This is a genomic window from Microbacterium sp. DT81.1 (genome assembly GCF_049844955.1).
Classification (GTDB): domain Bacteria; phylum Actinomycetota; class Actinomycetes; order Actinomycetales; family Microbacteriaceae; genus Microbacterium.
In genome coordinates, this window is the sequence record NZ_JBNCMA010000001.1 from 437,162 (window position 1) to 494,832 (window position 57,671).

Sequence of the window (57,671 nt, forward strand, 5' to 3'; positions counted from 1 at the left end):
TACATCATCGGGTCCTTCTTCCTGATGAAGATCTTCGAGAAGGCGGGTGTGCAGGGCAGGTGGCGCGCCTGGGTGCCGGTGTACAACGCCATGATCCTGGCCAAGCTGGGTGACTTCTCTCCATGGGTGATGCTGGGCGCCATCGTCGCCTCCAGCCTGCTGAGCCAGGTGGCGGTCATCGGCTGGCTGCTCTCGCTGGCCGCGCTCGCCGTCGGTGTGGCCGTCGCATGGCGCGTCGGCGAGAAGCTCGGCAAGGAGTGGTACTGGCTTCTGCTCTGGCTGATCCCCGGTGTCGGTCCGCTGATCTGGCTCGGCATCCTCGCCCTCGGCCCCTCGCGCTGGAACCCGGCCCTGCGGCCCGCCCCGTGGGCGCGCACCTCGTTCCTGACGGACACGACCGTCTGGCAGGGCATCCCCGTTCAACCGGGCGCCGGCCTCGCTCCGGCCACAGCCGCAGCGGGGTACCCCGATTCCGGACCGGCCGCGCCCGGGGCGTACCCGCCTCCAGGGTCGTACCCGCCTCCCGGCTCGTACGCTCCTCCCACCGGCGCCCCGCAGCCGCCCGCTGCCTCGTACCCGCCGCCCGGGGCGCCGCAGCCGCCCGCCGGCCCGCCGGCACCCCCGACGGCGCCGCCGGCCGCGCCGCCGGCTCCCGCGCCGCTGTCGCCCGAGCCCCCGGTCTCGCCGGAGCCTCCGGTGTCGCCCGAGCCGCCGAGTTCGCCGGAGCCGCCAGCAACGCCCGGCACCCCGGACGCGCCCCCGCCGCCCCGGTTCTGAACCCTCCACAGCCCCGATCCGAGCCCGAACCGGCTCCGATTCGGGGCTGCGGCCTTTCCGGAGCCGCTCAATGGGGCTCCGCCCCAAACCCCCGGCTTGCTGGCGCGCGCCAGTAGCGTGGAGGCATGGCTCTCACTCCGCGCCGAGTCGGCGCATCCGGACTGCTCGTCTCTCCCGTCGGCCTCGGCTGCAACAACTTCGGGCGCCCAGGCACGAAGACGGAATCCCTCGAGGGCACTCAAGCGGTGCTGGATGCCGCGATCGATGAGGGCGTCACCTTTCTGGATACGGCCGACATGTATGGTGCCCAGCCGGGCCTGAGCGAAGCGCTCATGGGGCAGGCGCTGAAGGGCAAGCGCGACAAGGTCGTGCTCGCCACGAAGTTCGGCCATTCGGGGAGGGACATGGGTGAAGGAGCATTCGGCGCGAAGGGGGGACGGGCGTACATCCGGCACGCCGTGGAGTCCTCCCTCCGGCGTCTGCAGACGGACTGGATCGACCTCTACCAATTGCACGTTCCCGATCCGGAGACGCCGATCGAGGAGACGCTGGATGCTCTCACCGAGCTCGTGCGCGAAGGGAAGGTCCGTTACATCGGCAACTCGAACTTCACGGGCTGGCAGCTCGCCGAGGCTCATTTCACGGCGCGCTCCCGCTCGGTGCCGTTCGTGTCGGCCCAGAATAACTACAGCCTGCTGGCGAGGGGCGCGGAGCGCGAGGTGCTGCCGGCGGCGAACCGCTTCGGGGTCGGGTTCCTCCCGTACTTCCCTCTCTACAACGGCCTGCTGACCGGTAAGTTCACCCGAGCCGGCGGGCCGGAGGGCAGCCGCATCATGGCTCAGCGGCCGCATCTCTGGGCGGAGGCTCCCTGGGATGCCCTCGAGGGCTACCAGGCATTCTGCGACGAACGCGGCATCTCGATGCTGGAGGCCACCTTCGGCTGGCTGCTTGCTCAGCCGGGCCTGGCCAGCGTCATCGCCGGAGCGACCTCCCCCGAGCAGGTCGCGGCGAACGCCCGCGCCGGAGAGGGCTGGAGGCCCTCCGACGAGGACCTCGCGGCGATCGACGCGCTGTTCCCGCTGCCCGCCGACCCGGCGGCCTGAGAAGCCGGCCCTCTGGTCCCGATGACCTCCCTCCGCGGCCGGATGGGCACCTCGACTAGTATGTGAGGACCGCGCGCGGGCATCCAGGGTGCGGCGTGCGACCCATCGACTCGGAGGCAGACGCGTGCCCGATCTTGCATCGCCGACACACACGCACACTGTGCAGCTTCCCGGTGGGGACCGTGTGACCCTCTCCTGGGCCGGCGTCACGCACACGGGTCGCCGTCGCGAGGTGAACCAGGACGCCGTTCTCGCCGCGTACCCCCTCTTCGTCGTCGCCGACGGGATGGGTGGCCACATCGGCGGGGAGATCGCGAGCGCCAGCACCATCGGCCGTCTCGAAGCCCTCGTGGAGCGCGGCTCCGTCACACCAAGGGGTATCGAGAAGGCGCTCGTGAAGGCCGTCAAGGACATCGTCTCGCACCCCGAGACCACCGACGAGGGCACCGGGACGACGCTGACCGGCGTGTTCCTGGACACGACCGAGGGCGAGGCCTGGGTCACGCTGAACATCGGGGACTCGCGCGTCTATCTGCAGCGCGACGGTGTGCTCGACCAGATCACCACCGACCACTCCGTGGTGCAGGAACTCGTGGCGGCGGGCCGTCTGAGCCCGGAAGAGGCCGAGAGCCACCCGTACGGCAATGTCATCACCCGCGCGGTGGGACCCAGCGAGGCGGTGACACCGGACTACGTGCGGCTCGACATCGTCGACCGTGATCGCTTCGTCATCTGCTCGGACGGCCTGACGAAGGAGCTCACCGACTACGGCATCGGCCACTTCCTCAACGAGCACGCCGACCCGGGCGAGGCCGTGGATGCCATGCTGGCCGCCGCCCTCGAGAATGGCGGCCGCGACAACATCACGATCATCGTGCTCGACGTCTCGCGCAGCAGTGCTGGTTCATCCGAACACTCCGCCGGCTCCTCCACAGGCGGTTCCCGCTCGCACTGACGCGCTGATCCTCGGTCGCGGACCGCGGGCGGCAACCAGGACCCGTTCACTGGGTGGGTGACCTCCCTCTCCGAGCCCCTGATCCTGCCCGCTCCGCCCGAGCCGCGACGGCGCGGCCCGCTTCCGCTGCTCGCCTCGATCGTGCCGCTCGTGGGCGGTGTCGCGATGTGGCTCGTGACCGGATCCCCGCTCGGCCTCTGCTTCGCGGCGCTCGGACCCCTGATGGCGGTGGCATCGGTGATCGACGGCGCAGGCTCCGCGCGGCGCGACCGGCGCCGGGCGGCTCGTGAGGGCGCCGCCGCCCGCGCGAGGATCCTCGAGGAGATGTCGACGAGGCACGGCCTGGAGCGCGAGGCACTCGACGCGCGCCGGCCGGATGTCGCGGGCCTGGTGCAGACGCCGGAGCGCGTCTGGAGGCCGATCGGCGGGGGCTCCCCGGAACTGGTCATCGGCCGCGGCACCTCGGCCAGCGCCGTGCGAGTCGTCGGAGGCGACCCGGCGCTTCGCGCGAGAGCCGCGACGCTGGAGGATGCGCCGCTGAGCGTCCCATTGGCTGCCGGTGTCTGCGTCGAGGGACCACCGGCGATCGCCGAGGCTGCGCTGCGCTCCCTGGTCGTGCAGCTCTGCCTCGCCCATGCGCCCGACGCTCTGACGATCGTCTCCACGCCCTCGTCGGACGAGGAGTGGACCCGCCTGCTTCCGCACCGCGCATCGGCCGGGCCGTCTCGGGCGGGCCTGCGCCTGGCGGTGCTGGGGCCGGGCGACACCGCACCGCCGGGAGCCGACGTCGTGCTCGCGCACGTCCAGGCGGGAAACCCGCCCCCGACCCGCTGCGGAGCGCTGGTCAGGGTGACCCGCCCCGGGGCCGCCGAGCTGTCGTGGAACGGCGAGAACTCGGCGATCGCCCTCGAGTACGTGAGCCGCGCCCAGGCGGGCGCCATCGCGGCCGCCCTGAGCAGGCGGGCGGCGGATGCGGCACCGCTCGAGGCCCCGGCCGTGTCGCTGGCCGACACCCTGCATGCAGCTCCGCCCTGCTCGGCGGGACTCGCCGCGGCCATCGGCATGGACGGCACGGCTCCCGTCGTGCTCGATCTCGTGCGGGATGGACCGCACGCCGTTGTGGCCGGTGTCACCGGCAGCGGAAAGAGCGAGCTGCTGATCACGTGGATCACATCGATCTGCGCCGGCCACTCGACCCGAGAGGTCTCCTTCCTCTTGGCTGATTTCAAGGGCGGGACCGCATTCGATGCCCTCGCCCGGCTGCCGCACGTGACCGGCGTGCTCACCGACCTCGATGCGGCCGGTTCGCGCCGGGCGGTCGAGAGCCTCCGCGCCGAGCTGCGATGGCGTGAGGCGGAGCTCGCCCGGCTCGGTGCGAGAGACATCCTCGACGAGCGCGCCGAGATGCCGAGGCTCGTCATCGTCGTGGATGAGTTCGCCGCGATGCTCGCCGAGCATCCGGACCTGCACGCGGTCTTCACGGACGTCGCCGCCCGCGGGCGCGCGCTCGGCATGCACCTCGTGCTCGGCACCCAGCGTGTGTCGGGGGTGGTCCGCGATGCGCTGCTCGCCAACTGCCCGCTTCGCCTCAGCCTGAGGGTGACGGATGCGGCGGACAGCCGCGCGGTCATCGGAACCGACGACGCGGCGCAGCTGGCCGGCGAAGCGGCGTCGCGGGGAGTCGCCTTCGTTCGCAGGGCCGAGGACGCCCATCCGCGGCGGATGCGTGTGGCCCTCTCCGCGCAGAACGACATCGAGGCGATTCTCGAGCGCCGAGGCTCCGAGCCCCGCCCCCGGCGACCATGGCTTCCCGCCCTTCCGACGCGGGTCCCGCTCGCCGCTCTGCAGGGCGCGGGAGGAACCGGTGGAGTGGTCATCGGACTCGCGGATGATCCGGACCGGCAGCGACAGGAGGTGATCGCGATCGACCTTGGACGAGACCGCGGGATGATGGTGGTGGGCGGCCCCGGCTCCGGCAAGACCGGCATCCTCCGCGTGGTCGCCGCTCAGCATCCCGGGGCACTCGTCGTGCCGCGCGATCCGGAAGGCGCGTGGGACATGCTCACCGCCGAGTGTCCGCCGGGCTCGGTCGTGCTGCTCGATGACGCCGACGCACTCCTGGCGCGGCTCTCTCAGGAGCACGCGCGTGCACTGGCGGACCGGCTCGAGCACTTCGCGCGCGATGCCGGTCTCACCGGCTCCTTCCTGGTGCTCAGCGCTCAGCGCCCGACCGGCGCACTCTCCCGGGTCGCCGACCTGCTCCCGGTCCGGGCCGTGCTCGGACTGCCCTCGCGTGCCGACCATCTCGCGGCGGGCGGTGAATCGGAGTCGTACCTCCCGTGGCGCCCCCCTGGCCGCGGCCGTCTCGGGGGACGGGAGGTGCAGTTCGCCGAGGCGCCCGCCGGGAATGGGGAGGCATCGCTGGCCGTATCGCCGGACGAGCGGTTCTGGATGCCTCGCACGACGCTCACCGGTGTGGTGACCCGCGGGGTGGCGCGTGTCACCGCGCAGCTGTCCGAGGCGTGGGATGCGCGAGTGGTCGGCATCGGCTCGCTCGTCCCGGGCGCCCGGGTGGCCGACCTGCTCCGCGAAGCCGGCGACGAACGCATCGTGCTGGTCGGCGACGGGGAGTCCTGGCAGGCGCACTGGGGCCTCCTGCAGACCCTCCGTGTCGATCACCCGCTGCTGGTGGATGCGGCGTGCCCGACGGAGCTGCGCACCATCGCAGGCGAGCGGGAGCTGCCGCCCTTCGCTCGCGCAGGCGCGGGGCGGGCGTGGCTCTGCAGCCCCGATCATCCGCCCCGGCGGGTGGCACTGCCCCTGACCGGTGCCTGAGCGGGCGCCGCTCCGAGGGTGTGCGGCTCGTCGGTACGCCGGAGAGGCCGCGCTCCTCTACAGTTGAGCCTTGTGACGACGCCGACACGCATCGACCTTTCCCGCCCCGAAGGCAAAGGACTCGCCGCCGGAACCTTGGGCCTCTGGGGCTCGACGGTCATCGGACTGGCCTCCACTGCGCCCGTCTACTCGCTCGTCGCGACCCTCGGGTTCGTCGTGCTCGCGGTCGGGGCACAGGCACCCATCGTGTTCATCGTGGCCTTCGTGCCGATGCTCTTCATCGCCTTCGCGTACCGCGAGCTGAACAACGCGGTGCCCGACTGCGGTACCACCTTCACATGGGGGACGAAAGCGTTCGGCCCGTGGGTGGGGTGGATGGGCGGCTGGGGTGTGGCCGTGGCCGGGATGGTCGTGCTCGCCAACCTCGCCCAGATCGCGGCCATCTACTTCTGGTCGCTGTTCGGCGATGGGTCCCTCTCCGAGAACGTTCCCCTAGTCACCGCGACCGGCGTCGCGTTCATCGCCGCGATGACGTGGGTCAGCTGGCGCGGTGTGGAGATCGGCGAGCGCATCCAGAACGTGCTGCTCGGCATCCAGTACCTCGCGCTCGCCATCTTCGTCATCGCCGCGCTCTGGCACTACTTCAACGGCTCCGCCCCCGACGCCACGGCACCGACGTGGGAGTGGTTCAACCCGCTCGGCTTCACCGACTGGAGCGGCTTCACCGAAGCAGTGCTGCTCGCCCTCTTCATCTACTGGGGATGGGACACCTGCCTCGCCCTCAACGAGGAGACCAAGGATCCGAAGCGCATCCCGGGCCGCGCCGCGCTGCTGACGACCGTCATCCTGCTCGTCACGTACGTCGGAGTCACCGTCGCCGCGATGATGTACGCGGGGCTCGGCGAGACCGGCACCGGCCTCGGCAACGAGGCGAACGCCGACGACTTCTTCCTCGCGATCAAGGACGGGCTGCTCGGGCCGTACGGCTGGATCCTGGTCGTCGCGGTGATGATCTCCGCGGTGTCATCGACGCAGACCACCATCCTGCCGACCGCGCGAGGCACCCTCGCGATGGCCGCCTACAAGGCTCTCCCCAAGCGATTCGCCACCGTGCACCCGACCTACAAGACGCCGTCGTTCTCGACCATCGTCATGGGGATCGTCGCGAGCGTCTACTACATCGGCATGACGCTCATCAGCGACGACTTCCTGCAGGACTCGATCCTCTCGCTCGGCCTCGCCATCGCCTTCTACTACGCGATCACCGGCTACGCCTGCGTCTGGTACTTCCGGCGCGACCTGTTCCGATCCGCCCGCGACTTCTTCTACAAGGGGCTGCTCCCGCTGCTCGGCGCGCTGATGCTGACCTACGCGTTCGTCCAGTCGGCGGTCGACATGTACGACGTCGACTACGGCTACACGGTGCTGTTCGGCATCGGCGGGACGTTCGTGCTCGGCATCGGCGCACTCGCCTTCGGGGTGATCCTGATGTTCCTCTGGTTCATCTTCCCGCGGTCGAAGCCCTTCTTCCGCGGCGAGAGCCTCAACCGCGACACCGAGGTGCTGGTGCCCGACGACACCGCGTCGGCCGGTCGCTCGATCGACGGCGGACTCGCCTGACGGAAGTCCGACGGCGGACTCGCCTGAGGTATGCCCCAGGCGAAGCCGTCCGGCTCAGGCCAGCGCCTCCTCCAGCGAGCGCGCAGGCAGGCCGTGCGCTGCGGCAACGCCCGGGTTCGCGATCGCGCCGGCGGTCGTGTTGAGGCCGTGCGCGAGCGCGGCATCCGCCTTCAACGCCTCCCGCCACCCGTGGCGCGCGATCTGCCGGATGTACGGCATCGTCGCGTTCGTCAGGGCCGAGGTGGACGTGTTGGGTACGGCGCCGGGCATATTCGCGACGCAGTAGAACACCGAGCCGTGCACCTGGAAAGTGGGATCGGCGTGCGTCGTCGGGCGCGTGTCCTCGAAGCATCCGCCCTGATCGACCGCGATGTCCACGAGCACGCTTCCCTCGCGCATGCGCGACACCATCGCGTTGGTGACGAGCTTCGGCGCCTTAGCCCCGGGGATCAGCACCGATCCGATGACGAGGTCCGAATCCGTGACGGCACGGTCGAGATCCAGCGGATTCGACGCCGCGGTCTTGATGCGGCCGGCGAAGTGGTCATCGAGGTAGCGCAAGCGCTGGATGTTCGTGTCGAAGACCGTGACGTCGGCTCCGAGCCCCGCGGCGATCACCGTGGCGTTCGCACCGGCGACGCCGCCGCCGATGACCGTCACACGCGCCGGCCTCGTGCCCGGCACGCCCGACATCAGGAGCCCGAGTCCGCCCTGCGACCGCAGCAGGGTGTTGGCCCCGACGATCGGCGCCAGCCGGCCGGCGACCTCGCTCATCGGCGCCAACAGGGGCAGGCCACCGCCCGAGAGCTGGACCGTCTCGTAGGCGATGGCGGTGACGTCGTCCTGCACGAGCCGATCGGTGAGCGGCCGGTCGGCCGCGAGGTGGAGATACGTGAAGAGCACGAGGTCGTCGCGGAAGTACCCGTACTCGCTCTCGATCGGCTCCTTCACCTTGAGCAGCAGATCGGCACGCGCCCACACCTCCGCCGCATCCTCGAGCAGCGTCGCACCCGCCGCCTCGTATTCGGCGTCGCTCATCGACGATCCGAGCCCGGCACCGCGCTGCACCACGACGTCGTTGCCCGCCAGCACGAGGTCGTGCACGCCGGAGGGCGTCAGCGCCACGCGGTATTCATTGTTCTTCACCTCGGTGGGGACGGAGATCCTCATCGAACTGTCCTCTCTTCGGCTCCCTTCTGGGGAGCGTTTCAGGTTCCGACGGTGGGGCGGATGACCCCCACGTCGTGTCCGCCACCGTGGACGGCAAGAGGGAGGTGGGCCGCGGCATCCGCGACCTGTGCGGGCGTCAGCGCGCCGGCCCGACCGAGCAGGTGCACGGCGATGATGCTCGCCGCGCGGGAGCCGCCGTCGAGAACCTTGAGCGCCACCGTGGTGCCGTTGGGGGCCACCATGACCATGATCGACTCGGCTCCGCCCTTCGCGAAGACGCCGAGGTGCTCGATGACGATCGAGTCGGGACGACCGGGCCCCTCGATCGTCCAAGGGTTCTCACGCACGGCGCGCACGAGGGTGCCGGCGACACGATGCAGGGCGAAAGGGGAGCGCTCGGACGCGGTGCCGATGCGATGGATGCCGCGGGCGAGGCCCGTCAGGGTCATGGCGTGCACCGGGGCGCCGCATCCGTCGATCGCCGTCGCGGCAACCCGCTCGCCGGTCAGTCTTTCGACGACCTCGCGGACGTGCACCTGCAGCGGATGGGCCGGATCGAGGTAGCCGTCCGTGTCCCAGCCCGTCGATGCGCAGGCCAGCAGCATGGCGGCGTGCTTGCCGGAGCAGTTCATGCGGATGCGGGAAGGCTCCGACCGGTCGCGTACGAGCTCGTCGCGCGTCGCCTGGTCGCCCGGCCACGCGGGTGGGCAGGCGAGGGCCTCCTCGCCGAGGCCCGCCTGATCGAGGATGTCGCGCACCACGGCGACGTGGCGATCGGTGCCCGAGTGGCTCGCCGTGGCCAGCGCCAGGCGCTCGCCTTCGAGGGCGGCGCCGGCGGTGACGCAGGCGATCGCCTGGAGGGGCTTGAGGCTGGATCGCGGCAGTACGAGCGCACCCGGATCGCCGTACGAGGCCACCACCTCGCCGTCGGGCCCGAGGACCACGGCGGATCCGGCGTGACGGGACTCCACGAAGCCGCTGCGTTCGACGACGGCGAGCTCGACCGCATCGGCTACGGCGAAGGTCTGGGGCACTCAGCCAGCCTACCGCCGGCCGCTCCCACGGCCGGGGCTCAGCCACCCCGCTGTGGAAGACTGGGAGGCATGTTGGGCGAGCACCGCTACCGGGTCACCGCGACGTGGACGGGCAACCGGGGATCCGGCACCTCGGGCTACCGCGATTACGCGCGCGATGTGGATCTCGAGATCGAGGGCAAGCCCTCCGTGCTCGCGTCGTCGGACAAGCCGTTCCGGGGCGACCCGGGCCGCTGGAACCCGGAGGACCTGCTGGTGTCGGCGCTCGCCGAGTGCCACCTGCTGTCGTACCTGCACGCGTGCGTCACGGCGGGCGTCGTCGTGGTGGCGTATCGAGACGACGCGAGCGGCCTGATGGTGGAGGACGGCAAGGGTGGGGGAGCGTTCGCCGAGGTGACGCTGCGCCCGCACGTGACCGTGGCCGACGCGTCGATGGTGGATGCCGCGACCGCGGCGCATGCGCAGGCGAACGCCTGGTGCTTCATCGCGAACTCGGTCAACTTCCCGGTGCGCCATGAGCCGACGATCGAGGTCGCCCCACCTTCGTGATGCGGAACCCCGGTCGCTGAGCGTGTCGAAGCGCTAGAGGCGCTCGTGCGGCAGCACGCGGCGGATCTTCTCTACCGTGCCCTGTGCGGGGGTCTCGTTGAACTCGTTCGCCAGCTTCTGGCCCGACAGCGCATGGATCGCGGTCATGATGTCATCGGTGGCCAGGCGACGCGCCCTGCCGGAGGTCGCGGCCCCGTGATGGCGGAGTTCGAGGGGCTCGCCGAAGCGGACCGTGATGCGCTTGTTGATCGACGGCATCTTGGCGCCCACGGGCATGACGTCGTCGGTGCCGATGAGCCCGACAGGAACGACGGGCGCGCCGGTCTGGAGGGCGAGGAAGGCCACTCCGGTGCGGCCCTTGTAGAGCCGGCCGTCGAGGGAGCGGGTGCCCTCAGGGTACAGAGCGACGGCGCTGCCGGATTCGAGCAGCGTGCGCTGCTGGCCGAGGGCGTCGAGCGCGGCCTTGCCCGCGCCGCGGTGAACGGCGATCGCGCCGATCGATGTGAAGAAGGTCCGCGAGAACCAGCCGGAGACTCCGGCGCCTTCGAAGTAGTCCGCCTTCGCGAGGAAGTGCACCGGTCGTGGGGCGGCGACCGGGATGGCGATGGAGTCGATGAACGACAGGTGGTTGCTGGCGAAGATGACGGGGCCGGTCAGGGGCACATGCGCGCGGCCCTCGATGTGCGGCCGGTAGATGAGGCGCGCGAGCGGACGGATGATGCCACGGCCGATCGCGTAGGTGGAGCCCATACGCGCCTCGGGCGGATCGACGGGGGCCGATTCGGGGTCGGCGGTCTCGTCGGAAGTCATCCGATGAGGGTACTCCCGATCGCATGCCGGGATGGGCATGGGGGTTCACAGCGGAGTCTTAGGCAAAGTGCGGGAGGATGAGGAGCTCCCCTTCTCTCTACACCGAGGATTTCCGTGCGCATCCGACCCCTTGCCGCCCTGTCCACCGTCGCGCTCGCGACCGTCCTGCTCGCAGGGTGCAGCGGCGGGACGCCAGAGGCGGCACCGTCGCCCTCGAGCTCTGCCGGTGCCGACCTGTGCTCCGTCGCCGCTCCGGGAGGAGACGTCGTGGATGCCGTCACCGTGAGCGGCGAAGTGGGGCAGTCCGCCGCCGCGGAATTCGCGGCGCCCCTCGAGGTGAGCAGCGCAGAGCGCGCCGTCGCCATCGAGGGCGATGGTGCGGCGATCAGTGACGGCGACTACGTCCAGTACGCCGTTGCGGTCTTCGACGCCGCGACCGGCGAGACGCTGCAGGAGGCCGGATTCGGCGATGCGCCGCTTCCCGCCGAGCCGATCACCCTCGGATCCGGCGCCGATCAGTTCTTCGGCTGCGCGACCGAGGGTTCGCGCATCGTGATGACCGTTCCGCCCGCCCAGGAAGGCGGAGCGCAGGTCTACGTGATCGACGTCCTCGGGATCACCCCAGCGGCCGAGTGGTGCGCCCCCGAGGAGCCGGGGGAGAGCTTCCCCTCGGTGGAGTGGTCTGCGGATGCCGCACCCACGGTCACGATTCCTCCGACCGAGCCGCCGGCCGAGGTGCAGCTCGAGGTTCTCAACGAGGGTGACGGCGACGTCGTCCAGCCCGGTGACAGCGTCACCGTGAACTACACAGGCGTCAAGTGGAGCGATGGCACCACGTTCGATTCCAGCTGGGAGCGCGGCGAGCCCGCCACCTTCACCACGACCGGAGTGGTCGCGGGGTTCAAGAGCGCCCTCGAGGGACAGAAGGTGGGATCCACCGTCGTCGTCAGCATGCCTCCCGTCTGCGGTTACGGCGAGACCGGGACGAGCCAGCATGAGCTCGCCGGTGAGACCCTCGTCTTCGTCGTCGACATCGTCGAGGCCGCGCGTCCGGAGTAGTCCGACAGCTCTTCCGGAAGCGACCCGCGCCCCTCGGGGGCCGGGTCGCTTCTGCGTGCTCGCTAGGCTGACGGGATGCGCCGCGTTCTCGTTCTGGGGTCAACCGGGTCAATCGGCACGCAGGCGCTGGAGGTGATCCGCGCGAATCCCCGGCGATTCGAGGTGGTGGGCCTCGCGGCCGGCTCGGACCGCGTCGGCATGGAGGCCCAGGCCGCGTCATTCGCCGTCGAGCACACCGCGCTGGGTGCCGACGAGGCGGAGCAGCTCGTACGGGATGTCGAGGCCGATGTCGTGCTGAACGGCATCACCGGCTCGGTCGGCCTCGGACCGACGCTCGCCGCCCTGGAGTGCGGGCGCACCCTGGCCCTCGCGAACAAGGAGTCGCTCATCGTGGGCGGCGAGCTCGTCACCGCGATCGCCGCACCGGGCCAGATCGTCCCGGTCGACTCCGAGCACTCGGCGATCGCGCAGGCTCTGCGATCGGGGTCCGACTCGGAGGTGCGGCGCATCGTGCTGACCGCCTCGGGCGGGCCCTTCCGCGGCCGCTCGCGCGCCGAGCTCGAGGGCGTCACACCGGCCGAGGCGCTCGCTCACCCCACATGGGACATGGGGCGCGTCGTCACGACGAATTCGGCGACCCTGGTGAACAAGGGACTCGAGGTGATCGAGGCCCACCTGCTCTTCGACATGGACTACGACGACATCGACGTCGTCGTTCACCCCCAGTCGATCGTGCACTCGATGGTGGAGTTCGTCGACGGCTCGACGATCGCCCAGGCATCGCCCCCCGATATGAGGCTTCCCATCTCGCTCGGGCTGGACTGGCCGAACCGCGTCGGCGGAGTGGGGCGGCCGCTGGACTGGACGACCGCGACATCCTGGACCTTCGAACCGCTGGACGACGCCGCGTTCCCGGCCGTGCGGCTCGCCAAGCGCGTCGGCCGCGCCGGCGGCACGTTCCCCGCGGTCTTCAACGCCGCCAACGAACAGGCCGTCGATGCGTTCCACGAGGGTCGGCTCAGTTTCCCGGGCATCGTGGAACTCGTGGAGCGGGTGGTGGAGTGGCACGAGCCGGAGAGTCCCCTCACGCGCGAGTCACTCGCAGCGGCCGAGACGTGGGCGCGGGATGCCGCCGACCGGGCGATCGCCGCGGCATCCTGAGCCACCCGGCTTCCTCTCCCTCCGTTCCGCGTGCGACCGCGCCGAACGCACGGCTTGCCGCCCGGCGCACGGCCAAGCTGCGTCACTAAGCCGTGCGCCGGACGCGAAGCCGTGCGCTCGGGAAGCTGCGTCGCGAAGCCGTGCGCTCGGGCGGCGACTCAGTCGGGGTACGGGACCGGCCAGTGCGGCTCCGGTACCGGCCAGCCGGCGTCGCGCAGCGCGCGGCGCGCGAGCTCGCGCGCGGAGTACGGGGTGCGCACCCCGCGGATGTCCCGGTAGTCCTGGTGACCCGGACCGGCCCAGAGGATCGCATCGCCCTCGCCGACGAGCTTCACGGCCTCGACGATCGCGGTCTCGGGCGGTGAGTACTCGTAGATCTCGGCATCCGGCCGCGCCCGGCGTGCGCCTTCCAGCAGGGTCGCCCTGATGGATGCCGGATCCTCGAAGCGGGGATGGTGGTCGGTGATGATCAGGATGTCGCTGCCCTCGACGGCCGTCCGGCCCATGTCGTGGCGCTTCGTCGCATCCCGGTCGCCGTCCGCGCCGAAGAGCATCACGACCTTGCCCGGGGTCACGCGACGAACGGCGGCCAGCGTCTTCTCGAACGCGTCGGGGGAATGGCCGAAGTCGACGAAGACGGCGGGTCCGCTGTCGCCGGAGACACGCTCGGTGCGCCCCGGCAGATAGGCGCGGATGCCGCGATCGCGCGCGAGCGCCGCCACGATGTCGTCCCACTCGTAGCCACCCTCGAGCATCATCACGATCGACATACCGGCGTTGGCCGCCATGTGCGGACCGATCACGGGCACGATGGACGTCAGTGCGCGACCGTTCCGCCCCGTCAGAGTGAACTCCGTGCCGGTCTGGCGCTCCTCTCCGATCGTCACGACCCAGTCCGCAGCCTCGGCCTCGGCCGGGTCGGCGGCGATCGCGGGCGTGCCGACGGTCGTGACCGGCACCTCGGCCCGCGCGACGACCTCGCCCCCGGCGGCGGAATCGAGCGAGATGACGGCCCTGCGCGCCCGGTCGGGGCGGAACAGGGGCAGCTTCGCCTCGAAGTACTCCCGCATGTCGGCGTAGTCGTCGAGGTGGTCGTGGCTCAGGTTGGTGAAGGCCGCGACATCGAACACGATGCCGTCGACCCGTCGCCGCGAGAGCGCCTGTGCGCTCACCTCGACGGCCACCGCTTCCACCCCCCGCTCGCGCATGAGCGCGAGCAGGGCGTGCATCTCGGATGCCTCCGGAGTGGTCAGCCGGGACACGATGACGTGCCCGGCGATGTGCCGCTCAGCGGTCGAGGACAGGCCGGTCGTGACGCCGAGCTGCGAGAGCAGCCCCTCGAGCACGTGCGACACGCTGGTCTTGCCGTTCGTGCCCGTCGTGCCGAAGAGGATCGGCAGGTCATCGTCCTGACCCGTGCCGTACACCCACGCGGAGAGGGTGCCGAGCACCCCTCGGGGATCGTCGACGACGGCGATGGGGAGACCGCTGGATGCCGCGATCTCGGCCCCCTCGGCATCCGTGACGATGGCGACGGCGCCCTTCTCGGCTGCCGCCTCGGCCAACTCCGCGCCGTGTCGGTGAACCCCGCGGATCGCGACGAAGGCCTCGCCAGCCCGCAGGTCGGCCGTCGCGAGGGTGATGCCCGTCAGGGTCACGCCCGCGGCGTCGCCGCGGAGTTCAGCGCCGAAGCGCTCCGCCAGTTCGGTGAGCGATCTGCGAGGAGGCCGCTCCGGACGGAGAACGGGAGGAATGCGCGCGGCGGCGGCGTCGTCGGTCGGCATGGCGCATCCATGTTCTCATACGCCGCCCCCGCTCCCGCAGGCGGCCGATCTCGTCGAAGAACCTGGGCGTTCTCAAAGCAACGGCGAGTACCGTTGCGGTGTGAACGTCGTCCCGTACCTCATCGGCATCGCCGTCATCGTCGTGGGACTGGCCGTCTCGATCGCCCTGCACGAGATCGGCCATCTCGTGCCGGCGAAGAGGTTCGGCGTCCGCGTCGGCCAGTACATGATCGGGTTCGGGCCCACGCTGTGGTCGCGCACGTACGGGGAGACGCAGTACGGGGTGAAGGCGATTCCGCTCGGCGGCTACATCTCCATGGCAGGCATGTATCCGCCGTCGCCCAAGGAGGCGGCGAGAGCGGCGGCCCGGCACCGCGACGGCCGCGCAGGCGGCGGCTTCTTCGCCACGATGGTGCAGGATGCCCGGTCAGCCAACGACGAGACGCTGCACGGCGAAGACGACGATCGCGTCTTCTACAAGCTGCCGGTCTACAAGCGCATCATCATCATGCTCGGCGGACCGGTGATGAACCTGCTCTTTGCGATCTTCCTCTTCACCGTGCTCTTCAGCGCCATCGGCATCCAGCAGGGCACGACCACCGTCGCGACGGTCTCCGAATGCGTGGTGCCCGCCGGTTCGACGCAGACCGATTGCACCGCGTCCGACCCCGTGGCTCCCGCGGCTGCCGCCGGCATGCTGCCCGGCGATGTCATCCTCTCGATCGACGGCACGGAGGTGTCGACCTTCGATGAGGCCTCCACGATCATTCGGGAGTCCCCCGGACAGCAGCTGGCGATCGTCGTCGAGCGCGACGGCGAGCAGCTCACCCTGCAGGCCACGCCCCTCCTCGCGGAGCGTCCGACCTACGACGCGGCCGGGCGGGAGGTCGTCGACGAGAACGGCGACCTGGTCACCGTCGAGGTCGGATTCCTCGGCGTCCGACCGGTGTATGGTCTCGTTCGTCAGCCGATTACGGCGGGACCGCAGGCGGCGTTCGAGAACGTCGGCGCCGTCGCGGGCATCGTGGTGCAGCTGCCCGTCAAGCTCTACGCGATCGCCGAGTCGCTCCTCACGGGCGGCGAGCGGGACCCGGAAGGCCCTCTCAGCGTCGTCGGCGTCGGTCTCATCGCCGGCGAAGTCGCCGCGCAGGACGCGCCGATCCTGAGCCGGTTGGCCGCCATGCTGGGCCTGGTGGCGTCGCTGAACATCGCGCTGTTCGTCTTCAACCTGATCCCGCTGCTGCCGCTGGACGGCGGCCACATCGCCGTCGCCCTGTGGGAGGGCGTCAAGCGGGTGTGGGCGAAGGTCTTCCGGCGTCCGCCGCCGAAGCCGGTCGATGCGACCAAGCTCGTTCCCGTCACGTTCGTGGTCGTGGTGCTCCTGATCGCCATGGGCGCGCTCCTGCTGCTCGCGGACATCTTCAACCCGGTGCAGCTCTTCAACTAGCGGCCCGCGCCACTACGTCCCGCGAAAGGACGCAAACGGCGCTTCCCGGGCCCCAGGAAGCGCCATTCGCGTCCTTTCGCGAGGGGTTTTCTCGGCGGATGTCGATTCCGGTCTTGCCCGTTCGCTGTAGGGGTGCAAGGTTCACATCGACCGAAGGAGACGAACCATGAAGTACGTCATCATGTTCACAAGCCGGCCCGACCTCGACGCCGCCGTCCCGCCTGAACGGGCGCAGGAGGTCTACGGCCGCATCTACGAGTGGTTCGGGGAGCACGCCACCGTCATCACGGACTCCGGTGCCGAACTGCAGCCGGCCACCACCGCGACGACGGTCAAGCACGGCGAGTCCGGCCCCGTCGTCGTCGATGGCCCGTTCGCCGAGAGCAAGGAGGTGATCGGGGGCTTCAGCGTCATCGATGTGCCCGACCTCGACGCCGCGATCGCCCTCGCGAAGACGTGGCCGTCCCTCGACCTTCCTGGTGTCGCCATCGAGATCCGTCCGATGGTCGAGGACTACAGCCAGTTCGAGGCGTGAGCGATGGATGCCGCGGCGGGGAGTGACGGCTTCGCGCAGCGAGGCCCGGCCGCGGCATCCGATCTCGCCCTCGCCCGTGTCGTGCGCGCCGAGAACGCCCGGCTCGTCGGGTCACTGGCGGCGCGGATCGGCGATCTCGACGTCGCCGAGGAGGCGGTGGCGGATGCCGTCGCCGAAGCGCTGCGTGAGTGGCGGCAGCGCGGCATCCCGCCGAACCCGGCCGCCTGGCTGTCGACGGCGGCGCGGCACAACGCGCTCGACCGCCTGCGACGCGAGCGCGTGTACCGCGACAAGCTGTCGCTGCTCGCGCGAGAGCCGGCGCCGGTCGACGTGGACGAACGGCTGCCGCTGCTGTTCGGCTGCTGTCACCCGGCGATCGCGTCGGCCGCGCAGCTGGCACTCACGCTCCGGGCCGTATGCGGCGTGACCACCGCGCAGATCGCGCGGGTCACGATCACGCCGGAGGCCACGATCGCACAGCGGATCGTGCGGGCAAAGCGCAAGATCGCCGCGGCGGGCGTGCCCCTGCGGGTGCCCGAGGGAAGCGAACTGGCGGAGCGCCTCGGTATCGTGCTGACCGTCGTCTCGGCCATGTACACGCAGGCGCATCTGATGCCGGGCAGCGGCGCCGCCACGGATCGCGATGTGGCCGACGACGCCATCTGGCTGGCACGCGTGGTGAGCGACGCGCTGCCGCGAGAGCCCGAGGCGCGGGGACTGCTCGCGCTGCTGCTCTTCCACCGAGCCCGCGACGACGCCCGCGACAACGACGGGGAGCTCGTGCTGCTCGACGCTCAGGACCGCGCCGCCTGGGACCCCGCGCTTCTGCAGGAAGGGCGCGCCCAGCTCGAGCGCTGCGCCGAGGCCAAGCGACCGGGACGCTTCCAGCTGCAGGCAGCGATCGCCGCGTGCCATGCGGACGCCGCGACGCCCGCGGACACCGACTGGCTGCAGATCCTGACGCTTTACGACGTGCTGCTGCGGTGGGACGACTCGCCGGTCGTTCGCCTGAATCGGGCGGTCGCGCTCGGTAGGGTCGATGGTCCCTCCGCCGCACTCGCCGAAGTCGACGCCCTGCGTGACGCGCTCGCGGGATTCCACCTCTGGCACGCGGTGCGGGCGGAGATGCTGCGGGGGGTCGGCCGCGATCGGGAGGCGACGGACGCGGACCTGCAAGCGCTGGAGCTGACCGCGAACGAGGCCGAGCGTCGCCTGCTCTCGACCCGGGCGGGGCTGTAGCCCGCCCGCGAGATCAGGCCGGCACGGGCGCGAGGGCCTGGGTGATGAGCCTTTCGAGGGTCTCCATGCCGTCGTGCGACAGGATCGACTCGAGGTGACCCTGCACCGATGAGAACGACGGGCCGCGGAGGGCGTAGACGTCTCCGGTGACCGGGTCCGCGGCGATCTCCGCCGGGCCCCTGCGGGTGGTACCCGGCGCGACGCGGGCGGTGAAGGTGTTGTAGAAGCCGATCGACGCCTCTGCCCCGAACACCTCCACGCTCTTCTGGAGTCCCTGGTGCGGTCGGTCGAGGGGGGCCAGCTCGATCCCGAGGCGGTCGGCCAGGATCTGGTGGCTCAGGCACACGGCCAGCAGTGGCCGCCCGGCATCCAATCGGCGAGCCACGACGTCGCGCATCCGTTTCATGCGCGGATTGCCCGGTTCGCGGGGGTCTCCGGGGCCGGGGCCCGAGACGACGAGCTCGGCGTCGTCGACCTGCTCATCGGTCACCTCGTTCCACGGCACGATGCGGGCGTCGAGCCCGAGGTGCCGCAGCTGGTGAGCGAGCATCGTGGTGAAGCGATCTTCGGCATCGACCACCAGGGCGCTGTGCCCGGCGAACGGGCCGCCGTCGGCGGCATCCTGCGGATTCAGCCAGAACGGCGCCAGCCGGGAGTTCCGCGAGGCCAGCAGCCCCGCGATCTGCGGGTCGTCGCCGAGCGCGCGCGGCGCGGCCGGCGCATCCGGATCCTCTGCGCCGGGGCCGCCCTGCGGCACGGCCGGGATGTCCCGCGGGACCGCCCCGATGGCACCGAGCACGCCGGCCGCCTTGCCGTGGGTCTCGCTCACCTCGCCGTAGGGGTCCGAGTGCCGCACGAGTGTCGCCCCGACCGGCACCCGCAGCATCCCGTCGACCAGGTAGGCCGTGCGGATGAGGATCGGCGCGTCGAGGTCGTGAGATGCGGCGCCGTCGTGGAATGCGGCACCCTGGCCGGCCGCGCCGGCGGCCGGCGTGAACAGCGCCGCGACCCCGGAGTAGTAGCCGCGGGGTGACCGCTCGTGGCGCTGGATGACCGTGCAGGCGTTCTGCATCGGCGAACCGGTCACCGTCGGGGCGAACATCGTCTCGCGCAGGATGTCGCGCGGATCCAGACGGCTCCGGCCGCGGAGCATGTACTCCGTGTGGGTCAGGCGCGACATCTCCTTGAGATGCGGGCCGGTGATACGGCCGCCGTCGGTGCAGACGGCGCTCATCATCTTGAGCTCCTCATCGACCACCATGAACAGCTCCTCCGTCTCCTTCGTGCTGGAGAGGAACTCCGTCAGGGTCTCGGCCGTCGCGCCGCCGGCCGGGTGGCGGAACGTGCCGGAGATCGGGTTCATGGTGACCAAGCCGCCGCGCGCGCTGACGTGCGCCTCGGGGCTCGCCCCCACCGCGACGTGCCCCGGCGTGACGATCGCGAAGGTCCAGTATGCGCCGCGCTCGTGCGCGAGCAGGGCGCGGAACCAGGTCAGCGCTGCGACGCGCGGATCGGCATCCACCCCCGCCGTGAAATCGCGCCGGATGACGAAATTCGCTCCCTCGCCCCGCCCGATCTCATCGGCGATCACCGTCTCGACGATGCCGGCGTAGACGTCGTCGGCGATGTCGAAGCCCGGTCGCTCGAGGGGGATGGGTTCACTGGGGAGCAGGGTGAGGGCGCGCTCCACGGGCACTCGCGTGCGATCGCGAACGATCAGGCACCGCAGCGGAGCCCCGTCGTCGTGGGCGGCGAAGCCGCGCTCCCGCACCTGCCGGTAGGGGACGAGCGCGAGCACCTCCTGGGCGGTGCCCGCGGGATCCAGCAGAGGGATGTCGGCGAGCAGTTCGACGTCGACGACGTCACCGGTCAGGATCTCGACGTCGGGGGAGCCCTCACGGGCGATGAGCGCGAACGGGGCGTCGCCTTCGCGCAGGAGGGAGAGGATGTCGGGGACAGTCCCGGTCATCGTCGGCCTTTCGTGGTCCGGGCGGTCGCTCACGCAGAAAGACCGCCGTGCGGCGGTCTGTGATCTGGGAACGCGAACACACCGCCTAGGAGGCGGGCCACCAGGGGGTGTGCGCGAACATGGGGCGAACCTACCACAGGGCACCCCCGCTCGCTCAGCCGCCCTCCAGCCCCGGAGGGTGGGCACCGCGTAGGCTGAGGAGCGTGCCAGCTGTGAATATCGGGATGCCGAAAGTGCCCGAGGTCCTCGCCTCCCGTCGCAGGTCCCGCCAGATCAAGGTCGGCAAGGTGCTCGTGGGCGGCAACGCACCGGTGAGCGTGCAGTCGATGACGACGACGCCGACCACGAACATCAACGCCACCCTGCAGCAGATCGCCGAGCTGACGGCATCCGGGTGCGAGATCGTGCGCGTCGCCGTGCCGTCGCAGGACGACGCCGACGTGCTGCACATCATCGCCAAGAAGAGCCAGATCCCGGTCATCGCCGACATCCATTTCCAGCCCAAGTACGTCTTTCAGGCGATCGACGCGGGATGCGCCGCGGTGCGCGTGAACCCGGGCAACATCCGCAAGTTCGACGACCAGGTCGGTGCCATCGCGAAGGCCGCGAAGGACGCCGACGTCAGCCTGCGCATCGGCGTCAACGCGGGCTCGCTCGATCCGCGCCTGCTCGAGAAGTACGGCAAGGCGACACCCGAGGCGCTCGCCGAGAGCGCACGCTGGGAGGCGTCGCTGTTCGAGGAGCACGACTTCCACGACTTCAAGATCTCGGTCAAGCACAACGACCCGGTCATCATGGTCAAGGCCTACCGCCTGCTCGCCGCGATGGGCGATTGGCCGCTGCACCTCGGCGTGACCGAGGCGGGCCCCGCGTTCCAGGGCACGATCAAGAGCGCCACGGCGTTCGGCATCCTGCTGGGCGAGGGCATCGGCGACACGATCCGCGTCTCGCTCTCGGCGCCTCCAGCCGAAGAGGTCAAGGTCGGGCACCAGATCCTGCAGTCGCTCAACCTGCGGGAACGCAAGCTCGAGATCGTCTCCTGCCCCTCGTGCGGGCGTGCCCAGGTCGATGTCTACACCCTGGCCGATGATGTCACCGAGGGGCTCAAGGACATGACCGTTCCGCTGCGTGTGGCCGTCATGGGCTGCGTGGTGAACGGACCGGGCGAAGCACGGGAGGCGGACCTCGGGGTCGCCTCCGGCAACGGCAAGGGCCAGATCTTCGTCAAGGGCCAGGTCATCAAGACGGTGCCCGAGGCCGACATCGTCGCGACCCTCATCGAGGAGGCGAACCGGCTCGCCGACGAGATGGGGCCGGATGCCGCGATCGGCACGGCGCAGGTCGTCACGAGCTAGCGCTCAGTAGAGCGAGCCGCCGCTGTCCCGGACGTCGTTTCCGGTGTCGAGGGTCCTGCGGACCGCGATCGTGAGGGCGCGCGCGATGTCGGTGAGCGGAAGCGTCGGGATGTCGCCCGAGAGGCGTTCGTCCGCGGGCTGGCAGGAGTTCCGAGGGCGGAGTAGAGTCCGGGACTGAGCTGCCCTCCCCGCCGACGGCGACCACTCCGGTGCCCGCGGGGTTCGCGCGAACATGGAGGTTCGCGATGCGCGCCAACCGAAACCGCCGGACCGTCTCGCTCGCGCTGGTCGGTTCCACCGCTCTCGTGCTGGCCGCCTTGACCGGCGCGCCGCCCGCGATCGCCGGCCACGGCACCTTCACGGTCTCGGCGGGCATCTACCGGATCCCCTACGCGAACGGCACGACTCTGATCGTGACGAACGACCACCACAACCACGGCAACCCGACCCCGAACCAGGGAAATGACCGCATCGACATGCGCGCCGACGCGACGCCGACGACCGTTGTGGCCGCCGCCTCGGGAGTGGTCATGGCGATCGTCGACATCCACGGCGACTCGGACCCCGACGGAGACGGCGTGGGCAACGGGGACGGTCTTGACGTCAACGGCCTCTCCGGTCAGCTCCTGGCCGATGGGGTGACGGTCCACGCGGACGCGCTCGAGCACAGCTGCCAGGACGCGTCCGAGGACCTCGACTCGGACGGCGTCCTCGATCCCGGCGAGGATCTGGATGCCGATGGGGTGCTGGACACGACGGTACCCAACAGCGCAGTCATCACCGTCTGCCAGAACTACAACAACTACATCTGGATCGAGCATCCGAACGGGGAATGGAGCAAGTACACGCACCTGCAGACGGGTTCGATCACGGGCGGACCCGGCAACCTCTCGGTCGGCGACACGGTGCAGGTCGGAGACCCCCTCGGAATCGAGGCGGACATCGGGAGGGCGACCGGCCGCCACCTGCACCACGAGGTGGCGGTCCGCACCGATCCCACCGATGACACTCCGTTCTCGAGCGGCTCCTTCATCCCCGGCGCCATCCCGGGCGGGGGGAACGAGTCGCCGACCGGTCCCGCCCTCACCGGGTACTACGCCGGTGGATTCATCCAGGGCTCGAACCTCGTCCCGTTCGTCTGCGACATCCCGGGCAACCTCTACGCCGACAGCACCAGCAGTCCCGGCAACGACGCATTCACCGCGAATCCGTGCACGAACACCGCCCCCACCGCGTCCGCCGGTGGGCCGTACGCCGTCGATGAGGGCTCCGCGATCCAGCTCGATGGCACCGGAAGCAGCGACCCCGAGAACGCCATCCTCACCTACTCGTGGTCGCCCGCCGACCGGCTCGACGACCCGAGCCTGGCGACGCCGACCTACACGGCGCTCGATGACACCGTCGATGACATCGACCTGACGGTCAGCGACATCGGCGGAGACGTGACGGCGGGCACCGCACTGACGGACACCGCCACGGCCACGGTCACGGTGCTGAACGTGCCGCCGACGGTGACCGCGACCGGCGATGCGATCGACGAGGCCGGAACGGCGACGGTGAGCGCCACGTTCACCGATCCGGGCACGCTCGACACTCACACCGCGAGGATCGACTGGGGTGACGGAACCGCTCCGGCGCCCGTTTCCATCGCCGCGCTCGCCGCGGGCGTCGATCACGTCTACGGGGACAACGGGGACTACGAGGTCACCGTCACGGTGACCGACGACGACGCGGGGGCGGGGAGCGACGTGGCCGTCGTGAGCGTCGCGAACCTCGATCCCGTAGTCGACCTGGACCTGTCGGGTCAGATCTCGTTCCCCGGCGGGGATTACTTCGTCGTGGGCGCAGGGGAGGTGCTGCCACTCGCCGCCGAGGGCACCGACGCCGGCTCGGACGACCTGACGTTCGCCTGGAGCACGGGCGATGTGAACACCTACCACAACGATCCCGCCGAGACGCCCGATCCACCGCTGAGCCCTCTCGGGACGTTCCCGTTCGAGGCCGATGACGCGATCGACGCCGTAGCGGACTCGCCCGGCGCGCAGGTGCTGACGCTGACGCTGTCGGATGACGACGGTGGAACCGACGCGACGGATGCCGGGGCTCTCGTCACCGGGATCGCCGATGATGCCCGCAGCAGCGGATGGTGGAAGCACCAGTACTCCGGGTCGGGTAGCCCGCACATCGACGAGGCGACGGCGGTCGCGTACCTCGACATCGTGGGGGCGGTCTCCAGCGTCTTCTCCGAGCACGTCGCCGCATCGACCCCACCCGAGGCCCACGACGTGCTCTCCTCAGGCGGCGACCCGCGCGCGCGAGCAACCGCGGAGCTGCTGATCGCGTGGCTTCAGTTCGCCAGCGGCGCGGTGGAGTACGACGCGACGGTGTCTCTGCAGGGAGGCGCGGCGGTGGAGTACCTCGAGCTGATGTTCACCGCGGAGGAGACGATTCTGGACCCGTCCGCAACGAAGACCGAGTTGCGCGATCTCGAGAAGGACCTGCAGAGGGTGGTCCACGCCGACTGAGTGCGTCGTGCATCCGGGCGTCGGGGATCCGGCATGCGGATCTCGCCGCCCAGCATCCGCCCCTGCGTCACTCTCTCCGCATTACGGCCAGAGGGAGTGATACGCGTTGATCGCCGGCTGCCCTCCGAGGTGGGCATACAGCACGTTCGACGTCGACGGGATGTCGCCCGACCGCACGAGATCGATGAGCCCCGCGAGCGACTTCCCTTCGTAGACGGGATCGGTGATCATCGCCTCGAGCTGTGCGCCGAGCGCCATCGCCTCCATCGTCGACTCGACGGGGAGGCCGTAGAGTTCCCCTGCCCATCCGTCGAGCACCTGGATCTCGTCATCCCTCAGTTCGCGACCCAGTTCGATCAGCTCGGCCGTGTTGCGGGCGATGCGGGTCACCTGGTCGGTCGTCTTGGCGAGCGTGGCCGACGCGTCGATCCCGAGCACCCTCCGCCTCACCCCGGTGAGCTCTTCGAGGGCGGCGAAGCCGGCGATCATGCCGGCATGCGTGGAGCCGGTCACGGTGCAGACGATGATCGTGTCGAAGGTGATGCCGACGGCCTTCTCCTGTTCGGCGAGCTCGAACGCCCAGTTCGCGAACCCCAGCCCGCCGAGCGGGTGCTCCGAGGCGCCTGCAGGGATGGCGTAGGGCTTGCCACCGGATGCCTCGACCTCCTGCAACGCGGCCTTCCATGAGTCCCGGACGCCGATGTCGAATCCGGCGTCGTCGAGGCGGGAGTCCGCGCCCATCATGCGGGAGAGGAGTAGGTTCCCGACGCGGTCGTTGGTCGGGTCGTCCCAGGGGACCCACTTCTCCTGGACGAGCCGTGCCTTGAGGCCGAGGTGCGCCGCAACGGCGGCGACCTGCCGGGTGTGGTTCGACTGGTAGCCCCCGATGGAGACCAGCGTGTCGGCGCCGGAGGCCAGCACGTCCGGCACGATGTACTCCAGCTTGCGCGTCTTGTTGCCGCCGTACGCGAGTCCGCTCGAGACGTCTTCCCGCTTGGCCCACACCTGTGCCCCGCCCAGGTGCTGCGTGAGTCGCTTCAGGTGCTGGAGCGGGCTCGGTCCGAAGGTGAGCGGATAGCGGGGGAATTCGGCGAGCTTCATGTCGGGTCGTCCTCGGGTTTGGATGATCAGGGAAGAGGTGCGGGTATACGGGCTGAGAGCGAGGCGTCTAGGCGGTCGTGCACTGCGCGTCTGGCGCTGCGGTTCTGTGGATGGCGGCATCGCGAGCCTCCGTTCCGCCTCGCCGCGCGTTCGAGGGGAAGCGGCGAATGCGCCTGCAATATATTGCATACGGCAAGGCGACCGTTGTCAATTCGGAGGCGCCGGATCCGGCGCACGGACGCCGCAATGTCGGGGGCGCGCTCCCGCTTCCGAGCCGAGCCTGAGCAACGGTCTAGTGTCGGAAGTATGTTCTAACCTGGAGCCATGCAGAACGACCCCCCCGATGGCCTCCATCCCCATCCAGATCCCGATTGCGAAGGCGAGTGGGATGTCCGCGCCGAGTGGGCGCCGCCGATCCCGGATGCCGTGGATCTCGTCGTCGAGACCCAGACGATGCTCTCCGTGTTCGCCGCACAGCAGTTCGTCCGGGTGGACGCGATGCGCCTCGGCGCTCCGGAGGATGCGCTCCTCCACGGCTTCGAGCTGACGACGGTCATCGAGCGCTCGATCCGGCTGGGCTGGCGTCGGCGCTCGCGATCACCGAAGCTGCCGCAAGCGACCTGATCGAGCACGCTGAGGCGCTCGTCCACCGCTACCCCGCCGCTCTCGAGTCGCTCGCGGCAGCGCGTATGACCGCGCGTCACGCGGCCATCCTGGTCGAGGCGCTCGACGCGGTGGAGCCCGAGCTGCGAGCCCGGCTTCTGCCCCGCGCAGTCGAGTTGGCGGAGTCACTGCCCGTGGGAGCGTTCCGGCGAAACCTGCGCGCCGTCATCGATTCGGTTCGATCCATCACACTCGCAGAACGCCACGAGCGAGCGGTGACGACGCGAAGGGTGGTCATCGAGCCCGCCGATGACGGGATGGCGTGGTTGGGTGCCTACATTCCGGCGGTCGAGGCGCATGCTGTGCACGGCCGGCTGACCGCGACCGCGAAGGTGCTCGCTCAGAGCGAAGGCGAGCTGCGGTCGCTCGACCAGCTCCGCGCTGATGTCCTCGGCGACATCCTTCTCGACGGTGTCACCGACCTCCTGCCGCCCGAGGTGCGGGGGATTCGACCGACGGTGGTCGTCACCGTCCCCGCGCTCGCTGTCCTCGACCGAAATAGCGGTGGGAGCAGCGAGCCCGCGACCGTCGAGGGCGTGGGGCCGATCACGATGGAGCGGGCACGCGAGCTCTGCGGCGGCGCCACGGGGTGGATGCGGGTGCTGACCCACCCCGAGACGGGAATCGTGTTATCCGTCGGTCGGACGCACTACCGGCCGCCGCCCGAACTCCGTCGGCTCGTGCGATGGCGGGCGGAGCGGTGTATGGCGCCGGGATGCGGGATGCCGGCCTCTCGATGCCAGATCGACCACAACATCGCCTGGGAGCACGGCGGGATGACGGCACTCGAGAATCTGGCGCCGTTCTGCCAGGGCCACCACACCGTGAAACACCACGGACGATGGCGGGTGGAGCAGATCGAGGGCAGCGGCGGCGCGATTCTGTGGACGTCGCCGACCGGCCGGTCCTACCGCGTGGAACCGGAACGGAGCGTGCCGGTATTCATTCCTTCCGACGAGGCAGCCGCACCGTTCTGAGGAAGACCCCGTGCGGGGGCTCCGCCCCACGCCCCTGGCTCGCTGACGCGCGCCTCTGTGTGGGGCTCCGCCCCACGCCCCTGGCTCGCTGACGCGCGCCTCTGTGTGGGGCTCCGCCCCACGCCCCTGACTCGCTGACGCGCGCCTCTGTGTGGGGCTCCGCCCCACGCCCCTGGCTCGCTGACGCGCGCCCCTAGACTTGACCCTCGTGGTCACCCGTCTCTCGCACTACTTCCTCCGCACGCTCCGCGAAGACCCCGCCGATGCGGAGGTCACCTCCCACCGGCTGCTCGTGCGCGCCGGCTACATCCGCCGCCAGGCGCCGGGGATCTTCGCGTGGCTGCCGCTCGGACTCAAGGTCAAGGCCAAGATCGAGGCGATCATCCGCGACGAGATGGCGAACGCCGGTGCGTACGAGGTGCACTTCCCCGCGCTCGTGCCGCGGGACCCGTATGAGCAGTCCGGCCGATGGGAGACGTACGGCAACGGCATCTTCCGTCTGAAGGACCGCAAGGACGCCGACTACCTGCTCGCGCCCACGCACGAAGAGCTGTTCACGCTGCTCGTGAAAGACCTCTACTCCTCGTACAAGGATCTTCCGCTGGCGATCTACCAGATCCAGGACAAGTACCGGGACGAGGCCCGCCCGCGTGCCGGCCTCCTGCGCGGTCGCGAGTTCACGATGAAGGATGCGTACTCGTTCGACTACACCGACGAGGGGCTGGATGCCTCCTACCAGCGACAGCGGGACGCGTACGAGCGCATCTTCCAACGGCTCGGACTCGAGTACGTCATCGTCGCGGCCGACAACGGGCTGATGGGTGGTGCCCGCAGCGAGGAGTTCCTGCACCCCACGGCGATCGGCGAGGACACCTTCGTCCGCTCGGCAGGCGGCTACGCGGCGAACGTGGAGGCCTTCACGACCGTCGCGCCCGAGGCGATCCCCTTCGACGATCTCGCCGAACCCGTCATCTTCGATTCCCCGAACACCCCCACGATCGCGACACTCGTCGCCCATGCAAATGCGCACCTCGACGCCCCGGCGCCCGGTATCGCGGGTCCGGCGACGGAAGGCGCAGCGGAGTGGACGGCCGCGCACACGCTCAAGAACGTGGTGCTCGCCCTCACCCACCTCGACGGCACGCGCGAGGTCGTCATCGTCGGCATCCCGGGGGATCGGGATATCGACGAGAAGCGGGTGGAGGTCGCGTTCGCTCCGGCGGCCGTAGAGCAGGCGACGGAGGCGGACTTCGAGAAGAACCCGCTCCTCGTCAAGGGGTACATCGGGCCCTGGTCGCCGACCGGCGCCGTGTTCGGCGAAGAGTCGGCCACCGGCATCCGGTATCTGCTGGACCCGCGCGTCGTCGACGGCACCGCCTGGATCACCGGCGCCAACGCCGATGAGAAGCACGTGCATACTCTGGTCGCCGGTCGCGACTTCTTCGGCGACGGATTCATCGAGGTCGCCGATGTGCGAGAAGGCGATCCGGCTCCGGACGGCTCGGGCCCCGTCGAGCTCGCCCGCGGCATGGAGATCGGGCACGTGTTCCAGCTCGGCCGGTTCTTCGCCGACGTGCTGGGACTCAAGGTGCTCGATGAGAACGGCAAGCTGGTCACGGTGACGATGGGGTCGTACGGCATCGGCGTCACGCGCATCCTCGCCAACATCGCCGAGCTCAACAACGACGAGAAGGGGCTCATCTGGCCCGCTTCCGTCGCGCCGTTCGACGTTCACGTGGTGGCCGCGGGCAAGGATCCTGTCGTCTTCGAGGTCGCGGAGCAGCTCTCCGCCGATCTGGAAGCCGCCGGTCTGGACGTCCTCTTCGACGACCGTCCGAAGGTCTCGCCGGGCGTGAAGTTCGGCGACGCCGAGCTCGTCGGTGTTCCCCAGCTCATCGTCGTCGGGCGCGCCGCGGCGGAAGGGCACGTGGAGCTGTGGGATCGGCGATCCGGAGCGCGCGACACTGTTCCCGTCGCCGACGCCGTGCAGCGACTTCGCTCGCGGTAGCGACGCGGGGCCGGCAGCGACGCGGGGCCGGCAGCGACAACGCATCGGCGCGGGGCATCCCGATCCCGATTCGTCACCCGACGTTCACCCTGCGGTTCTCCTCCGCGTCAAAGTGTGCGGGAATGCTGGAAGTCGCACACCCGACATGGAGGACGCACACCGTGACGATCATCGAGAACTTCCGCCGCTCGCTGCCTATGGTCGAGCACGCGAGAGGCAAGCGTCTGGCGGTCACCTGCGAACTGAAGTGCGCCAACGCGTGCATGAAGCCGGACTGCAACACCTCGTCGAATCCGACGTTCCGGGAGATCGCCGGCGCGGCCCTCTCGCGACGCGCGGTGCTCGGTCTCGGAGCGGCGGGCGCAGTGGCGCTCACCTTCTCGCAGGCGGGTTCCGCCGGTCGCGCCGTCGCGGCCGACTACGAGGGTCTCGGCGGGTTGGGTCTGCCGAAGCCGGGCTGGTCGAAGCTCCCCTTCGAGCCCATCAAGCCCGTGCCGGCCAACATCGACCAGTTCGTCGTTCCTGGTGGCTACAACTGGATGCCGCTGATCCGCTGGGGCGACCCGCTCTTCGCCGACGCCCCCGCGTTCGACATCGCCGCGCAGACCCCCGAGGCGCAGGCGCGCCAGTTCGGGTACAACAGCGACTACCTCGAGATCATCCTGGACAAGAGCCTGAAGACGGGCGTGCTCGTGAACAATCACGAGTACGTCAACGCGAACATCATGTTCCCGAGCGTTCCGGCGGGCCAGGTGCTCCCGCCGGAGGAGGTGCGCCGGCGGGGTGACATCGCCAAGATGGCCCAGGGCCTCTCGGTCGTCGAGATCTCGCGTTCGGGCTCCGGCACGCCGTGGTCCTACGTCCAGGGCGGCCGTCGCAACCGCCGCATCACCGTGGAGACCGTCTTCGAGCTCACGGGCCCGGCTGCCGGGAGCGCCCTGGTGAAGACCGCGGACGATCCGGAGGGCCGCTGGGTGCGCGGCACACTGGGCAACTGCGCCGGCGGCACGACACCGTGGGGCACGATCCTCTCCGGGGAGGAGAACTTCGACGGCTATTTCGCGTGGAACGCGGAGGCTCCGGGTCACGCGCGGTACAGCTCCACGTCGACCACGTCGACCTCGACCGGCTGGGAGACCTACGACCCCCGCTTCAACGCCCATGACGCCGGCTACGTCAACGAGCCGAACCGCTTCGGGTACATCGTGGAGATCGACCCGTACGACCCCGACTCCGTGCCGAAGAAGCACACCGCGATGGGCCGGATGAAGCACGAGGGCGCCAACGTATACGTCTCGAAGGACCGCAGGGTGGTCGCCTACATGGGCGATGATCAGCGCAACGACTACCTGTACAAGTTCGTGTCGAAGAACAAGATCTCCGCCTCGCGGGCGAAGAACATGACGCTGCTCTCGGAGGGCGACCTGTATGTCGCGAAGTTCTCCGGCGACTCGCCCGCGAACGAGATCCTCGGCACCGGACAGCTGCCGAGCGACGGACAGTTCGACGGCACCGGCCAGTGGGTCCCGCTCACGAAGAACGGCAAGAGCGTCGTCCCCGGGTTCACGACCGAAGAGGTCCTCGTCTTCACCCGCCTCGCCGCAGACGCCGTCGGAGCCACAAAGATGGACCGCCCCGAGGACGTCCAGCCGAACCCGTGGACGGGCAAGGTCTATGTCGCGCTCACGAACAACTCGGAGAGAGGCACGAAGAGCCCGCTCGATGAGGCGAACCCCGTGACGGGCAACCGCTACGGCCACGTCATCGAGCTGACCGAGACCGCTGGCCACGCGGGCACGAGCTTCGCCTGGAACATCCTGCTGCTCTGCGGAGACCCGGCGCAGGTGGCGAACACCTACTTCGCGGGCTTCCCGGCCGACATGGTGTCGCCCATCTCCTGCCCGGACAACCTCGCCTTCGACGCCGCCGGAAACCTGTGGATCGCGACCGACGGCGCGCCGAGCACGATCGGCTACAACGACGGCCTCTTCAAGGTGCCGCTCACCGGCGACGACCGCGGGCACGTGCAGCAGTTCCTCGCCGTGCCGCGTCAGGCCGAGACGTGCGGCCCGGTCATCCACGACTGGGAGGGCATGGTCTTCGTCGCCGTGCAGCATCCGGGAGAGGGCGGCACCTACGAGCTGCAGACCTCGGTGTTCCCCGACGGCTACAAGTCGGCGCCCGTTCCCGGCGACGTCCCGACCGCCCCGCGACCGTCGGTGGTGCAGGTGTATCGCGCCTGAGCGCTCAGCAGCTGATCTTCTCGTGGCGCATCGTGTCGTCCGGGGTGTCCTTGGTCACAAGCGCCTTCAGCATGCCGGCGGCCATCACGATCTTGCCGTGCTTGGGCTCCCAGAACTCGCACTCGACGGGGGTGACCTTCAGCAGCGCGACGCCGGGGGTGTCCAGCCCGTCCTCGAACCAGATGTCCAGTGAGGGGGTGTACAGCTCCTTCATCTTCGCCTCGTCGTGCACCACGACGGCCTTGCCCGCCACCGAGACGAAGCGCATGCCCTTGGCGTCGAGGTAGGAGAGCCCCACGTCGTGGTCCTTCTCCACCTCGTCGACCTTCTTCGTGTCATCGCCGGTGAAGAACCAGATGGCGCCGTTCTCGTCCATCTGGCGGGTGCTCATCGGGCGCGAGACGAGGTTGCCCGCGACATCCACCGTCGTCAGCATCGTGAAGTCGATGTCCTCGACGAGCTCCTTCACGCGCTTGATCGCGTCGACCTGGGTCATTTCCTGATCTGCCATGGTTTCAGACTCACACCGCACGCTCGCGCGGGCCAGGGGATTGACAGCGCCGGATGCCGCGCGTGCTTCTCAGAGGCGCGCGAAGACAGCCCGGAACAGGCAGAAGATCCCATACGCGATGAGACCGATGCCCACGGCGGCCACGAGCCAGGGGCCGTACGCCAGCGCGAGCAGGGCCCGCAACGCCCCGTCCAGGGCCCCCGCCACGTCGGCGTCGGTGGTCACCGCGGCGACGACGAGCAGCACGCCCACGATCATCAGCGCGAGCCCCTTGGCTACGAATCCGACGAGGCCGAGCCCCGCAACGGCGCGGCCGATGCCGTGCTCCGGGATGTCGACCTTGCTCCTGAAGCTGCGCCTGACGCCCATCACCACGAAGACGACGCCCCCGATCCCGACTCCGATGCCGACGAGCCCGAGCACGATCGAGCCGCCCGGTACCTGGAGCACGCCGCGACTGGCGCTCTCGGTGGCATCCTCGGCGTCGACATGAGCGCCGAGGGCGACGGATGCCGAGAGAAGGCCCAGGGCGATGAAGACGAGCGCCTGACCCCATTCGCCGACCCGCGCCCCCCACTTCTTGGCGTCGCCGGGGGCGTCGTCCGTCGGCTTGCGCACGAGGATGCCCTCCAGCAGGTGCCAGACACCGAGGGCGCACAGGGTGATCGCGATCAGCCACAGGACGATGTATCCGAGCGGCGCCGCGGCGATCGCCATCAGGGCCCCGGACTGATCCGTTTCGCCGTCTCCGCCGAAGGCGACCCACAGGGTGATCACTCCGATGAGGATGTGCACCACACCGCTCGCCGCGTAACCGGCCCGAGCGGTCCACCGGAACGCACGGTGCGACTGCGCCTCTTGGGCCGCCCGCCGGGGTGCGATCGAATCCACCCGGTCAGCCTAGATCCCTAGGATTGCTCGGATGACCACGTCGCCCCCTCGCCGCCGGCAGCCGCCGCGGTGGGGGCGGCTGCTGAGGATCATCGAGTCCGCGCCGCCCCGGCTGGCGGTGCTGATCGGGCTCGGGCTGGCGCTTCTCGGCCTCTTCATCCTCACGCGCCCCCTCACATCGCTATGGCTGCTCGGGGTGTATGTCGGCGTGAGCGCGATCGTGTCGGGGATCGCCGATCTCGGCGACGTGCGGCGCACCCCGGTCTGGTGGAATCGCCTCGTCTCCTCCGTCTGGATCCTCGGCGGCCTGGCGATCCTGGTCTGGCTGGGTCGGAGTCTCGAGCTCCTGCCCGCCGCGCTCGCGGTGCTGCTGGTGGTGGGCGGCCTGGGGTCGCTCGCCGGGGTCGCTCGCGGTCGGGTCAGCGAGCGGGTGCTCGCCGTCGCGGTGGGCCTCAGTCAGGTGGCATTCGGCGTGCTCGCGCTGCTGTGGCCGGACGTCACTCTGCTCGTCGTCGCCGTGATCTTCGGTGCACGCACCCTCCTGTTCGGGGTGTCGCTCGCCTGGCGCGCCGGTCGGCGCGTCTGGGGCCGGCCGCGGCACGAGGAACCGGTCGCGGCCGGCCGGGCGCGGCGGGTCTGGCTGGATGTCGGCCGTTACTCCGCCGCGGCGGTCCTCGTCGTCGTGACCGGCAGCGCCTGGCTGCTCAACGGCTGGCTGGCGGAGGGCGCGCCCGTGGTCGACGCGTTCTACGACGCGCCGCAGGACCTGCCTCTGCGACCGGGAGAGCTGATCCGGGTCGACGACTACGCAGGCCGCGCACCCGCCGGGGGAGAGGTGTCCCGCATCCTCTACACGACGACCGACGCCTTCGGACGCAGCGCCGTCGCGAGCGCGCTCGTCGTCGTGCCGATCGATCCGCCACCCGGGTCGAGGCCGGTCATCTCGTGGAACCACGGGACCACCGGTGTCGCACGGGGGTGCGCGCCGAGCCTGATGGACGGGTCGGCCACCAAGTGGGCGATCCCGGCCGTCGAGCAGGCCCTTGACCGGGGCTGGGTGATCGTCGGCTCCGACTACAGCGGTCAGGGCGCCGACGGGCTCTTCCCCTATCTGGTCGGTCCGGGCGAGGCGCGATCGAGCCTCGACGCGGTGCGGGCGGCCGACCAGATCAGCGGTCTGTCGCTGTCATCGGATGTCGTGGTCTGGGGCCACTCGCAGGGCGGGCACGCCGCGCTCTGGACGGAACAGGTGGCGGCGAGCTACGCACCCGAGTTCGGCATCCGCGGGACCGCCGCCCTGGCGCCCGTCGCCGACCCGCTCGCCGTCGCCAAGGAGCTGACGAGATCGGATGCCTCGGCGGAGCTGTCGATCCTCATATCCTGGGTGCTCGTTCCGTACGCCGACCTGTATCCCGACGTCGCGATCCAGGATTACGTCGCGACCTCCGGCCGGGCGATCGTTCGGGAGATGACGCAGCGCTGCCTCTCCGAGCCGGGACTCTTCCTCTCGGCGATCACGTCGCTCGGCGTATCGGGCGACCGGCCGCTGTACCCGGCCGACCTCACAGCGGGCGCCCTCGGCAGGCGCCTCGCGCAGAACGTTCCGGACGGACCCTGGGCCGCGCCCCTCATATTGGCCTGGGGATCCGCCGACGAGGTGATCCCGCCCGAGCTCACCAGTGACTTCGTCGCGAGTCTGTGCGAGGGGGGCGCATCGGTACGGTCGATCGAGTACCACGCAACCGATCACCGCGGCGTCCTGATGCCGACATCGCGGTTCCTGCCCACCCTGGTGCGGTGGACCGCCGAACGCTTCGCGGGCGACGACTCCAACGTCTCGCACTGCCCCGGGTGACGCGACGGGCCGGGGCCCCATCGGGTATCGTGGGTCGATACGCCTCCGACAACCTCGGGGGCGACAGAGCTGAATAGAGGAGGCCGCGATGGACATCGACCTGGGGCTGCTGCGCACGATCGAGCGCGAGAAGGAGATCCCCTTCGACGAACTCGTCCGCATCATCGAGCAGGCCATCCTCACGGCTTACGGCAAGCACACGACCGGCACCGGTGAGGCGCCGGAAGGCGCGCGCGCCGTCCTCGACCGCAAGACCGGTCACGTCGCGGTGTTCCTCCCGCTCACCGACGACGAGGGCGCCATCATCGGCGAGGAGGAGACGACTCCCGACGACTTCGGGCGCATCGCCGCCTTCGCCGCGAAGCAGGTCATCAGCCAGCGGCTGCGCGACATCGCCGATGACGCGGTGCTCGGCGAGTTCCGCGGCAAGGAGGGCGACATCGTGGCGGGCGTCGTGCAGCAGGGACCGAACCCGCGCATGATCCACGTCGACCTCGGCTCCATCGAGGCGATCCTTCCCCCGGAGGAGCAGGTTCCGAGCGAGGACTACGCCCACGGGTCGCGCCTGCGCGTCTACGTCACGAGCGTCTCGAAGGGCACGAAGGGCCCCCAGATCACCGTCTCGCGCACGCACCCCGGACTGGTCCGCAAGCTCTTCGCGCTCGAGGTGCCGGAGATCGCGTCCGGGCTCGTCGAGATCGTCTCGCTCGCCCGCGAAGCCGGTCACCGCACCAAGATCGCGGTCAAGGCCAACGACCCCTCGATCAACGCCAAGGGCGCATGCATCGGCGAGCTCGGCCGCCGGGTGCGCGCGGTGACGGAGGAGCTCAGCGGCGAGAAGATCGACATCGTGGACTACGACCCGGAGCTTCCGCGGTTCGTGGCCAACGCGCTGTCGCCGGCCAAGGTGACCAGCGCATTCGTGCTCGACGCATCCATCAAGGCCGTCCGGGCCCTCGTGCCCGACTACCAGCTGTCCCTCGCCATCGGCAAGGAGGGGCAGAACGCCCGCCTCGCCGCCAAGCTCACCGGTGCCAAGATCGACATCCAGCCCGACAGCATCCTCGAGGACAACTGACTCGGCGCCCGCTCCCCGGCTCATCCAGCGCACAGGCGGGAGGTGTACCATGGAACCCGTACGAACGTGCGTCGGCTGTCGCGCCCGTGCCTCCCGGTCCGACCTCCTGAGGGTGGTCGCAGTGGATTCCTCCCTCGTCCTCGATGAGCGGAAGTCTCTGCCCGGACGGGGCGCGTGGGTTCATCCGTCGAACGAGTGCGTGGATGCCGCGGTGCGGCGCCGGGCCTTCGTACGAGCATTGCGTGTGTCGGGCCAGCTCGACACGCAGACCTTCACCCAGACCTTCACGAAAAGGCTGAACGGCTATGGAAACAAAGTGAACGGCTCGAAATGAGACCCGTCCTCGATTGAGGTCTGCCCTGCCTGGGTAGACCAACCCAGACAGGAGAATTGTGGCTGCCAAACCACGCGTACACGAGATCGCATCCGAACTCGGTGTAGACAGCAAGCTCGCACTTGCAAAGCTCAAGGAGCTCGGCGAATTCGTCAAGAGCCCCTCATCCACCATCGAGCCCCCCGTGGCTCGCAAGCTTCGCGCCGCGCTCGAGGCTGACGGCGCCGGCAAGGCCGCCGCCGCCGCGTCGACCCCGGCGTCCGGATCCGTCACCGCCTCCGCGTCCGCGCCGGCGAAGAGCGCTCCGGCTCGGCCCAACGGTGCCCGACCTGGCGCCCCCCGTCCGGCCGCACCCGCTCCGGCTCCGGCCGCGGCGGCGCCGGCCGCACCTGCGGCCGCCGCACCCTCGGCTCCGGCTCCGGCGCCCGCTGCGCCCGCGGCTCCCGCTCCGGCGGCTCCCGCTCCGGCGGCATCCGCTCCGGCGGCATCCGCTCCGGCGGAGTCCGCGACCGACAGCGCCCCGCGCCCCGGCGGCGCTGCGCCGCGCCCCGGCAACAACCCGTTCTCGAGCGCGCAGGGCATGGGCCAGCGCCCGGCCGGACCGCGCCCGGGCAACAACCCCTTCGCGAGCCAGCAGGGCATGGGCCAGCGGCCCACGCCCACCCCCGGCAACATCCCGCGCCCGCAGGCGCCCCGCCCCGGCGCCCCGCGTCCCGGTGCACCAGGTGCGCGCCCCGGCGGCCCCGGTCGCCCGGGTGGCGCAGGTCGCCCCGGCGCCCCGTTCCAGCAGCGCCCCGGCGGCCCCGGCCGTCCGGCGGGCGGCGGCTTCCAGCGCCCCGGCGGTGGCGGCGCGCCCGGTGGCGCCCCGGCCGGCGGTTTCGCCGGTCGCCCCGGTGGCGGCGGCGGCCGTGGCCGTGGACCCGGCGGCGGCACGGCAGGTGCCTTCGGCAAGGGCGGCGGCAAGTCCAAGCAGCGCAAGTCGCGCAGGGCGAAGCGCCAGGAATTCGAGATGAGGGATGCCCCGGTCGTCGGCGGCGTCAACGTCACGAAGGGCAACGGCGAGATCATCCGCATGCGCCGTGGCGCGTCGATCTCGGACTTCGCGGACAAGATCGAGACGCTGACCGGCTACACGGTGCAGCCCGGAACGCTCGTCACCATCCTGTTCAACCTGGGTGAGATGGCGACCGCGACCGAATCGCTCGACGAGGCCACCTTCGAGGTGCTCGGCGCCGAGCTCGGCTACAAGATCCAGATGGTCTCGCCCGAGGACGAGGACAAGGAGCTCCTCGAGGGCTTCGGCCTCGACCTCGACGCGGAACTGGAGAACGAGGACGAGAGCGACCTCGAGATCCGTCCGCCGGTCGTGACCGTCATGGGTCACGTCGACCACGGTAAGACGCGACTGCTCGACGCCATCCGCCAGACCAACGTGGTCGCGGGCGAAGCGGGCGGCATCACGCAGCACATCGGTGCGTACCAGGTCTGGACCGAGCACGACGGCATCGAGAGGGCCATCACCTTCATCGACACCCCCGGTCACGAGGCGTTCACCGCCATGCGTGCCCGTGGTGCGCAGGTCACCGACCTCGCGATCCTCGTGGTCGCGGCCGACGACGGCATCATGCCGCAGACGGTCGAGGCGCTCAACCACGCCCAGGCTGCCGGTGTGCCGATCGTGGTCGCGGTGAACAAGATCGACAAGCCCGACGCCAACCCGGCCAAGGTGCGTCAGCAGCTCACCGAGTACGGCCTGGTCGCAGAGGAGTACGGCGGCGACGTCATCTTCGTGGATGTCTCGGCCCGCGCGGGCACGAACATCCAGGAGCTGCTCGACGCAGTGCTGCTGACCGCCGACGCGGGTCTTGACCTCACGGCCAACCCCAACAAGGCGGCGCGCGGTGTCGCGATCGAGGCCAAGCTCGACAAGGGCCGCGGCTCGGTCGCCACGGTGCTCATCCAGTCCGGAACGCTCCGGGTCGGCGACGCGATCGTCGCAGGCACGGCGTACGGACGCGTGCGCGCCATGGCCGACGAGAACGGCGACCCCGTGCTCGAGGCCGCGCCTTCGCGGCCCGTGCAGGTGCAGGGCCTCAACTCCGTGCCCCGCGCCGGTGACACGTTCATCGTCACGGACGAGGACCGCCTGGCCCGCCAGATCGCCGAGAAGCGTGAAGCGGCCGAGCGCAACGCCCAGCTGGCCAAGGCCCGCAAGCGCATCTCGCTCGAAGACTTCACCCGCGCTCTCCAGGAGGGCAAGGTCGAGTCGCTCAACCTCATCATCAAGGGTGACGTGTCGGGTGCCGTCGAGGCGCTCGAGGAGTCGCTCCTCAAGATCGAGGTCGACGAGTCCGTGCAGCTGCGGATCATCCACCGCGGTGTGGGTGCGATCACCGAGTCGGATGTGAACCTGGCGACGATCGACAACGCGATCATCATCGGCTTCAACGTCCGGCCGGACACCAAGGCGCGCGAGCGGGCGTCCCGCGAGGGCGTCGACACCCGCTTCTACTCGGTCATCTACAACGCGATCGACGACGTCGAGCAGTCCCTCAAGGGCATGCTCAAGCCGGAGTTCGAAGAGGTGCAGTCGGGTGTGGCCGAGATCCGCGAGGTGTTCCGCTCCTCCAAGTTCGGCAACATCGCCGGTGTCATCGTGCGCAGCGGAACGATCACCCGCAACGCGAAGGCCCGTGTCATCCGCGACGGCGTCGTCATCGCCGATGGCCTGGCCATCGAGTCGCTGCGTCGCTTCAAGGACGACGTCACCGAGGTTCGGACGGACTTCGAGGCCGGTATCGGTCTGGGCAGGTTCAACGACATCCAGATCGGCGACGAGATCGAGACGACCGAAATGGTGGAGAAGCCGCGCGGCTGATCCTCCTTCGCGGGCCGGCGCATGACGTCGCCGCTTCGGCAAGAGCGGGGCCCTGCCCCGATTGCCTCAGCGGCGACATCATGCGCCTCCTGGCACACGAGAATGCTCAGCCCCGTTGGCTGGGGACGAGGAAAGGAAGAGGCTATGGCCGACAACAGCCGGGCCGCTCGACTGAGCGACCGCATCCGAGTCATCCTGGCGGAGCGCCTGGAGCGCGGGCTCCGCGATCCTCGTCTGGGGTTCGTCACCATCACCGACGTGAAGGTGACGGGCGACCTGCAGCACGCGTCGGTGTTCTACACGGTGCTCGGCACTGCGGAGGAGCGCCAGTCATCCGCGGAGGCGCTCAAGGCCGCGACGGGGATGCTCCGCTCCGAAGTGGGCAAGCACCTCAACGTGCGCCTGACCCCGTCGCTGGAGTTCATCGCCGACGCGATCCCCGAGAACGCCGACCACATCGCCGACCTCCTGCGCGAGGCGCGTGAGCGGGACCAGGCGGTGGCCGGACTCGCGGCATCCGCCCAGTACGCCGGCGATGCCGACCCGTACGTCAAGCCGCGCGGGTTCGACGAGGCGCCGGTCGACGGCGAGGCCGCGGCGGAGCAGTCCGAGTCCGAGGCGGACGACCTGCAGCGCGAGCGCGCGGAGTAGCACCGACTTCGGAGAATGACGCGAAACTCGGACGATCCCGGCCGGATCGTCCGAGTTTCGTGCGTTCCTCCGAAGTTCGTGCGCCTCAGGCGTCCGGCAGTCGCGCGGCCGCGCCGACCAGCTCCACGAGGCCGTCGTCCGCAAGTGATGTGATGGCGCGATCCCGCTGGTGCCGATCCGGCCAATCGGGGAGCAGGTCTTCGATCTTGATGCCGACGGCCGAGGCATCCCGCAGCACCTTCAGCACCGCGCCGCGGGCTTGCCGGTCGCTGCCCTCGTAACGCGCCTGCCGACGGCGGTCATCCCCGGTGTCCGGGTACCCGGCCGCACGCCAGGCGCACCCATTCGCCAGCGGGCATGCGTCGCACCGCGGCGCCCGCGCGGTGCAGACGACGGCGCCCAGCTCCATGGCGGCGGCGTTCACGATCGCCGCATCCAGGTCGCTCTCGGGAAGCTCGGCCTCCATCGCGGCCAGGTCTCGCCTCGACGGCGGGCCGGGCTGCGACCGGCCGTCCACCGCACGGGCCAGCACCCGACGCGTGTTCGTATCCACCACCGGATGCCGGTCGCCGTAGGCGAACACCGCCACGGCGCGCGCCGTGTAGTCGCCGATCCCGCTGAGCGAGAGCAGCGCATCCACATCTCGCGGTACGACGCCGCCGTGCCGCTCCGCGATCTCGACCGCCGCCCGGTGCAGCCATAGTGCACGCCGAGGGTAGCCCAGGTTCGCCCACTGCCGCACCGCCTCGGCGGGCGGCGCGGCGGCCAGCGCGACCGGCGTCGGCCAACGGTCGAGCCACGCCTCGAGGTGCGGGATCACCCGGTTGACGGGCGTCTGCTGCAGCATGAACTCGCTCACGAGGATGCCCCACGCCCCGAACTCGGGATGCCGCCACGGCAGCACCCGGGCGTTCTGGCGGTACCACGCCACAAGAGGAGCGGCGAGATCGGGCATGCCGATCAGCCTAAACTCCCGCTCGCGGCTGAGAGGCTGCCGTGCCATCCCACGGCCTCGTGCCCGAGGTGCCTAAGGTGGAGACGGTCCTTAACCCCCCGGAGGTCTCCCGTGCTCAACTCTTCGCGCCTCTTCGCAGGCATCGCGGCATCCGCTCTCGCGCTCGCCCTCACCGCGTGCGCGACCGCTGGCGGGGGTACGGTCGCGGAGCCCACACCCATCGGCGCGTCGACACAGGAGCCCACCGCCGCCCCGTCGCCGACGACGAGTGAGACCCCCGTCGATGCTGAGGATCCCTCGACGTGGGTCGTCACCGCTGCCGGAATCGGCCCGGTCGAGCTCGGGATGACGCTCCCGGATGCGATCGGCGTGATGCCCGAGGGCACCACCAACGACACCGACAGGTGCGCGTGGGCGGCGTGGTGGTCGGCACCCGACGGCGGCTACCAGGTCGTCACCGCCCGCCCCGGTGATGCCTCGGAGGACGGACCGGTCGACCTGGTGGCCTCGATGACGCTGCCGGAGTCGACCGGGGTCACCGGACCCCTCACGCCCGAGGGCATCGGGGTCGGGTCGACGCTCGAAGAGGTGCAGGCCGCGTACCCCGGCGCAGACTTCATGGACACGTCCGACGGCTCCGCCGTCGGAGGCCGGCGGTTCATCCAGCTCGAGGGAACGATCTTCCTGACCTTCTACGAGGGCGCGGAGACGGTGTCCGAGATCACGGTGACGACGCACGCCACGCCGCCGTACGAGCTCTGCGCCTGACCGTAGGCTGGGGGAGTGCGACTCCCCATCACGCCGGCCACGACCCTGTTGCGCGAACTGCGCGACGAGGTGCGCCTGCACTACCGGGGCGGCCGCGTGCTCGTCGCCGTCGACGGCGTGGACGGAGCGGGGAAGACGACGTTCGCGGACGCCCTCGCGGAGGTGTTCGCCGAGGACGGGTCCGCGGTGTTCCGCGCGTCGATCGACGGATTCCACCGTCCGCGTGCCGAGCGCTACGTGCGGGGGCGGGACTCTCCGGAGGGCTTCTACCGCGATTCGTTCGACTACTCCCTGTTCCGGCGCGTGCTGGTCGAGCCGTTCCGGGACGGACTGCAGACGCGAGGCGCCACCGGGTTCCAGCTCAGCGCGTTCGACGTCGCCCGTGACGCCCAGGTGGGATCGCGGTGGGTCACCGCCCCCGAGGACGCCGTGCTCGTCGTCGACGGCATCTTCCTGCACCGCCCGGAGCTGCGCGGGCTCTGGGACTGGTCCGTGTGGCTCGAGGTGCCGCTCGAGGTGACGTACGCGCGCATGGCCGAACGGGACGGCTCCGACCCGGACCCGCAGGCCCCCTCCAATGCCCGTTACGTCGACGGGCAGCGGCTGTATGTCCTCGAGGCGGATCCGAGGCTCGCGGCATCCGCGGTCATCGACAACACCGACCCGTCGCATCCGGCCCGCGTCTATCGGGACTTCCGCTGATGGCGTCATCGGGCATCGCGCTCGTGGACAAGCCCGGCGGGATGACCAGCCACGACGTCGTCGCACGGGCCAGGAAGGGGCTCGGGACCCGCAAGATCGGGCACGCCGGCACGCTCGACCCGATGGCGACGGGGCTGCTCGTGCTCGGGGTGGAGGGTGCCACCCGCCTGCTCACCTTCCTCGTGGGGCTCGACAAGACCTACGAGGCCACCATCCGGCTGGGCGTGTCGACCGACAGCGACGACGCCGACGGCGTCGAGACAGCGAGAGCGGATGCCGCGACGCTGGCCGCCGTCACCCCTGAGGCCATCGCCTCCGGCGTCGCCGCGCTGACCGGGCCGATCTCCCAGATCCCGAGCACGGTCTCGGCCATCAAGGTCGGCGGCCGGCGCGCGTACGACCTCGCACGGGAGGGCGTAGACGTCGAGCTCAAGGCCAGGAGCGTGACCGTCTCGCGGTTCGAGGTGCTCGGCTCGAGGAGAGGGGAGGAGGGCATCGAGCTCGACGTGGTCATCGACTGCTCGAGCGGGACGTACATCAGGGCTCTCGCCCGCGATCTGGGGGCGGCCCTCGGCATCGGCGGCCACCTCATCGCCCTGCGGCGAACGCACGTCGGCCCTTTCGACGTCGCCCGTGCGGCCTCCATCGACGACCTCGCCGACCGGCCTCTGCTGGCGCCGGCCCATGTCGCGTCGGCCGTGCTCGGTCGCGTGGACGTCACCGCTGAGGAGGCGCGCGACCTTCGCCACGGGAAGCGCCTGAGCGGTGCGGGCGCCCGCATGACGGGCGACGCGGCGGCCGCGGTCGACCCGGCCGGCGAGCTGGTGGGGATCCTCGAACGCCGGGGTGCCGACCTGAAGAGCGGCATGAACATGCCGACGACGCAGGGGGAGGCCCGGTGATCCTGTGGTTCACCTACATCCAGGTAGCGGTGGCCACGCTCGCCGGTGTGCTGTGCATCGTGCTCGGGGTGGCGGGGCGCCGGCCGAGCGACCTCACCGTCGGCGCACTCGCCCTGCTGGAGCTGCTGCTGCTCGTCCAGGTCGTGGTCGCGATCGTGGCGCCGCTCACCGGCAACGTCCCGACGGGCAGCCTGCTCGAGTTCTGGGTCTACCTCGTCTCGGCGGCGCTGCTGCCTCCGGCCGGTGTCGCGTGGGCGCTCGTGGAGCGCAGCCGGTGGAGCACGGTGATCATGGGAGTCGTCGCGCTCGCCGTCGCCGTCATGGTCTGGCGCATGCAGGTCATCTGGACGATCCAGGTCGCCTAGGCCCAGGCGCCGCCCGCAGAGGATCGGCGGCGCCGCCCGCAGGGGATCGGCGTCGCCGCCCGCCGAGGATCGGCCCTACCGCCCGCGCCTAGGATTGAGTGCGTTATGAGCACAGCCTCCTCGCCCACCGAAGCCGCCGCACCGGCCCGCCGGCGCATGAGCGGGATCGGACGCGTCCTCGTCGTGGTCTACGCCGTCATGGCGCTCGGAGCGACCGGCCGCTCCTTCGTGCAGATCGCCGAGCGCTTCGACGAGGCACCGCTCGCCTATACGCTGTCGGCGGTCTCGGCCGCGGTCTACATCGTCGCCACCCTCGCCCTCATCTTCGCGGGAAGCCGCGCCTGGTACCGCGTCGCCTGGATCGCGATCGTCTTCGAGCTGGCCGGTGTGCTCGTCGTCGGCACCCTCTCGGTCGTGCTGCCCGAACTCTTCGCGCACCCCACCGTCTGGTCGGGATTCGGGTCCGGGTACCTGTTCGTGCCGCTCGTGCTCCCCTTCCTCGGCATCTGGTGGCTCGCCACCCACAAGCCGGTGGCACCGTGATCGTCTTCCGGGAGCCGGCGGAGGTCCCCGAGGGATTCGGCCCATCCGTCGTGGCGATCGGCAAGTTCGACGGCGTGCACGCCGGTCACCGTGCGCTGATCGAGAAGGCGAAGGTGGATGCCGCGGCGACGGGCGCGCGAGTGGTCGCGGTGACCTTCGACCGCAACCCGCTGAGCGTGCTGCGCCCCGAGATCTGCCCGCCCCAGCTGATCGGCGTGCACCAGAAGCTGCAGCTGCTCGCAGAGGCCGGCGTGGACGCCACCCTGATGCTGCACTTCGACGAGGAACTCGCCGCCCTGCCGGCGCGGGAGTTCGTCGAGCACGTGCTGGTCGGGGCCCTCGGGGTCAAGACGGTGCTCGTCGGTCAGGACTTCCGGTTCGGCCGAGGGGGAGCGGGCAACGTCGACCTGCTCGGCGAACTCGGCGGCGAGTGGGGCTTCACGGTGGATGTCGTGCAGGACGTGCGGGCCATCGATGAGGGGCGGCGGGTCTCTTCGACCTGGATCCGCGAGCTGCTGGATGAGGGCGATGTCGCCACAGCCCAGCGGCTGCTCGGGCGACCGGCCTCCGTGTGGGGCGAGGTCGTGCACGGACTGAAGCGGGGCCGCGAGCTCGGCTACCCGACGGCGAACCTGAGCGCCGAGCTGGAGGGCTTCGTGCCGGCCGACGGCGTCTACGCCGGGTGGCTCATCGACCAGGGCTCCGCCGACGGGCTCCGCTCCGGCATCCGCTACCCCGCCGCCATCTCGGTCGGACTCAATCCCACCTTCGACGACGTCCACGCTCGGCAGGTCGAGGCGTACGTGCTCGATGAGACCGACCTGGACCTGTACGGTCGGCGTGTGGAGATCCAGTTCGTGCAGCGCGTGCGCGGAATGGTCGCGTTTCGGGGCATCGATGCGCTCATCGACCAGATCGGCGACGATGTGAGGCGCGTGCGCGAGGCGCTGAGATGACATCGGATGCCGAGGGCACAGGTCCCGTCGGGCAGCGAGTTTCGCTCGTGCGCAGGGTCATCGTCGGCGTCATCGTCGTCTCGTTCGCGCTCGCCGCGGTCGGCGGCATCGCCGTGCTGCTCGGCGGCGACTTCGGGCCGACGGCGGGGCGTGTGCTGGGAACGACGGCGGTCGTCGGCGCCTACAGCGTCGCCGTGCTGTGCTGCGCGGCGCTCGCGGGGCGTCGGCTGCAGGTCTTCGGCACGATCGGAGCGGCCGTGTCGGTCGCCACGGCTGCGCTGACGATCGTCTTGATCTGGTGGGACTTCGGCCAGCCGCCTCCCGATGGGCTGTGGCGGGTGCTGTGGTCTGGTGTCACGATCACCGCCGCGCTCGCCCTCGGCTCGCTCCTGCTGCTGCTGTCGAACCGCCGCCGGCCGGCGGTGCGGGCCGGGCTCTGGATCACGCTCGGGCTGTTCGGTGTCGTCGTGGCGATGGTCCTCTACCTGATCTGGTTCCCCGCCGACATAGACGACGACGTCTTTCCGCGGGCGCTCGGAATCCTCGGGATCCTGGCCGCACTGGGGGCAGTGGTGGTGCCGGTGCTGTCGCTGCTCTTCCGCGAACCAGGGTCGGCGGAGCGACCAGCTGCGCCCGCCGCCGAGTCGAACGGGATCTCGTCGGACGCCGCAGCCCGACTCCGCGCCGAGGCGTCCCGTCGCGGCGTCACGGTCGACGCCCTCGTCACGGCCCTGCTCGGCGACGGGCGCGACGGATCCGCCGACCGCGCGCCGTAGACCGGCGTCCGCGGGCGGGTTAGGCTGGACGGTCGACTGAGCCCGCCAGGATTCGCGACATCCGAGCCGCAGACACGGAGGGACGTATGAGCCGCACAGATCTGATGACCCTGCCCGAGCGCGCCGTCGAGCTGCTCGGAGGCGAGCCGGACGACGTCACGCTGCGGCGCTACCTGCAGGGGCTCCCCGGGGTCGACGCCGTGGGTCTCGAGCAGCGGGCGGCCGGCCTCGGCACGCGATCCATCAAGACGACCTCCAAGGCCTGGGCCCTTGACCGCATCATCCAGCTCATCGACCTGACGACCCTCGAGGGTGCCGACACCCCCGGGAAGGTGCGATCCCTGGTCGCGAAGGCACTCAACCCGGATGCCTCGGACCAGTCGTGCCCCCGTGTCGCGGCGGTGTGCGTCTACGGCGACATGGTGCCCCACGCCGTCGAGGCCCTCGGCGCCGCCCATGGTGACCCCGACAAGGGGCTGGTCAGCGTGGCGGCGGTCGCGACCGCCTTCCCCAGCGGCCGCGCGTCGCTCGAGGTGAAGCTCGCCGACACGGCGGAGGCCGTGGCGAACGGGGCCGACGAGATCGACATGGTGATCGACCGCGGTGCCTTCCTCGCCGGACGGTACGGCGTCGTCTTCGACCAGATCGCGCGCGTCAAACAGGCCTGCCGCCGCGCTGACGGTTCGTACGCATCCCTCAAGGTCATCCTCGAGACCGGCGAACTGAACACCTACGACAACGTCAAGCGCGCGTCGTGGCTGTCGATCCTGGCGGGTGGCGACTTCATCAAGACCTCCACCGGAAAGGTGCAGCCGGCCGCGACCCTGCCGGTCACGCTCCTGATGCTCGAGGTCGTGCGCGACTGGCACCGTGCGACGGGGGAGAAGGTCGGTGTGAAGCCCGCCGGCGGCATCCGCGCGTCGAAGGACGCCATCAAGTACCTCGTCACCGTCGCGGAGACGGTCGGCGAGGAGTGGCTGCAGCCGCACCTCTTCCGCTTCGGTGCGTCGAGCCTGCTGAACGACGTGCTGCTGCAGCGCCAGAAGCTGACCACCGGTGCCTACTCCGGTCCCGACTACGTGACGATCGACTGAGGCGAAGATTCAATGAGCTTTCTCGAGTACGCCCCCGCGCCCGAGTCGCGCGCAATCCTGAACCTCCGGGAGGAGTACGGGCTGTTCATCGGCGGTGAGTTCGTCGAGGGCCGGGGAGCGTCGTTCGCGACGATCTCTCCGGCGGACGAGACCCACATCGCCACCATCTCAGCGGCGTCGGAAGCGGATGTCGATGCCGCCGTCGCGGCCGCACGCCGCGCGCACGACAAGGTCTGGTCGAAGATGTCGGGCCGGGACCGCGGCAAGTACTTGTTCCGGATCGCCCGCCTCGTGCAGGAGCGCGCCCGCGAGCTCGCGGTGGCAGAGAGCCTCGACAACGGCAAGCCCATCAAGGAGAGCCGCGACGTCGACGTTCCCCTCGTGGCCTCGTGGTTCTTCTACTACGCCGGCTGGGCCGACAAGCTCGACTACGCGGGGCTGGGCGCCAACCCCCGCGCCCTCGGCGTGGCGGGCCAGGTCATCCCCTGGAACTTCCCGCTGCTCATGCTCGCGTGGAAGCTGGCCCCCGCTCTCGCGGCCGGCAACACGGTGGTCCTGAAGCCCGCAGAGACGACGCCACTCTCGGCGCTGATCTTCGCTGAGATCCTGCAGCAGGCCGACCTCCCCGCCGGTGTCGTCAACATCGTCACGGGCGCCGGCGCGACCGGCGCGGCCGTCGTGCGGCATCCGGATGTCGACAAGGTGGCGTTCACCGGATCGACCGGCGTCGGACGGGAGATCGCCAAGGCCGTCGCGGGGACGAACAAGAAGGTCACCCTCGAGCTCGGCGGCAAGGCCGCCAACATCGTGTTCGACGACGCGCCGATCGACCAGGCCATCGAGGGCATCGTCAACGGCATCTTCTTCAACCAGGGTCACGTGTGCTGCGCCGGCAGCCGCCTGCTGGTGCAGGAGTCGGTGCACGACGAGGTCGTCGATCGACTCAAGGAGCGGCTGTCGACCCTGCGCCTCGGCGACCCGCTCGACAAGAACACCGACATCGGGGCGATCAACTCGCGTGCCCAGCTCGACCGCATCCGCGAACTGAGCCAGGTCGGCGAGGACGAGGGTGCCGAGCGCTGGAGCGCCGACTGCGTGATCCCCGCCAACGGCTTCTGGTTCGCGCCGACGATCTTCACCAACGTGCAGGCCAGCCACCGGATCGCGCGCGAGGAGGTGTTCGGGCCGGTCCTCTCGGTTCTCACCTTCCGCACGCCGGGGGAGGCCATCGAGAAGGCGAACAACACTCCCTACGGACTCTCGGCGGGCATCTGGTCCGACAAGGGCAGCCGCATCCTCGCCGTGGCCGATCGCCTGCGGGCCGGTGTGGTCTGGGCGAACACGTTCAACCGCTTCGACCCCGCCTCCCCGTTCGGCGGCTATAAGGAATCCGGCTACGGCCGCGAAGGCGGCCGGCACGGCCTTCTCGCCTACCTGAAAGGGGCGCGAGCATGAGCGCGCGACTGACCGTTCCCAAGACGTACAAGCTCTACATCGGCGGCAAGTTCCCCCGCAGCGAATCGGGCCGCACCTACGAGGTGGTCTCGGCCAAGGGCGAGTTCCTGGCCAACGCCGCGATGGGCTCGCGGAAGGACGCTCGGGATGCCGTCGTCGCGGCGCGTGGTGCACTCAAGGGCTGGGCGAGCGCGACGGCGTACAACCGCGGCCAGGTGCTGTACCGCATCGCGGAACTGCTCGAGGGCCGCAGGGCCCAGTTCATCGAGGAGATCAGCGGGCAGCAGGGCGTCTCCGAGGCGGCCGCCGGCGCTCAGGTCGACGAGGCGATCGACCGGTGGGTCTGGTACGCCGGCTGGTGCGACAAGTTCGCGCAGGTCTCGGGCAATGCCAACCCCGTCTCCGGTCCGTACTTCAACATCTCCGTGCCGGAGCCGACCGGCGTCGTGGCCGTGATCGCGCCTCAGGACTCCGCGCTGCTGGGTCTCGTATCGTCCATCGCCCCCGCGCTGGTCGCCGGCAACACCGTGGTGGTCCTCGCGAGCGAGCGGTTCCCGCTCTCCGCGATCAGCTTGGCCGAGGTGCTCGCCACCTCCGACGTGCCGGGCGGAGTGGTCAACGTCCTGACGGGATCGCCCGCGGAGATCGCGCCGTGGCTCGCCTCGCATGCCGACGTCGGTGCGCTCGATCTCGTCGGCGCGGGGGCCCTGGACTGGGTGGAGCTGCAGATCGCGGCGGCGGAGACGCTGAAGCGGGTGCTCCCTCCCGAAGGGGGAGCGGATGCGGCGGCGCCGAGCCTGCAGCGCATCACCGCGTTCACCGAGATCAAGACCGTCTGGCACACCAAGAGCCTCGTCTAGCGCCGGTCGCGCCCGCGGTAACGAATGGGTAACGCAAGCATGTAGTGTGAGCACACGCGTCGACGCCGACGCGTGGATCACCGGAGGACATGCCCGATGCCCGACGACCCGTCATCCGACCCTGCCCGGGATCGGATGCAGGCGCTCATGACCGTGTGCGTGCTCGCTGTGGCCAGCCTGGCGATCGCGATGCTCGGCGCCACACCCGCCCGCGTGAGCACGAGCGAGCTGATGGGGCACGCCCGCAGTCCCGGAGAGGCGGCCTTCGTCGCCAGCCACCGCGGAGACTCGGCATCCGCTCCGGAGAACACCCTGCCGGCCGTGGAGAGCGCGATCGCGGGAGGGTTCCCGTATGTCGAGGTCGACGTCGCGCTCACCGAGGACCGGCACCCCGTTCTCATGCACGACCGCACCGTCAACCGCACCACGGATGGGCGGGGCCGCATCGCCGAGCTCACCCTGGCCGAGGTGCGAGCACTCGATGCCGGCTCCTGGTTCGACCCGGCATTCGCCGGAACCCGCGTACCGACGCTGGAAGAGTTCCTCGACGTGCTCGCCGCGTCGGAATCGAAGGCCCTGATCGAGCTGAAGGGGGTGTGGAATGCCGATGCCGCCGCGCGGTTCGCGAGCGCGGTGGTGGCGCGCGGAATGGAGCGGAACGTCGCGGTGGCGAGCTTCGACACGCGCACGCTCGCCCACATCTCGACCGCGTCATCCGTCATCTACCGGCTGGCGATCTTCCGGGCGCTTCCCGATGACGTCGTGGCCGCCGCGCGCACGATGGGCGTCCGCGGCATCGTGGCGAAGGACATGGCGGTCATCGCCCGACCGGAGATCGTCGACGAGCTGCACGCGCACGGAATGCGCGTCGTCGTCTACACCCTCAACGATGGTGCCCAGTGGCTGGAGGCCACCGCCCTCGGGGTCGACGGCATCGTCACGGACGACCCCGGCTCGCTGAACGCGTGGCAGGCGGACGCCTCGCGCTGACGGGGACACGCCCGACGTATCGATCCCGTCACTGTTCGCTCCGTCGCCGCGGCTGCGGGCCGTCGGGTCGCTAGCCTCTGAAAAAGCGTCTCCCCAGATCTCGGAGGATCCATGCTCCCCGTTGCCACCGGCCCCCGCACCGCCCCCGCACGGCGCGCGGCATGGCTGACCGCATCCGTCGCGCTGATCGCCGTGCTGGCGGCCTGCGCGCCGCAGACTCCTCCGGCGACGACCCCGTCGGAGAGCCCCTCGAGCACGCCGCGTCCCACGGCGACCGGAAGCGCGGCGCCGTCGGAGTCGCCGACCCCGGTGGCGACCGAGGACCCGGGCTCGAGCATCGATCTGCCGGCCGCGTGCGAGGACATCTACTCCGAGGAGCTGCTCGCCACCATCGCGGACATGCCCCTGAACGACCCCGGGGTGACCCTCCTCTCCACGGAGATGACCGCCGGGCTCGAGATCCTCGAGACGGCCCCGACCATCCGGTGCTCGTGGGGACTGCCCTCCGATTTCGGGCTCGCGACGAACGTCACGATCGTCGATGCAGCGCAGACGCAGTCGCTCGAGCAGTCGATGCGAGACACCGGCATGGAGTGCGCGGACTACGAACAGGGCACCCTCTGCCGCATCGAGACCGAGCACCTGGGGGAGGACGACGTCGTGGCCAAGACCGGCGAGACGCACTACCTCCGCGGCAACGGATGGGTCTCCACGCACTGGATCAACTTCGCGCCCGAAGGCTACACCGAGGACATCGTCGCGACCCTGTGGGGCTGAGTCGCCCAAAAGGCGTAGAATGACATCGGTGCACTCGCCCGTGACGTCGCCCCGCTGAAGCGGGAGCCGGCGGCAGGGATGCGAGAACCACCACCACCCGCGTCCGTCCCGGCATCCGAGCCGCCCGCGGGGACCCGCTGACTTACCCCAGTCTCGGCTGGAACCCGCCGGTTCACCCGGCATTCACGCTCAGGAGGAGCATGCCGACTACGGCGACATCCGCACCCCAGCGTCGCAGGAAGACGTCGTCATCCGCGCGACGCGACGACGACGCACCCATCATCCCGATCCTCGCCCGCAAGGTGCGAGAGGTCGAGGCGAAGGCGCAGCGAGGCAAGCTGGGACCCACCAACCGGGTGAAGTTCCAGGTGATCGCGTTCCTGGTGCGCGAGGAGCGCGCGCGCGTGAAGGCCGACGCCGGGTTCACCGACGCCGTGCGCTCGGAGCTGCTGAAGCGCCTGGACGGCGTCGCGACGATCCTCGCCAAGACAGCCGCGCGCGACACCTCGCTGATCCAGCTGCTCGAGGTCGACCAGGCGACGAGCCCGGTGGCCAGGCGGATGCGCAGGGACTGGCTGCTCGAGTCGGGTGCCGAGCTGGCCCCCGACGAGCTGATCATCACGGACGAGGCGCCCAAGAGCACGAGTGTCGTACCGGCGGCGCTGGCCGAGCGGCAGGTGACCCCTCTGGCGATCGAGGCGCGCCAGCTCGCCAACCCCTTCCTCGCCCCTGATCTCTCCAAGCCCGCTCGCAAGGAGGCGCCTCGCCGCCGCCTGGACGGGTGGGAGCTGATGGGACCCCTGTACAAGGCGTTCGAGATCGGCGCGGGCGGCTCGGCCGCATCGATGGAGCTGCCCGAGGTTCCCGAGTACGACCGGCTCTCGCCGAAGGGCCTCGAGGTCATGCCGCACCAGTCGCGCTTCCTCGAGGCGGTGCGTCTCGGCCACCGCAGCTTCCTGCTGGCCGACGAGCCGGGACTCGGCAAGACCGCCGAGTCGGTCATCGCCGCATCCGTCGCCGGCGCGTACCCGCTGCTGGCCGTCGTGCCGAACGTCGTCAAGATGAACTGGGCGCGCGAGGTCGAGCGGTGGACGCCGCAGCGCCGTGCAACCGTGATCCAGGGCGACGGCGACGACATCGACGCCTTCGCCGACGTGTTCATCGTCAACTACGAGATCCTCGACCGGCATCTGTCGTGGCTCGGCTCGCTCGGGCTCAAGGGCATGGTGGTCGACGAGGCGCACTTCATCAAGAACCTCACGAGCCAGCGGTCGCAGAATGTGCTCGCGCTCGCGACGCGTATCCGCGAGACCACGCCGGACCCGCTGATGCTGGCGCTCACGGGTACCCCCCTCATCAACGATGTCGAGGACTTCGACGCGATCTGGCGCTTCCTCGGCTGGACGACGGGCGACAAGCCCGGTCCTGAGCTCATGGAGAAGCTGGACCAGACGGGGCTGACCCCGGCGGACAAGTCGTTCTATCCCGAGGCGCGCGAGGCCGTGATCTCGATGGGGATCGTCCGTCGCAAGAAGAAGGACGTCGCGGCCGACCTGCCCGACAAGCTCATCGCCGACCTTCCGGTGCAGCTCGACGACGAGTTCGGGCGCAGCATCCGTCAGGCCGAACGCGAGCTCGGCTCGCGGATGGCGGCGAAGTACCGACGAATCATCGAAGCGCGCGGCGAACGCGGTCGTGTATACGACGACGTGGACGAGGACATCATCCGCCTCGTGGCTCACAACGAGCTGGAGGAGTCGAAGGCCGCGGGCGCCGGTGGCGACAACGTCTTCACGATGGTGCGCAAGATCGGCCAGGCCAAGGCGCTGCTCGCCGCTGATTACGCGGTGCAGCTGCAGCGCTCGGTCGGCAAGGTCGTGTTCTTCGCGAAGCACATCGACGTGATGGATGCCGCGGAGAACCACTTCGCGTCGGCCGGGCTGCGCACGATCTCGGTACGAGGCGATCAGACCACGCAGTCCCGCCAGGCCGCCATCGACGCCTTCAACAACGATCCGGGCGTCGGCATCGCCGTCTGCTCGCTCACCGCGGCCGGTGTCGGCCTGAACATGCAGGCGGCGTCCAACGTGGTGCTGGCCGAGCTCAGCTGGACCGCAGCCGAGCAGACGCAGGCGATCGACCGGGTGCACCGCATCGGGCAGGACGAACCCGTCACGGCATGGAGGATCATCGCCGCGCACACGATCGACACGAAGATCGCCGAGCTCATCGATCAGAAGCAGGGGCTCGCGCTGCGGGCGCTCGACGGGCAGGCAGTGGATGCGGCATCGAGCGAATCCGTGCAGCTCAGCGCCCTGATGCACCTGCTGAGGCAGGCGCTCGGCGCCGCCTGAGGCGCCTGTCCCGGCCGTGTGGCAGGGTGATCGCCACCGGCGCTAGTGTCGTCTGTGGCAGTGTCGCCGGTTTGCGATTCCCGACAGCGAGGACCACAGCATGAAGATCGGCATCCTGACGAGCGGCGGCGACTGCCCCGGGCTCAACGCGGTCATCCGCGGCGTGGTGCTCAAGGGCACCACCACGTACGACCTCGAGTTCGTCGGCATCCGCGACGGCTGGCGCGGTGTCGTCGACGGCGACTTCTTCCCGCTGACACGCCACGAGGTCAAGGGGCTCTCGAAGGTGGGCGGCACGATCCTCGGAACGAGCCGCACGAACCCGTACGACGGTCCCCGCGGCGGTGCCGACAACATCGCCAAGACGATGTACGGCCACCGGCTCGACGGCATCATCGCGATCGGCGGCGAGGGAACCCTCGCGGCGGCCGACCGGCTGTCGAAGGACGGCATCAACGTGCTCGGCGTTCCGAAGACGATCGACAACGACCTGCGGGCCACCGACTACTCGTTCGGATTCGACACGGCCGTGAACATCGCCTCCGAGGCGATGGATCGCCTGCGCACCACCGGGGACTCCCACCAGCGGTGCATGGTGGCCGAGGTCATGGGACGCCACGTCGGCTGGATCGCCCTGCACGCCGGCATCGCCGCCGGTGCCCACGCCATCCTCATCCCCGAGGTCCCGATGACGATCGAGGAGATCTGCCATCTTGTGACGAAGGCCCACGACCGCGGCCGGGCGCCCCTCGTCGTGGTCTCGGAGGGTTTCACTCTCAAGGACATGGACGAGGCTTACAGCGACAAGGGCCTCGACTCCTTCAACCGGCCGCGTCTCGGCGGGATCAGCGAGATCCTGGCCCCCGAGATCGAGCGGATCACGGGCATCGAGACGCGGGCGACCGTGCTCGGCCACATCCAGCGAGGTGGATCGCCCTCCGGCTTCGATCGGGTGCTGGCCACGCGCCTGGGCCTGCACGCGGCTGATGCGGTCGTCGACGGCGACTGGGGCCGCATGGTGGCCTTGAAGGGCACCGACATCGTCCGCGTGCCCTTCGCCGAGGCGCTCGGCGAGCTGAACAAGGTGCCGCTCTACCGCTACGAAGAGGCGGCGGCGCTCTTCGGCTGAGGGTTCCGCGGTCGCCCCGGTGCAGGAGTGATCGCCGACGCAGGACGATCGACGGCGGTTCTTCCTGCTCAGGCGACATCACCTGTCGAGCCCCTGCGCGATGGCGGTGAGCACGGTGTCGATGACGTGCGAGTGATCGAAGAGCACCTGCTGATAGTCGAACCGGATGACCGTGTAGCCGAGAAGGGTCAGCCTGGCGTCGGCGCGGAGATCCCGGCGGCGGTCCTGCGCGGTGCTGTGGTGCGCGAACCCGTCGAGTTGGATGGCCAGGGCGCGACCGATGAGTCCGTCGACCGGGTGGCCGTCGATCCACACCTGCTGTCGAACCGGCACGCCCACCGACCGCATCAGGTCGAGGAAGTGCGATTCCACTCCGGAGTCGGACAGGACCGATGCCACGGAGGCCAGCTCGCGGGCTCTCGGGCTTCGCCATTTCACCCGTCGAAGGACCTCGGGTTCGACCACCTTGCGCCGCAAGGCGGACTCCCACACCGCCAGCGCCTCAGCCGGAGGGAGGCACTTCGCGACATGGAACAGCATGTTGATCGGGTGTTCCTCCGCGGTCGACGCCGGCAGCGCGACAGGTCCGCTGGACCAGTGCACCCGCAGGCCGGTGCGGTCGACCCGGGCGGTCGTCGACGCAACGGCGACGTGGGTGTGCTCGTGAGCCGGCGTCCACAGTCCCCGCAGCGCAGCCGCGGTGACGCACGTCGCCCTTCCGCCGGCCGAGGCCGCCGAGACACGCCGGTGATCGCAGGATGGTGCGACGAGCAACGACCGTCGCACGCGCCGGAGGACGCCCGCCGAGATGGCACGGCGCACGTCGTGCTCGGTGAACCCCCGTGATCTCAGCACCGACGAGTGGGCGATGCCGTGGTGTGACAGCATCCAGCTCTCGAGCTCCGCAGCGCGCATACCCCATGCTCGCGCCGGCAGGATCGAAAGCGCTCCCTGCCCCGACTCGGGGGAGAGCGCGGCGACGGCGCATCCTGAGGAGGACTCGCCGACACCCTCGCCCGGACAGGACGAATCTCCGAGGCAGGAGATTCCGCGCGGAAACGTCCTGCCCTGGCGATTTCTCCGTCGCCGAGGCTCAGTCGTCGGCGAGGCCGAGCACGTCGAGCAGCCAGGCGAGCTCGAACGCCCGCTCCTTCCAGGAGTTGTACCGTCCGCTGACGCCGCCGTGCCCTGCCACCATCTCGCACTTCAGCAGCGCGTCGGCACCCACCTCGCGCAGCCGCGCGACCCACTTGGCGGGCTCGACGTAGAGCACACGGGTGTCGTTGAGCGAGGTCACGGCGAGGATGCGCGGATATGCGACATCCGTCCGCACGTTCTCGTAGGGCGAGTACGACTTCATGTACTCGTAGACGGTCTTCTCGTGCAGCGGGTCGCCCCACTCGTCCCACTCGATGACGGTCAACGGCAGCGACGGGTCGAGGATCGTCGTGAGCGCATCGACGAACGGCACGGCGGCGAGGATGCCGGCGAACAGCTCCGGCGCGATGTTGGCCACCGCGCCCATCAGCAGGCCGCCTGCGCTCCCGCCCTCGGCGACGAGCCGGTCGGGTGAGGTGTAGCCGCTGTCGATGAGATGCCGTGCGCAGTCGACGAAGTCGGTGAAGGTGTTGCGCTTCTGCAACAGCTTGCCGTCCTCGTACCACTGCCGGCCCATCTCCCCGCCGCCCCGGACATGCGCGACGGCGAAGACGACGCCCCGGTCGAGCTCGGAGAGGCGGGCGATCGAGAAGCGCGGTTCGATGGAGTGCTCGTAGGAGCCGTACCCATACATGTGCAGCGGTCTCGGAGACCGGCCGGCGTCGCCGAACGATCGCTTCCAGACGAGGGAGATCGGCAGCCGCGTGCCGTCCGACGCCGTCGCCCACACCCGCGCCTGGTCGTAGTCCCCGGGGTCGTAGCCCCCCAGCACGGGCTGCCGCTTGCGCAGCAGCAGCTCGCGCGTCGACAGCTCGTAGTCATAGACGGTGCCCGGCGTGACGAACGAGTCGTAGCCGAGGCGGATAAGCGGGGGAGCCCACTCCGGGTTGCCCCCGGTCCCCGCCGTGTACAGCGGCTCGTCGAAGGGCAGCTCGTCCACCTCGCCCGAGCCGTAGTCCAGAAGCCCCACGCGTGCGAGCCCACCCCGGCGGTACTCCACGACGGCGAAGTCGCGGAAGCAGTCGACATCGAGCAGACGCTGCCCGGGAGTGTGGGGGAGCAGCACCCGGCGCTCACCCTGCGGGTCCTCCGCCGAGACCCGTACCAGCTCGAAATCCAGCGCCTCGTCGTTGTGCACGATGAGGAGCACGTCCTCGCCGTCCACGACGGCGTGATCGACCGAGTACTCGACGCGCTCGGTGCGCGGCCACACCAGCTTCGGCTCGGCCGTCAGGTCGGCGGTGTCGAGGATGCGGGCCTCCGACGTGATGCTCGAGCCCACCGAGATCACGAGGTACTTGTCGCTGCGGGTGATCCCCGCGCCCAGCCAGTACTTCTCGTCCGGCTCGTGGAAGAGCGTGACATCGGACGCGACGTCGGTGCCGACCGCGTGCAGCCACAGGGTGTCGGGCCGCCACGCGTCATCGACGGTGGTGTACAGGATGCCGCTGCCATCCGGCGTGAACTCGGCGCCCGAGAAGGTGCCGGGGATCTCGTCGGGCAGCGGCTGACCGGAGACGAGGTCGCGCACGCGCACCGTGTAGCGCTCGTCGCCGGCGACATCCACCCCGAAGAGCATCCGGGTGCCGTCCTTCGAGACGTCGAAGCTGCCGAGCGAGAAGAACTCGTGGCCCTCCGCCTCGACGTTCGCATCGAGCAGCACCTGCTCGCCCGGCACGTCGACACCCGGCTCGAGCTGCGGAGGAGTCCAGTCGTCGGGGGAGGCGAGCGGGGCGCGGCACTGGATGCCGTACTGCTGACCCTCGACGGTGCGGCCGTAGTACCACCAGTCGCCGCGGCGCGACGGCACCGACAGATCGGTCTCCAGGGTGCGACCCTTGATCTCGTCGAAGATGCGGGTCCGCAGACCCTCCAGGTGCGCCGTGGCCCCCTCGGTGTGCGCGTTCTCTGCCCGCAGGTGAGCGAGAACCTCGTCGTCCTCCTTGGCGCGCAGCCACTCGTACGGGTCATCGAAGGCGTCACCGTGGTGGGTGCGGATCGTGGACGTGCGGGCGGCGACGGGGGCGGTGGATGCTGGTGGCTGAACGGTCACGCGTCCACGCTAGTCGAGCGTCTCGACACGGGACCCGCCCGAGTTGACCGGAGAGGGGCAGGGTGCGAGGATTCTTACGGCCCGGTTGCCGGATGCTTAATTCACGGTGAACTGTTCGTTCGTCACGCCGATCCCGTCGGCACCTCTTCATTCCTGAACCAAAGGAAAGCGAACGGTGGAAGCCGCAGCCCTGATCATCGTGCTGGTCATCGCGCTGGCACTCTTCTTCGACTTCACGAACGGCTTCCACGACACCGCGAACGCGATGGCCACGCCCATCGCGACCGGGGCCCTCAAGCCGAAGGTCGCGGTCCTCCTCGCTGCCGTGCTGAATCTGGTCGGCGCGTTCCTGTCCACCGAGGTGGCCAAGACGATCTCCGGCGGCATGATCCGAGAGGATCAGATCGATTCGGCGATCTTCCCGGCCATCATCTTCGCCGGGCTCATCGGCGCCATCACCTGGAACATGCTGACGTGGCTGCTCGGTCTGCCCTCGAGCTCGTCCCACGCACTCTTCGGCGGCCTGATCGGCGCGACGCTCGTCGGCGTCGGGGCCGCGGCGATCGACTTCAGCGTCGTGATGTCGAAGGTCATCCTCCCGGCGGTCATCGCCCCGCTCACCGCGGGCATCATCGCCTACACGGCCACGAAGATCGCGTATGTCGTCACGCGGCGCTACGACTCCAAGCCCGACGGGCGCGATGGGTTCCGCATCGG

General features: G+C 70.1%; 49 protein-coding genes (2 of these 49 running past the window's edge). 37 read left to right on the plus strand and 12 right to left on the minus strand.

All coding sequences use genetic code 11. The features are described from left to right. The 5 genes from ACLQ2Q_RS01960 to ACLQ2Q_RS01980 all read left to right on the plus strand — a co-directional run. On the plus strand, window positions 1-777 hold the 3' portion of the coding sequence (locus ACLQ2Q_RS01960; RefSeq protein WP_425817399.1) for a large exoprotein. 87 nt of this gene lie to the left of the window's left edge; the window shows 777 of its 864 coding nt (coding positions 88-864); the start codon falls outside the window, past its left edge; it ends in the stop codon at window positions 775-777. 125 nt (window positions 778-902) lie between these two features. Further along, the gene (locus ACLQ2Q_RS01965) at window positions 903-1,880 is read left to right on the plus strand and encodes an aldo/keto reductase (RefSeq protein ID WP_425817401.1); all 978 of its coding nucleotides are present in this window, start codon (window positions 903-905) and stop codon (window positions 1,878-1,880) included. 124 nt (window positions 1,881-2,004) lie between these two features. Continuing rightward, a complete protein-coding gene (locus ACLQ2Q_RS01970; protein WP_425817403.1) occupies window positions 2,005-2,835 on the plus strand; it encodes a PP2C family protein-serine/threonine phosphatase in 831 nt (276 codons plus the stop codon). 57 nt (window positions 2,836-2,892) lie between these two features. Then, window positions 2,893-5,670: an FtsK/SpoIIIE domain-containing protein gene (locus ACLQ2Q_RS01975; RefSeq protein ID WP_425817405.1), complete on the plus strand. Its 2,778-nt coding sequence runs from the start codon at window positions 2,893-2,895 to the stop codon at window positions 5,668-5,670. A gap of 72 nt (window positions 5,671-5,742) precedes the next feature. Continuing rightward, window positions 5,743-7,290 carry an APC family permease gene (locus ACLQ2Q_RS01980; RefSeq protein ID WP_425817407.1) on the plus strand — a complete coding sequence of 516 codons (1,548 nt, stop codon included), beginning with the start codon at window positions 5,743-5,745 and terminating at the stop codon, window positions 7,288-7,290. A 54-nt stretch (window positions 7,291-7,344) separates the two neighbouring features. Here the strand turns inward: ACLQ2Q_RS01980 and ald are convergent, their stop codons facing one another. Continuing rightward, the gene (gene ald, locus ACLQ2Q_RS01985; protein ID WP_425817409.1) at window positions 7,345-8,460 is read right to left on the minus strand and encodes an alanine dehydrogenase; all 1,116 of its coding nucleotides are present in this window, start codon (window positions 8,458-8,460) and stop codon (window positions 7,345-7,347) included. Between the two features lie 38 nt (window positions 8,461-8,498). Further along, entirely contained in the window at window positions 8,499-9,494 is a 996-nt protein-coding gene (locus tag ACLQ2Q_RS01990; protein ID WP_425817411.1) for an asparaginase, read from the minus strand. Window positions 9,495-9,563: 69 nt separating this feature from the next. Between ACLQ2Q_RS01990 and ACLQ2Q_RS01995 the strand changes: the two genes are divergently transcribed. After that, window positions 9,564-10,043, plus strand: coding sequence for an OsmC family protein (locus ACLQ2Q_RS01995; RefSeq protein ID WP_425817413.1), 480 nt, complete (start codon window positions 9,564-9,566; stop codon window positions 10,041-10,043). Between the two features lie 33 nt (window positions 10,044-10,076). Here the strand turns inward: ACLQ2Q_RS01995 and ACLQ2Q_RS02000 are convergent, their stop codons facing one another. Beyond that, window positions 10,077-10,853 carry a lysophospholipid acyltransferase family protein gene (locus ACLQ2Q_RS02000; RefSeq protein WP_425817415.1) on the minus strand — a complete coding sequence of 259 codons (777 nt, stop codon included), beginning with the start codon at window positions 10,851-10,853 and terminating at the stop codon, window positions 10,077-10,079. 114 nt (window positions 10,854-10,967) lie between these two features. Here ACLQ2Q_RS02000 and ACLQ2Q_RS02005 point away from each other — a divergent pair, with 114 nt between their 5' ends. Both ACLQ2Q_RS02005 and dxr read left to right on the plus strand, forming a co-directional pair. Next, the gene (locus ACLQ2Q_RS02005; RefSeq protein WP_425817417.1) at window positions 10,968-11,912 is read left to right on the plus strand and encodes an FKBP-type peptidyl-prolyl cis-trans isomerase; all 945 of its coding nucleotides are present in this window, start codon (window positions 10,968-10,970) and stop codon (window positions 11,910-11,912) included. Between the two features lie 75 nt (window positions 11,913-11,987). Beyond that, window positions 11,988-13,073, plus strand: a complete 1,086-nt coding sequence (dxr, locus tag ACLQ2Q_RS02010; RefSeq protein ID WP_425817419.1) for a 1-deoxy-D-xylulose-5-phosphate reductoisomerase — start codon at window positions 11,988-11,990, stop codon at window positions 13,071-13,073. A 158-nt stretch (window positions 13,074-13,231) separates the two neighbouring features. Here dxr and ACLQ2Q_RS02015 read toward each other — a convergent pair whose 3' ends face one another. Next, the gene (locus ACLQ2Q_RS02015; RefSeq protein ID WP_425817420.1) at window positions 13,232-14,857 is read right to left on the minus strand and encodes a Mur ligase family protein; all 1,626 of its coding nucleotides are present in this window, start codon (window positions 14,855-14,857) and stop codon (window positions 13,232-13,234) included. A 100-nt stretch (window positions 14,858-14,957) separates the two neighbouring features. Between ACLQ2Q_RS02015 and ACLQ2Q_RS02020 the strand changes: the two genes are divergently transcribed. The 3 genes from ACLQ2Q_RS02020 (at window position 14,958) to ACLQ2Q_RS02030 (ending at window position 18,078) form a co-directional block, all read left to right on the plus strand. After that, window positions 14,958-16,304, plus strand: coding sequence for a M50 family metallopeptidase (locus ACLQ2Q_RS02020; RefSeq protein ID WP_425817422.1), 1,347 nt, complete (start codon window positions 14,958-14,960; stop codon window positions 16,302-16,304). 166 nt (window positions 16,305-16,470) lie between these two features. After that, on the plus strand, window positions 16,471-16,839 hold the full coding sequence (locus tag ACLQ2Q_RS02025; protein WP_425817426.1) for a YciI family protein: 369 nt from the start codon (window positions 16,471-16,473) through the stop codon (window positions 16,837-16,839). A 3-nt stretch (window positions 16,840-16,842) separates the two neighbouring features. Continuing rightward, complete coding sequence (locus ACLQ2Q_RS02030; protein WP_425817428.1) at window positions 16,843-18,078, plus strand: RNA polymerase sigma factor; 1,236 nt, start codon at window positions 16,843-16,845, stop codon at window positions 18,076-18,078. Between the two features lie 13 nt (window positions 18,079-18,091). On the opposite strand, the gene ACLQ2Q_RS02035 is transcribed toward ACLQ2Q_RS02030, so the two are convergent. Beyond that, window positions 18,092-20,047: an anthranilate synthase family protein gene (locus tag ACLQ2Q_RS02035; protein ID WP_425817430.1), complete on the minus strand. Its 1,956-nt coding sequence runs from the start codon at window positions 20,045-20,047 to the stop codon at window positions 18,092-18,094. 203 nt (window positions 20,048-20,250) lie between these two features. On the opposite strand from ACLQ2Q_RS02035, the gene ispG reads away from it, so the two are divergent. Continuing rightward, a complete protein-coding gene (ispG, locus tag ACLQ2Q_RS02040; RefSeq protein WP_425817432.1) occupies window positions 20,251-21,402 on the plus strand; it encodes a flavodoxin-dependent (E)-4-hydroxy-3-methylbut-2-enyl-diphosphate synthase in 1,152 nt (383 codons plus the stop codon). A gap of 3 nt (window positions 21,403-21,405) precedes the next feature. Here the strand turns inward: ispG and ACLQ2Q_RS02045 are convergent, their stop codons facing one another. After that, on the minus strand, window positions 21,406-21,636 hold the full coding sequence (locus ACLQ2Q_RS02045) for a hypothetical protein (RefSeq protein WP_425817434.1): 231 nt from the start codon (window positions 21,634-21,636) through the stop codon (window positions 21,406-21,408). A gap of 11 nt (window positions 21,637-21,647) precedes the next feature. Here ACLQ2Q_RS02045 and ACLQ2Q_RS02050 point away from each other — a divergent pair, with 11 nt between their 5' ends. Next, on the plus strand, window positions 21,648-23,927 hold the full coding sequence (locus ACLQ2Q_RS02050) for a PKD domain-containing protein (RefSeq protein ID WP_425817436.1): 2,280 nt from the start codon (window positions 21,648-21,650) through the stop codon (window positions 23,925-23,927). A gap of 81 nt (window positions 23,928-24,008) precedes the next feature. Here ACLQ2Q_RS02050 and ACLQ2Q_RS02055 read toward each other — a convergent pair whose 3' ends face one another. Further along, a complete protein-coding gene (locus ACLQ2Q_RS02055) occupies window positions 24,009-25,028 on the minus strand; it encodes a 1-aminocyclopropane-1-carboxylate deaminase (RefSeq protein ID WP_425817438.1) in 1,020 nt (339 codons plus the stop codon). 324 nt (window positions 25,029-25,352) lie between these two features. On the opposite strand from ACLQ2Q_RS02055, the gene ACLQ2Q_RS02060 reads away from it, so the two are divergent. The 4 genes from ACLQ2Q_RS02060 (at window position 25,353) to ACLQ2Q_RS02075 (ending at window position 30,919) form a co-directional block, all read left to right on the plus strand. Beyond that, window positions 25,353-25,652: a hypothetical protein gene (locus ACLQ2Q_RS02060; protein WP_425818657.1), complete on the plus strand. Its 300-nt coding sequence runs from the start codon at window positions 25,353-25,355 to the stop codon at window positions 25,650-25,652. Continuing rightward, window positions 25,652-26,668, plus strand: coding sequence for a DUF222 domain-containing protein (locus ACLQ2Q_RS02065; RefSeq protein ID WP_425818595.1), 1,017 nt, complete (start codon window positions 25,652-25,654; stop codon window positions 26,666-26,668). The genes ACLQ2Q_RS02060 and ACLQ2Q_RS02065 overlap by 1 nt, the downstream gene beginning before the upstream one ends. A gap of 208 nt (window positions 26,669-26,876) precedes the next feature. Then, window positions 26,877-28,676 carry a proline--tRNA ligase gene (locus ACLQ2Q_RS02070; RefSeq protein WP_425817440.1) on the plus strand — a complete coding sequence of 600 codons (1,800 nt, stop codon included), beginning with the start codon at window positions 26,877-26,879 and terminating at the stop codon, window positions 28,674-28,676. A 197-nt stretch (window positions 28,677-28,873) separates the two neighbouring features. Continuing rightward, window positions 28,874-30,919, plus strand: a complete 2,046-nt coding sequence (locus ACLQ2Q_RS02075; RefSeq protein ID WP_425818597.1) for a PhoX family protein — start codon at window positions 28,874-28,876, stop codon at window positions 30,917-30,919. A gap of 4 nt (window positions 30,920-30,923) precedes the next feature. Here the strand turns inward: ACLQ2Q_RS02075 and ACLQ2Q_RS02080 are convergent, their stop codons facing one another. Further along, window positions 30,924-31,430 (minus strand): pyridoxamine 5'-phosphate oxidase family protein, encoded by a 507-nt coding sequence (locus tag ACLQ2Q_RS02080; protein ID WP_425817443.1) that lies wholly within the window; start codon window positions 31,428-31,430, stop codon window positions 30,924-30,926. 69 nt (window positions 31,431-31,499) lie between these two features. Further along, on the minus strand, window positions 31,500-32,321 hold the full coding sequence (locus ACLQ2Q_RS02085; protein ID WP_425817445.1) for a DUF1206 domain-containing protein: 822 nt from the start codon (window positions 32,319-32,321) through the stop codon (window positions 31,500-31,502). A gap of 31 nt (window positions 32,322-32,352) precedes the next feature. On the opposite strand from ACLQ2Q_RS02085, the gene ACLQ2Q_RS02090 reads away from it, so the two are divergent. The 5 genes from ACLQ2Q_RS02090 to rbfA all read left to right on the plus strand — a co-directional run bounded on the left by ACLQ2Q_RS02090 (window position 32,353) and on the right by rbfA (window position 39,117). Beyond that, the gene (locus ACLQ2Q_RS02090; RefSeq protein WP_425817447.1) at window positions 32,353-34,176 is read left to right on the plus strand and encodes a lipase family protein; all 1,824 of its coding nucleotides are present in this window, start codon (window positions 32,353-32,355) and stop codon (window positions 34,174-34,176) included. Between the two features lie 88 nt (window positions 34,177-34,264). Then, window positions 34,265-35,254, plus strand: coding sequence for a transcription termination factor NusA (gene nusA / locus ACLQ2Q_RS02095; protein ID WP_425817449.1), 990 nt, complete (start codon window positions 34,265-34,267; stop codon window positions 35,252-35,254). 49 nt (window positions 35,255-35,303) lie between these two features. Beyond that, a complete protein-coding gene (locus ACLQ2Q_RS02100) occupies window positions 35,304-35,588 on the plus strand; it encodes a YlxR family protein (protein ID WP_425817451.1) in 285 nt (94 codons plus the stop codon). A 58-nt stretch (window positions 35,589-35,646) separates the two neighbouring features. Then, on the plus strand, window positions 35,647-38,466 hold the full coding sequence (gene infB, locus ACLQ2Q_RS02105) for a translation initiation factor IF-2 (RefSeq protein WP_425817453.1): 2,820 nt from the start codon (window positions 35,647-35,649) through the stop codon (window positions 38,464-38,466). A gap of 144 nt (window positions 38,467-38,610) precedes the next feature. Next, complete coding sequence (rbfA, locus tag ACLQ2Q_RS02110) at window positions 38,611-39,117, plus strand: 30S ribosome-binding factor RbfA (protein WP_425817455.1); 507 nt, start codon at window positions 38,611-38,613, stop codon at window positions 39,115-39,117. Window positions 39,118-39,202: 85 nt separating this feature from the next. Here rbfA and ACLQ2Q_RS02115 read toward each other — a convergent pair whose 3' ends face one another. Then, window positions 39,203-40,072: an A/G-specific adenine glycosylase gene (locus tag ACLQ2Q_RS02115; RefSeq protein ID WP_425817457.1), complete on the minus strand. Its 870-nt coding sequence runs from the start codon at window positions 40,070-40,072 to the stop codon at window positions 39,203-39,205. Between the two features lie 111 nt (window positions 40,073-40,183). Between ACLQ2Q_RS02115 and ACLQ2Q_RS02120 the strand changes: the two genes are divergently transcribed. The 14 genes from ACLQ2Q_RS02120 to ACLQ2Q_RS02185 all read left to right on the plus strand — a co-directional run bounded on the left by ACLQ2Q_RS02120 (window position 40,184) and on the right by ACLQ2Q_RS02185 (window position 53,743). Then, a complete protein-coding gene (locus ACLQ2Q_RS02120; RefSeq protein WP_425817459.1) occupies window positions 40,184-40,840 on the plus strand; it encodes a hypothetical protein in 657 nt (218 codons plus the stop codon). A gap of 15 nt (window positions 40,841-40,855) precedes the next feature. Beyond that, a complete protein-coding gene (locus tag ACLQ2Q_RS02125; RefSeq protein ID WP_425817461.1) occupies window positions 40,856-41,542 on the plus strand; it encodes a uridine kinase in 687 nt (228 codons plus the stop codon). Further along, on the plus strand, window positions 41,542-42,444 hold the full coding sequence (gene truB / locus ACLQ2Q_RS02130; RefSeq protein ID WP_425817463.1) for a tRNA pseudouridine(55) synthase TruB: 903 nt from the start codon (window positions 41,542-41,544) through the stop codon (window positions 42,442-42,444). Before ACLQ2Q_RS02125 ends, truB begins: the two co-directional genes overlap by 1 nt. Continuing rightward, window positions 42,441-42,809, plus strand: a complete 369-nt coding sequence (locus ACLQ2Q_RS02135; RefSeq protein WP_425817465.1) for a hypothetical protein — start codon at window positions 42,441-42,443, stop codon at window positions 42,807-42,809. The genes truB and ACLQ2Q_RS02135 overlap by 4 nt, the downstream gene beginning before the upstream one ends. A 105-nt stretch (window positions 42,810-42,914) precedes the next feature. Continuing rightward, window positions 42,915-43,352 (plus strand): hypothetical protein, encoded by a 438-nt coding sequence (locus tag ACLQ2Q_RS02140; RefSeq protein WP_425817467.1) that lies wholly within the window; start codon window positions 42,915-42,917, stop codon window positions 43,350-43,352. Continuing rightward, entirely contained in the window at window positions 43,349-44,308 is a 960-nt protein-coding gene (locus ACLQ2Q_RS02145) for a bifunctional riboflavin kinase/FAD synthetase (protein ID WP_425817469.1), read from the plus strand. Before ACLQ2Q_RS02140 ends, ACLQ2Q_RS02145 begins: the two co-directional genes overlap by 4 nt. Then, window positions 44,305-45,084 (plus strand): hypothetical protein, encoded by a 780-nt coding sequence (locus ACLQ2Q_RS02150; protein ID WP_425817471.1) that lies wholly within the window; start codon window positions 44,305-44,307, stop codon window positions 45,082-45,084. The genes ACLQ2Q_RS02145 and ACLQ2Q_RS02150 overlap by 4 nt, the downstream gene beginning before the upstream one ends. Window positions 45,085-45,170: 86 nt before the next feature. Next, on the plus strand, window positions 45,171-46,178 hold the full coding sequence (gene deoC, locus ACLQ2Q_RS02155; RefSeq protein WP_425817473.1) for a deoxyribose-phosphate aldolase: 1,008 nt from the start codon (window positions 45,171-45,173) through the stop codon (window positions 46,176-46,178). A gap of 12 nt (window positions 46,179-46,190) precedes the next feature. Continuing rightward, window positions 46,191-47,633, plus strand: a complete 1,443-nt coding sequence (locus ACLQ2Q_RS02160) for an aldehyde dehydrogenase family protein (RefSeq protein ID WP_425817475.1) — start codon at window positions 46,191-46,193, stop codon at window positions 47,631-47,633. Continuing rightward, window positions 47,630-48,493, plus strand: coding sequence for an aldehyde dehydrogenase family protein (locus ACLQ2Q_RS02165; RefSeq protein ID WP_425817477.1), 864 nt, complete (start codon window positions 47,630-47,632; stop codon window positions 48,491-48,493). Before ACLQ2Q_RS02160 ends, ACLQ2Q_RS02165 begins: the two co-directional genes overlap by 4 nt. Window positions 48,494-48,589: 96 nt before the next feature. Beyond that, on the plus strand, window positions 48,590-49,483 hold the full coding sequence (locus tag ACLQ2Q_RS02170; RefSeq protein ID WP_425817479.1) for a glycerophosphodiester phosphodiesterase: 894 nt from the start codon (window positions 48,590-48,592) through the stop codon (window positions 49,481-49,483). Window positions 49,484-49,594: 111 nt separating this feature from the next. Continuing rightward, window positions 49,595-50,260, plus strand: a complete 666-nt coding sequence (locus tag ACLQ2Q_RS02175) for a hypothetical protein (protein WP_425817481.1) — start codon at window positions 49,595-49,597, stop codon at window positions 50,258-50,260. Window positions 50,261-50,460: 200 nt separating this feature from the next. After that, a complete protein-coding gene (locus ACLQ2Q_RS02180) occupies window positions 50,461-52,614 on the plus strand; it encodes a DEAD/DEAH box helicase (protein ID WP_425817483.1) in 2,154 nt (717 codons plus the stop codon). Between the two features lie 100 nt (window positions 52,615-52,714). After that, complete coding sequence (locus ACLQ2Q_RS02185) at window positions 52,715-53,743, plus strand: ATP-dependent 6-phosphofructokinase (protein WP_425817485.1); 1,029 nt, start codon at window positions 52,715-52,717, stop codon at window positions 53,741-53,743. 78 nt (window positions 53,744-53,821) lie between these two features. Here ACLQ2Q_RS02185 and ACLQ2Q_RS02190 read toward each other — a convergent pair whose 3' ends face one another. Both ACLQ2Q_RS02190 and ACLQ2Q_RS02195 read right to left on the minus strand, forming a co-directional pair. Further along, window positions 53,822-54,658: a DUF559 domain-containing protein gene (locus ACLQ2Q_RS02190; protein WP_425817487.1), complete on the minus strand. Its 837-nt coding sequence runs from the start codon at window positions 54,656-54,658 to the stop codon at window positions 53,822-53,824. A gap of 178 nt (window positions 54,659-54,836) precedes the next feature. Continuing rightward, a complete protein-coding gene (locus tag ACLQ2Q_RS02195; RefSeq protein WP_425817489.1) occupies window positions 54,837-56,954 on the minus strand; it encodes a S9 family peptidase in 2,118 nt (705 codons plus the stop codon). Between the two features lie 175 nt (window positions 56,955-57,129). Here ACLQ2Q_RS02195 and ACLQ2Q_RS02200 point away from each other — a divergent pair, with 175 nt between their 5' ends. Next, window positions 57,130-57,671 carry the 5' portion of an anion permease gene (locus tag ACLQ2Q_RS02200; RefSeq protein ID WP_425817491.1) on the plus strand. The gene runs 832 nt beyond the window's last position, so only the first 542 of its 1,374 coding nucleotides appear in the window; the start codon lies at window positions 57,130-57,132; the stop codon falls past the right edge of the window.

Bases quoted from the DNA above. Each gene is read 5' to 3' on its own strand.
- ACLQ2Q_RS02050 (WP_425817436.1), top strand. From the start codon at position 21,648: ATGCGCGCCAACCGAAACCGCCGGACCGTCTCGCTCGCGCTGGTCGGT.
- ACLQ2Q_RS02185 (WP_425817485.1), top strand. From the start codon at position 52,715: ATGAAGATCGGCATCCTGACGAGCGGCGGCGACTGCCCCGGGCTCAAC.
- ACLQ2Q_RS02080 (WP_425817443.1), bottom strand. From the start codon at position 31,430: ATGGCAGATCAGGAAATGACCCAGGTCGACGCGATCAAGCGCGTGAAG.
- ACLQ2Q_RS02090 (WP_425817447.1), top strand. From the start codon at position 32,353: ATGACCACGTCGCCCCCTCGCCGCCGGCAGCCGCCGCGGTGGGGGCGG.
- ACLQ2Q_RS01995 (WP_425817413.1), top strand. From the start codon at position 9,564: ATGTTGGGCGAGCACCGCTACCGGGTCACCGCGACGTGGACGGGCAAC.
- ACLQ2Q_RS02160 (WP_425817475.1), top strand. From the start codon at position 46,191: ATGAGCTTTCTCGAGTACGCCCCCGCGCCCGAGTCGCGCGCAATCCTG.
- truB (WP_425817463.1), top strand. From the start codon at position 41,542: ATGGCGTCATCGGGCATCGCGCTCGTGGACAAGCCCGGCGGGATGACC.
- dxr (WP_425817419.1), top strand. From the start codon at position 11,988: ATGCGCCGCGTTCTCGTTCTGGGGTCAACCGGGTCAATCGGCACGCAG.
- ACLQ2Q_RS02175 (WP_425817481.1), top strand. From the start codon at position 49,595: ATGCTCCCCGTTGCCACCGGCCCCCGCACCGCCCCCGCACGGCGCGCG.
- ACLQ2Q_RS02025 (WP_425817426.1), top strand. From the start codon at position 16,471: ATGAAGTACGTCATCATGTTCACAAGCCGGCCCGACCTCGACGCCGCC.
- ACLQ2Q_RS02045 (WP_425817434.1), bottom strand. From the start codon at position 21,636: ATGTTCGCGCGAACCCCGCGGGCACCGGAGTGGTCGCCGTCGGCGGGG.
- ACLQ2Q_RS02140 (WP_425817467.1), top strand. From the start codon at position 42,915: ATGAGCACAGCCTCCTCGCCCACCGAAGCCGCCGCACCGGCCCGCCGG.
- ACLQ2Q_RS02030 (WP_425817428.1), top strand. From the start codon at position 16,843: ATGGATGCCGCGGCGGGGAGTGACGGCTTCGCGCAGCGAGGCCCGGCC.
- nusA (WP_425817449.1), top strand. From the start codon at position 34,265: ATGGACATCGACCTGGGGCTGCTGCGCACGATCGAGCGCGAGAAGGAG.
- ACLQ2Q_RS02075 (WP_425818597.1), top strand. From the start codon at position 28,874: ATGGTCGAGCACGCGAGAGGCAAGCGTCTGGCGGTCACCTGCGAACTG.
- ACLQ2Q_RS02100 (WP_425817451.1), top strand. From the start codon at position 35,304: ATGGAACCCGTACGAACGTGCGTCGGCTGTCGCGCCCGTGCCTCCCGG.
- ACLQ2Q_RS02035 (WP_425817430.1), bottom strand. From the start codon at position 20,047: ATGACCGGGACTGTCCCCGACATCCTCTCCCTCCTGCGCGAAGGCGAC.
- ACLQ2Q_RS02150 (WP_425817471.1), top strand. From the start codon at position 44,305: ATGACATCGGATGCCGAGGGCACAGGTCCCGTCGGGCAGCGAGTTTCG.
- ACLQ2Q_RS02170 (WP_425817479.1), top strand. From the start codon at position 48,590: ATGCCCGACGACCCGTCATCCGACCCTGCCCGGGATCGGATGCAGGCG.
- ACLQ2Q_RS02165 (WP_425817477.1), top strand. From the start codon at position 47,630: ATGAGCGCGCGACTGACCGTTCCCAAGACGTACAAGCTCTACATCGGC.
- ACLQ2Q_RS02190 (WP_425817487.1), bottom strand. From the start codon at position 54,658: ATGCGCGCTGCGGAGCTCGAGAGCTGGATGCTGTCACACCACGGCATC.
- ACLQ2Q_RS02000 (WP_425817415.1), bottom strand. From the start codon at position 10,853: ATGACTTCCGACGAGACCGCCGACCCCGAATCGGCCCCCGTCGATCCG.
- ACLQ2Q_RS02015 (WP_425817420.1), bottom strand. From the start codon at position 14,857: ATGCCGACCGACGACGCCGCCGCCGCGCGCATTCCTCCCGTTCTCCGT.
- ACLQ2Q_RS01965 (WP_425817401.1), top strand. From the start codon at position 903: ATGGCTCTCACTCCGCGCCGAGTCGGCGCATCCGGACTGCTCGTCTCT.
- rbfA (WP_425817455.1), top strand. From the start codon at position 38,611: ATGGCCGACAACAGCCGGGCCGCTCGACTGAGCGACCGCATCCGAGTC.
- deoC (WP_425817473.1), top strand. From the start codon at position 45,171: ATGAGCCGCACAGATCTGATGACCCTGCCCGAGCGCGCCGTCGAGCTG.
- ald (WP_425817409.1), bottom strand. From the start codon at position 8,460: ATGAGGATCTCCGTCCCCACCGAGGTGAAGAACAATGAATACCGCGTG.
- ACLQ2Q_RS02055 (WP_425817438.1), bottom strand. From the start codon at position 25,028: ATGAAGCTCGCCGAATTCCCCCGCTATCCGCTCACCTTCGGACCGAGC.
- ACLQ2Q_RS02115 (WP_425817457.1), bottom strand. From the start codon at position 40,072: ATGCCCGATCTCGCCGCTCCTCTTGTGGCGTGGTACCGCCAGAACGCC.
- ACLQ2Q_RS02180 (WP_425817483.1), top strand. From the start codon at position 50,461: ATGCCGACTACGGCGACATCCGCACCCCAGCGTCGCAGGAAGACGTCG.
- ACLQ2Q_RS02060 (WP_425818657.1), top strand. From the start codon at position 25,353: ATGCAGAACGACCCCCCCGATGGCCTCCATCCCCATCCAGATCCCGAT.